Consider the following 46,588-nt stretch of genomic DNA (forward strand, 5'->3'; position numbering starts at 1 on the left):
AGGACGACTAGCGCCTCCGACTGGTGCCCCCCCTAGATGCGGCGATGCCCCCTCGTACTATTTCTAGTACAAGGGGGCTTCGTCGTCATATCAACCTCGTTCTGTCAGCTCAGCCGGTGAGGTTAGCGCGGCTGGTAGGCGCGGGCACGCTCAGCACGAGCACGGCGCGCCTCCGCATCCTGCAGGACCGGCACCAGCATACGCACCACCTGGCCCATACCGCGCACCACCAAATTCAGCCACAAGCCCACAGACCACACCGCCGCCACACGCGGATGCCCCGTGCGCATCCACCGCACACCCAGAAAAGACAGCGAGTAATACAGCAGAAGCAGCAGCGACTCACGGAAGCGGTGCACCTGCCGAAGGATAGGATTCTGAGGAAGCTTCATCATGCCTCCCAGTATACCCACCGGATCCCCTCACCGGGGCTCCCCCGCACTACCCGTAATAGTCACGAATCGTCACCGTCTTCAACCCGCGCCGATCCAACAACGCCCGAATACGGTCCAGCTCAGACACCACACCCCGATAATTCAAATGCCCAATCACAATATGCTGAGCCAACGCATACTTCTCCGCATAGGCATACACCTCAGCCGAAGAAATATTAGACGAATCCGCCAACGACCCGTACCACAGAACCGGGCGCGTAAAACCACACGACGCCGCAGCCGCCAACACGCGCGCATCATAATACCCGTACGGCGGGCGGAAATACGGCTTCGAAGACACCCCAAACAGATGCCTAATCTCCTCATCATTACGGGTCAACTCCTGAATAATCTGCTCATCCGTCAGGCTCGTCAACGCCGCATGACTATACGTATGGTTCGCAATCTGCAACTGACCGCTCTTCACCAGCGGCAACAACAGGTCACGATGCTGCCTAAACGCCGGGTACTGACCGTTGATAAAAAAGGTGAGGCGCGTGCCGGTACGGCGGGAAAACTCCGCGTAGGCGCGTACCACCTCCGGGTCGGCGCCGTCATCGACCGTCCACGCAATATACTTGCCCTCACCGGGCAGGCCGGTCTGCGGGCCGGTCCAGGCACGAGCTTCGGGAACCGGGTTCGACGAGGTCGCAGTCGCAGAAGCGGTCTTAGATGCCGCGGCGGTCGGGGATGCAGTACCCGTTGCGGAAGGGGCAGCCGCCGAGCTTGCCGAGGGGCTCGCCGAGGCGCTACCCGACGCACTACCGGACGGGTTGCTCGATGGGGTACAACCGGCGAGGCCAAGACCCAGCACACCGAAGCCCACCGCGCCCAGACCAAAGGTACCAACGTGTTGTAAGAGTTCCCGTCGCCCCATGGAGGCGCGGGCAGAAGCACCCGCCACCGCCCGGTCAGCGGTGGGATCAGTAATAGCGGATTGACGAGTAGTGATAGGTGTTTCTGAGTGTGGAACAGTGTTCATATTACGAGTGTATGATGAGATCGCCGTCAGCTATCGAAAAATTCAAAATATTACTTAATGATTAACAATGGCGCTATTAAAGAACCTTTATGCACTTTCAGTCCCCTCACTCACCGAAGACCACGCTCAGCACACTAAGCTACCCGCACACCAGGCAATCCAAGTAATCCAGCTACAGCGCAGGCGCAATTCTAAGTACAGCAAGGCCCCTCCCCCAGAACACGTTCATAACGCGCCCGGGAAAGGGGCCTCAATATATAAGTTCACACAATCGTACATCCAAGTACGTGGAGAGAAACCTACTCGGACTCCGAAGCTTCCGGCTGTTCCGCCTGAGCGGATTCCAACGCATTCAGCGCCTCCAGAGCCGCAGCCTCCGCAGCCTCTTCGGCGTCCGCCTCAGCCACACGCTCAGCATCCGACTCAGCAGAAGTCACCGCCGCCGGGTTCGTCAGAACCTTCACACCCATGCTGCGCAGCGCATCCGTATTCGTAATCGTCTCGTCATTATCAATCAAGTACACCTTGTACCCGTCATTCCGCAGACGACGCATCAGCTCCAGGAGCATGCTCTGAGCGACCTCATCCACCGCGTACACGCGCATCACATCCAGGGCAACCTTCGAACCCTCCATCGGGGATTCCACAATCTCACGGATTACGCGCTCCACACCCGCAAAACGGATACGGCCCTGCAACTGAATCAGGCGCATAGACTCATCGCCCGAACCGATCTGGTAGTTCGCGCGCAACGCCGAACGAGCCACGGTCGGCACGTTCATCACGTGCATGCCCATGTCATCAGAGAACTGCTCGAACAGCTCCACACCGCGCACACTGTTACCGTGACCGTCCAGACGCGGCGAGAACGTCGCCACACCCAGCTGACCGGGCACAGCACCAATAATGCCGCCGCCCACGCCGCTCTTCGCCGGCACACCCACCTGGGTCGCCCAGTCACCCGCAGCGTTATACATACCGCACGTGAACATAACGCTCAGCACCTGACGCACCACAGTCTTAGGAACCACCTGCTCGCCCGTCACCGGATGCACACCATAGTTCGCCAAAGTCGCCGCCATCAACGCCAAATCCTTAACCGTCACCATCAGCGAGCACTGGCGGGTATAACCCTGCACCGCAACGGTCGGGTCACCGGTCAGGATGCCGTGGCCGCGCAGCATGTGCGCAATCGCGTAGTTGCGGTGCGCGTGCTCCAGCTCAGACTCGTACACGCGCTCATTCACCGACAGGCGGCGACCCGCAAACGCAGACAGACCAGAAATGACGCGCTCCATGCGCTCGCCCTGAGTCGCACCGGGAGGACCAACCAGCGAATGGGTGGTAATCGCGCCCGCGTTAATCATCGGGTTCAGCGGCTTACCGGAGCCGTCCTCCAGGGACAGCTCGTTGAACGGCTCACCGGAAGGCTCCACGCCCACCTTCGCAAGCACGTCATCATAGCCGCGGTCCGCGAGCGCGAGGGCGTACACGAACGGCTTAGAAATCGACTGAATCGTGAACTCCACATCGGAGTCACCGGCGGCGTACTGCTCACCATCAACCATGGCGATAGACGCGGCAAGCTTGTCCGGGTCCACGGCGGCAAGTTCCGGAATGTAGTTTGCCAACTCACCGGAGGTATCAGAAGCGACCGACTCGAGGGTCTCGGTCAGGTAAGTGGCAATAGGTGAATGCATAGTGTTCCGTATCTGCTGCTAATCGTGGTTGTTCTCGTCAAAAATTCCAGGATGCGCCCGCCCGCTGTTCCGTTTCAGCTATTCCGTTTCAGCTGGGCTGAGGCGCTCATCGTTACAGGCCACCGCGGCGGCCAGACTCAAGAGCCTGCCAGCGGACCTGTCAAAGTATGTGGGTGAGGAGCACCTTTTGCTCCCTAAAGAGTGTATCTTTTGCGTGTTGAAGCCACAAATATAACGGTCACTACTCCCCCGCTATTTCAGGCTCTGGTGCCTGTTCTGGTTTGCCGTTTTCTGCCGTAATTTACCGCGGCGGGCAGCACCGCCGACGAAACCCGGACAAAACCTACGCGAGCCAGCCTACGGGCACAGCCTACGGGTGGCGAATCGAAGCCGGCTCACGACCACCCAGCTCGGCGGTCTCCAGCTGAAACGTCGAATGCTCTACCGACACCTCAAAATGGCTCGCCACACACGAACGGATATGGTCCAGAATCGTCACCGCAGACCCGTCATGGAAGCACGAATCGGCAACCACCACGTGCGCGGTCACCACCGGCAGACCGGTCGCCACCATCGAGGCGTGCACGTCGTGCACCTCCACCACGCCCTCAACGCGGAGCATGTGCTCACGCATCGCGTCCAGGTCCAGGCCGTCCGGGGTGAACTCCATGAGCACCGCAGTCGTCTGCCTCATCAGACGCATCGCACGCGGCACAATCAGCGCCGCAATGAACAGACCCGCAAGAGCGTCCGCCTGGTAGAAGCCGGTCAGCCAAATCACGATAGCTGCCACAATCACACCCAGCGAACCCAGGGCGTCATTGAGCACCTCCAGGAACGCGGCACGCATATTGAAGTTCGCGTTCCTCGCCGTAGCCAGCACCGCAATACCAATAGCGTTCGCCACCAGGCCAACCACACCAAAAATCAGCAGTTCGGTGCCGGGCACCTCCGGCGGGGCGAACAGGCGATGCACGCCCTCCACCGCCGTGTAGATACCCACCGCCAACAGCAGCACCGACTGCCCGAGGGCGGCAAGCACCTCAATGCGGCGGAAACCCCACGTGCGGCGGGACGTTGCCGGGCGCGTCATGAGCGAAGCCGCCGTAAGCGCCACCAGCAGGCCCGAGGCATCCGTAACAGCGTGCGCCGTATCAGTCAGCAGCGCAAGACTTCCGGTGACCAACGAACCAATCGCCTGCGCCAACACAATAACGACCGCCAGACTGAACGCAATCAGCAGGCGCGGACGCATCGAGGCGGCGTCCTCCGGGCTCGGGGCATGCGAATGGTCGTGGTGATGCCCGTGATGCCCGCCGTGGCCGTGATGTGCGTGCGCTCCCATGAGTGACTCCTCAACTATGAACTGTGTTGTTGACTATCGAGAGTTATCGGCAGATAGCAAAATCGCCCGATTCACAAGAACCGGGCGACAAGCTCCTCAACCGAGGAAAACGTGGAGATAAGGGGACTCGAACCCCTGACCCCCTGCATGCCATGCAGGTGCGCTACCAGCTGCGCCATATCCCCATATTCTGTTAGTGACCTCAACGAGGCAACATGAATATATTACACACACCACGGACAGCGATGCAAACCAGCGCACCCAAAAATCCAAAAAGTTCCCGGCGGGTAAGCCAAAGGCTAAGCAAGAAGGGCGGACCCCGCGGCACCATACAGCGCCAGCAGAGCCCACCCCTCATCAGCTAAAAATCAAGCAGAAGCCTATGCCTCATCCTGAGCGGGAATGATGCGTGCAGCATCTTCCTCAGTCTCACCCTCAATGTCGAAGGGAGCCTCGTTCTCAACGCCCAGCTCAATACGCGGAGCCTCAGCCCACAGACGATCCAGAGCGTAGAACTCGCGGTCCTCCTCATGCTGAACGTGCACGACAATATCGCCGAAGTCCAGCAGAATCCAACGACCCGAGGAACGACCCTCACGGCGGACCGGCTTCAGGTCAGCCTGCTCACGCAGAGCGTCCTCAACCTCATCCGCAACGGCGTTCACGAGGCGCTCATTGTGGGCAGAAACCACCAGGAAGCCATCAATCAGACCCATCGCGTCGGATGCATCCACAGCGAACAGGTTCGTTCCCTGCTTCTCCTCCGCAGCGCGGGCGGCAATGCGCAGAGCCTCAATCGAGGACTGTGCAGCAGTCATATTTTCCTTCCTTGCCGGCAGAACACCCGCCGGCAGCACCCCGCAACAGGGGTGCATTGTTCACGGCCTACTTAGGGCCAAAAATCATAATCAGACCAACAACGACCAGGGCGAGCAGCAGCACAATCCACAGCCACGCCAGGGAGGCCTTCTGCGCAGGCTGCAGAACCTCTTCAGCCTTCTCAACAGCGCCCTTAGAAGCGGACTCCTTGGAAGCCTCAGCGGAAGGTACCGGAGCAGACTTGGACTCAGCAGACTTGGACTCGCCGTCTTCTGCGGCTTCCTCAGACTTTTCAGCGTCCTCGGTAACCTCTTCAACCAGAGCAGCCGACTCTTCGGGATCCTGACGATCCACCATGCGCTGCAGCAGCTCCTCCACCTCATCCGGGCTCAGAGCAACAGTCGGGTCGCCGTCCACCGAATCCACGGTGTCACCAGCGGAGGCGCTATCCAGCACGCTCAGGTCAAGACCCTGCGCGTCCACCGCGCTCACGCGGGTGGGCAGCTCGTCAGCAGACTCTTCAACCTCAGCAATCTCAACGGCTTCTTCCTCAATGGAAGCAACCTCGGTCTGCTCAGCCTCAACGTCAGAGCTGTCCAGCTCCTCAACTTTCGGCTCATCGCGCACCAAGTACTGGTGCAGCTCGGGTTCCGGCTTCTCCTCCTTAACCACGGCAATGACCGGGATCGAAGAAGTCATCGGGTTATCCACCGCGGAGGGGCTAGTCGCATCCACACGGTTCTGCGCGATCTCTTCGGGGCGAAGAACACGCAGGCTACTGGTCAGAGGAGCAGGCTCATGCAGCTTCTCCTCATCGTTCGCCTCAGTGTCAATCTTGCCCTGAGCCGCCAACGCCGCAAAACGACGCTGAACAGCCAAAACCTGCGGGTCAATAGCGTCCGTATGAATCACGGAGCCCATGTTCGCAACAGGCTTCGCGGGCTCACCGCGGCGGTTCGCACGCAGGTACTCGGCAACTTCTTCACGGTAACGGGCAAGACGGCGCGGACCCATCACCTTAGTAGGCGGCGGCACCTCAATGCCGTCCTCGGTCACGTACGTCTCGTAGAGGTACGCTTCGTCCTCGCTATAGGGCTTCGAACCCGTAGCTTCACTCATGTGTTCCCTCATTATTCGTCGATTGGGGTGCCTGCCCAGACTCATCCTTCACGCGGGGCAAGCCATCACGGTACGCCGTCAAGGCGTCCTTCTTGTACAGGCCGTACTTAGCAATGTACTGCACCACACCATCGGGCACCAGGTACCAGATGGGGGCATCTTCAGCTGCGCGGCGACGAATATCGGTCGAAGAAATCGCCATCGCAGGAATCTTCAGGGTCGTAATATGACGACCCTCTGCCAGCGGCGGATCCAAATCATGATCGGGGCGGGTCACACCCACAAAAGTCGCCAAATCCCACAGCTTATGGGCATTGCGCCAGGTCATAATCTGGCTGATCGCGTCCGCACCGGTAATGAAGAACAGGTCAGCATCCGGGCGCAGGGCGCGCAGCTCGTTAAGCGTATCAAAGGTGTAGGTGGCGCCGCCACGGTCAATATCAATACGGCTCACCGTAAAACGAGGGTTCGACGCGGTCGCAATCACCGTCATCAGGTAGCGATGCTCAGCGTCACTCACGTGCCGCTCCCCCACCTTCTGCCAGGGCTGACCGGTCGGAACGAAAACGACCTCGTCCAGGTCGAACACGGCGGCAACTTCACTAGCCGCCACCAGGTGTCCGTGGTGAATCGGGTCAAAAGTTCCACCCATCACGCCCAGACGCACCCGACCGGGAGTGCGCGGGGGGATAGACTCGGTGCTCGGGGCACCAAAATCAAGGTGAACAGGCTGGTCAGTCACAAATGCCGTCCTTGCTGGGACAGAGACCGCACCACGGCAGCTAAAAAGCCACCACAGGCGCGGATGCGGGCAGGTACACAGAAGGTACGCAACACCGAAAACGGTGCCCGCGTACATTCCCCTCTATGCTACCTGCTTACGGTCAAAAAAACCGAAATGACGGGGGGTGAGCTAAGCCGCCAGTGGAATACCCAGCCAGCACGCCCGACCACAGGTTCACCGCAGGCTCACCCGCATGTTCCAACACACACATCCGGCGCGAGAGACAACCGCACAGCACACAAGAAAGTGCCGCGCACCGGGGCAAACCCCGGTGCGCGGCACCATTCACTGTCTAGGCAACAGCTGTCTAGGCAACAGCTAACGCTTCAGCTATTAGTCCTCGACGTTCGGCATGTCGATATTCTCGTCGACCTTGCCTTCCTTCAGCTTCTTGCGGTACTCAACCGACTCGGTCCACACGCCTGCAGCGCGCTCGGACTCCAGCTCGGCACGAGCCTCCGCCTTCGCGTCCATACGCTCCTTGTACTCCACACGCTTCTGCGCACGAGTCGGGCGAATGATCTCTTCCAGACGAGCGTCCGTACCACGCGGGGAGGACAGCAGCTCAGCGCCACCGACCATGGTCGGCTCCCAATCGAAGATCACCGAGTTGTCGTTCTCGCCAATCACCACGGCGTCACCGGCACGAGCACCAGCCTTGAACAGCTCATCCTCAACGCCCAGGCGCGCCAGGCGGTCCGCCAGGTAGCCGACAGCCTCATCATTATTGAAGTCAGTCTGCTGAATCCAACGCTCAGGCTTCTCACCAATCACGCGGAACAGCGGCTCAAGGTTACGTTCCTCGCGGCGAATAGTGAATTCCTGCTTCTTCTTACCGCGGAAGCCCTTCGGGCGAACCACAGGAGCCTCAACAACCACGCGCTCCGCTTCCTTCTCGGCAGCGGCACGAGCCACGCGGTCCTCCTCAACGAGCTGTGCCATCGCAAAGATCAGGGACTTCAGACCCTCATGGGAAGCCGTCGAAATCTCGAAGACCTTGAAGCCCATCTCCTCAAACTCGGGGCGAACAAACTCAGCCAGCTCACGAGCCTCAGGAACGTCAATCTTATTGAGCACCACAATCTGCGGACGCTCATGCAGCGGCACGGTCACACCCGCAGTCGGGTCAACCTCATAGTTCTGCAGCTCGCCGCGGATCACCTCAAAGTCGCTGATCGGGTCGCGGCCCGGCTCCAAAGTAGCGCAGTCAATCACGTGCACCAGAGCCGAAGAACGCTCCACATGGCGCAGGAAGCGGTGGCCCAGACCGCGGCCCTCCGAAGCGCCCTCAATCAGACCGGGAACATCCGCGACGGTGTAGCGAACATCGCCCGCCTGCACCACACCCAGGTTCGGGATCAAAGTGGTGAACGGGTAATCAGCAATCTTCGGACGCGCCGCAGAAATCGCAGCAATCAACGAAGACTTACCCGCCGACGGGTAACCCACCAGAGCCACATCCGCAATGGACTTGAGCTCCAGAACAATATCAGCCTCTTCACCGGGGGTGCCCAACAGAGCAAAACCGGGAGCCTTACGCTTAGCCGAAGCCAACGCAGCGTTACCCAGACCGCCCATACCGCCACGGGCCGCAACATACTCGTCGCCCACACGCAGCAGGTCAGCCAAAACATTACCCTCGCGGTCCTTCACCACAGTACCCTGCGGCACGGTCAGAATCAGGTCCTCACCGTTAAAGCCGTGGTGCATATCGCCACGACCAATATCGCCATTCGGGGCGTGCTGGTGCGGGCTGTGGTGGTACTCCAGCAGGGTCGTGGTCTGGTTATCCACGCGCAGAATCACCGCGCCACCATTACCACCGTTACCGCCGTTAGGGCCGCCCAGGGGCTTAAACTTTTCACGTCGCACGGAGACGCAGCCGTTACCTCCGCGACCGCCAGATACATGCAAGACCACGCGGTCCACGAATTCTGCCACGGGTTCTCCTTATCTTGGAAAATCTTCACTTCGCCACCGCACGGCACACACCAATCATGCTGCGGATGCGGCGGCAGGCGCGACCGGGTTGGGGTGCGCCTCATCGTGGAGCCCAGCACAGGCGTCCACGGCATTCGAGGTCATAGCGAGAGGGGGTAGACTAACGCCTACCCCCTCTGCCCTAGCGGTGAGTATTACTCAGCTGCTGCCAGGATGTTAACGACCTTGCGGCCCTTGCGGGTACCGAATTCGACGGTGCCTGCTGCCAGAGCGAACAGGGTGTCGTCGCCACCGCGGCCAACGTTCAGGCCGGGGTGGAAGTGGGTGCCGCGCTGGCGAACGAGAATCTCGCCTGCGTTGACGGACTGGCCGCCGTAGCGCTTAACACCGAGGTACTGGGGGTTCGAGTCACGGCCGTTACGGGTGGAGCTTGCGCCCTTCTTGTGTGCCATTCTGTATTCCTACCTTAGGGTTGAATTCCGGTCGTTTCGATTACGCGTTGATAGCGGTAATCTTGACGGTGGTCAGCTCGGCGCGGAAGCCCTGACGCTTCTTGTAACCGGTCTTGTTCTTGTACTTCTGAATAACGATCTTCGGACCGCGCAGGTCCTCAACCTTCTCAGCAACAACCTTGGCGGAAGCCAGGGACTTTGCGTCAGCGGTGACCTTGTCACCGTCGACGAGCAGCAGCACGGGCAGCTCGATGGTGCTGCCGGGCTCGCCTGCAACACGGTCAAGGGTAACGAGGTCGCCTACGGAAACCTTCTCCTGGCGGCCGCCAGCGCGTACAATCGCGTATGCCACTATGGGACTCACTTTTCTCGACAACTTGCTTCTTGAATCTCACACGAATGAGCAGCCTGCGCTTTCATTGCTGTGCGCCCTCCCCCGCCAGTCGAATGACCGCGAACAAGGAGGAACGGCCCGTGCGTTCCGGCGGGATTGCCCGCCGAAGCCAACACGCGAGGCTCACCGGTGGTGTCTCTCTCCCGCACGTTTCGACTCAGCCGAATACTCGACCGCGCCGAAGACGATGCGGGTGGGAGCGGTGTCTCCCGCTGGCCCTGCGTCGATAGGGCTTCACTGAGATAAACACCAGTCCTTAAGGATACGGCATGATCTACGCGCCGCGCAATAGATAATTTTGCGGAACACTCGAAGTCGGCACGTGATGCTCCTCTAATACTGCACCGCACTCTTAGTAGCGCCTTTAATAATGACGCAGCACACGCACAGAAAAAAATAGCCTCGGTAGGGAAGTTCCGGCTCGCCCTACCGAGGCTATCTCATATACACACACCATCGGATTTCCGATGATCGGAAGCTAAAGACTAATCGTCCTTACCTTCACGCTTAATGTCGGCAGCGGCAACGCCAATGCCGAACAAGACAGGGGCCGAAGCGTCATCAGCCACCGGAGCCACATCCGCAACAGAAGCGGAAGCAACCACAGAACCCTCAGCACGCTCGGAAGCGTCCACGGTCACGACCTGAGCACCGGCACCGGCGCTCGAAGCCGCACGGCGAATGCGACGCTTACGCGGGGTCGAACCGGGCACCTGAGCCGCAGGCTTCTGAGCCTCCTCAACCGGAGCCTCAACCGCTGCAGGAGCTGCGCCCACCACACCGGTCACAGCCGGAGCACCAATCACGCCGGTCACAATCGGGCGAGACTCAGACTTCTCAACCTTATCAGCCTTCGCGGGTGCCTGCTCGGATGCCACGCTCTGCTCAGCTGCCTTCTCGGCGCGCTTCTCATCAGCGGCACGACGAGCACGGCGGCGAGACGCACGCGGAGTCTCACGAACATCCTCAATGCGCAGGTCCTCACGCTCAACACGCTTGGACTCCTGAGCCTTCTGCACACCCGAGTTTACCTCAGCGGAGGTTGCCTCAGCGTTCTGCTGCTCGCGGTTCTGACGCTTGGACGAACGACGCTCCTCCGAACGATCCTCACGGCCCGAACGGAACGACTCACCCTCGGCGCGGGCAAGACGGCCAGCCTTCTGAGAAGCACGAGCCTTCGCCTCACCGGCGCGAATCGCCTCAAAACGATCCGAGGAGCGGCTAAAGCGCGGGTCGAGCTCCGGGTCAACGTGGTGCTCGTCCTCCAGCGCACCCGCGCCGGAATCCTCAACAGCGGCAATATCCGCATCGGTCAGCTCGCGACGCTGGCGGTTAAGAGAAGACTTCTTCTCGCCACGCTTGGACGAACGACGCTCTTCCGAACGTTCCTGATCAGAACGCTCCTCAGCAGAGTCCTTCGAGGAATCCTCAGCGGACTCTTCCACGCGGTCAAACGCGCTCGCCAGCTGCTCCAGGGAGAAGCCGCCCTGCTCACCAATCCAGTTGCCCTCGGTGACCTCAGCGACCTTGTCCTCACGCTGAGCAACCTCGGCGTGAGCCTGCTCGCTGGCGGCCTCGGCAATACCCTGAATCTCCTGCTCAAGCGAGAGCTCAGCGGTCTCCGCGCGGCGCGAACGCTTACGGCGCTTACGCTTCTTGCGGGTCGAAGCAGTCTCCTCCGAAACGTCCTCGCTCTGAGCGGATGCGGCAGCCACCGCAGCCATAGCGTTACGGCGCTCAGCCTTCTTCGACTCCAGAGCATCCTGCTTCTGCTGGTCACGAGAATCCTCGCGGGCAGCGGCACGGCTACGCTTACGGTCATTACGCTCATGGCGGTGGATGTAATCCGACGCGCCACCGCTACGACCGCTCAGCGGCTGATCGTGAACCACCAGGCCACGACCGGCACAATGCTCACAGGGCTCCGAGAAGACCTCAAGCAGACCGGTACCCAGGCGCTTACGGGTCATCTGAACCAGACCCAGCGAAGTCACCTCAGCCACCTGATGCTTGGTACGGTCACGGCCCAGGCACTCAATCAGGCGACGCAGAACCAGGTCACGGTTCGACTCAAGCACCATGTCAATGAAGTCAATGACGATAATGCCGCCGATATCGCGCAGACGCAGCTGACGGACAATCTCCTCAGCAGCTTCCAGGTTGTTCTTGGTGACAGTCTCTTCAAGGTTGCCGCCGCTACCGGTGAACTTACCGGTGTTCACATCCACCACGGTCATGGCTTCGGTACGGTCAATCACCAGCGAACCACCCGAAGGCAGGTACACCTTACGGTCCAGTGCCTTCGCCAGCTGCTCGTTAATGCGGTAGTGGTCGAAGAGGTCGTCATCGCCGTCCCACTGCTGCAGGCGGGAGACCAGGTCCGGCGCCACGTACGTCACGTACGCCTCGATGGAATCCCACGCGTTCTCGCCCTGAACGATCATCGCGGTGAAGTCCTCGTTGAAGACGTCACGGACGGTCTTAATCATCAGGTCGGGCTCCTGGTAGAGCATCTCCGGAGCCAGCACCTTGCGGGAGTTAGCCTTCTCCTGAATCTCTTCCCACTGCGCACGCAGACGGTTAATGTCGTGGGTCAGCTCCTCCTCAGAAGCACCCTCCGCCGCGGTACGAACAATCACGCCAGCGCCCTCGGGCAGCTTGTCCTTCAGAATCTTCTTCAGGCGAGCACGCTCGGTGTCGGGCAGCTTGCGGGAAATACCGGTCATCGAACCACCCGGCACGTACACCAGGAAGCGACCGGGCAGGGAAACCTGGCTGGTCAGGCGGGCACCCTTGTGACCAATCGGGTCCTTGGTGACCTGCACCAGCACCGAATCGCCGGGCTTCAGGGCGTTCTCAATCTTGCGGGGCGCACCGTCCAGGCCGGTGACATCCCAGTTGACCTCGCCCGCGTACAGCACAGCGTTGCGGCCGCGACCAATGTCAACGAACGCAGCTTCCATGGACGGCAGAACGTTCTGAACCTTACCCAGGTACACGTTGCCAATCAGGGAATCCTGCTGGGTCTTGGACACGAAGTGCTCAGCCAGCACGCCGTCCTCAAGCACACCAATCTGGATGCGGCCGTCCTTCTGACGAACCAGCATCTGACGGTCCACGGACTCACGGCGAGCCAGGAACTCAGCCTCAGTCACAATGTGGCGGCGGCGACCCAGCGAACGGGACTCGCGGCGGCGCACACGCTTCGCCTCCAGGCGGGTAGAACCGCGCACACCGGTCACGGTGTTGGATGCGTGAGAGTCAGCCAGGCGCGGCGCACGCACCTTGGTGACGGTCTCAACGTCATCATCAACGCCGCCCTCAATCTCAATATCCTCGGTACCGCGGCGACGGCGACGGCGACGGTGGCTCGTCACCTCAGCCTCAGCGGCAGCCTCCTCGCGGCGGCGCTCCATGCGCTCCTTACGCTTCTGCTCCTCAGCAGCGGCGCGGCGGGCTTCGCGCTCCAGCTTGGCGGCAACAGCGAGCTCGCTCAGCTCCTCCGGCTCGGGTGCCATGAACAGCGGCATCGCACCCATGGGGGTACGCGAGCGCAGCTCCTGCAGCTTTTCGCGCTGCAGGTCGCTAATGGTCTTTACTGGCTCGGGAGCCTCTGCGGGATCCTCAGCTGCGGGCTCCTCCGCAGACTCTTCTGCGGCGGGTGCCTCAGGTACAGCTTCTTCGGTTGCGGATTCTTCAGCAACCGCAGTAGCCTCGGCGGGCTGCTCAGCAGCTTCAGCGGTAGCCTCGGTCTTCTCAGCCTTCTCAGCTTCCTCAGCCTGTGCCGGGGGCACGACCTCAACCTTGGCGGTCTCTTCCTTCACCTCAACGGCAGACTCGGCAGCGGGCTCAGTAGCGGCGGGCTCAGCAGACTCAGCGGCGGGGGAAACAACTTCCTCCACCTTCGCGGTCTTCTCGACGGTCTCAACCTTCGCGGTGTTCTCCACAACAGCAGGCTCAGCCGCCTTCTTCTCAGCAGCCTCAAACAGGCTATCCAGAGTAGAAGCAACCTCGGTCTCAGATGCAGCGGGAGCGGCAACCTTCGGTGCCGGCGCGTGCTTAGCCTTAGCGTTACGCAGGTTGGTCAGGCCAGCAGCAATCGCCTCATCCAGGGGAACCTCAGGAGCTTTCTCCTTCTTCGGGCGACCCGGACGGCGGCGCTCAGTACCCTGCTGGGCGTCAGAGCTCTCACGAACATTCTTACGCAGAGTTTCACGGGTCTCTGCAGAGGCGTTCTTTTCCTCCGCGAGGGCGTTCAGCGCCTCAAAAACCCCAAGTTCGACGTTCTTCTCGTCAGACATTAATCTTCTTTCGTTACACCCTGCTCCGCACCGCAAGGATTTTAACAGCGCGCATACAGCGCAAAGCCTAGTTGCTGTCACCGCGGCTCAAGCCTCACCCTACGGCGCGCGTTCATCAGCACTACCGGGCACTATCTCGTTCAGTGCTTCTGCCGTAGGGGGCGAGCGGGCGGAACGCAGAGCGCGCCGCGACGGTCACAGCCACCTCGCTCTCGAGCACGGCACGCTCACACCTTCCTGGGTGCCCTGCCGGTCTTCGGGTTTCTTCGCCGAGGCGGGCGGCCCGCGCGGTGCGACAGTTATGCTCCGCGGCTTATAGCCGGCGCTCTTCGGGTACTCTCCCTCGATGCGTTGGTGGGGATCTTTATGCGCGTGCGGGGCGCACAAGACACCGTGTTCCATTATACCCGGTAGAGGGTACCTCTAAGCCACCCCACCCATCCTATCTGGGCTCCACCTCCCGGCAGGATGCGCGAGTACATTGCCGCGGGCACACTGCGGCGGGCGCATGGCGGGTACAGCAAAGCCGGGCGTGCCACTACGCACCACCCGGCTTCAAAAACTTTCACAGAGGAGGGGCTAGTCCAGACCCAGCTCCGCATCGCGCGCCTCACGAGCCTGCTGAGCAAGCTTCGGGTCGGTCGGCAGGTACTCCGGACCGGAACCGGTCGCAAACGGAACGCCCAGAATGAAAACAAACGGAGAAACAACCAGCAGAATCACCCACAGCAGCGAGAAGTGACCGGCGGTCAGCAACAGCAGGGCAGTCAGAAAAATAACGGCAGCAACGCCCATTGCGGCAATTCCGGCAGTCTTCACGGTTCTCCTCGAAGGGGTATCAAGAATCTAGTGTCCAGCAGAACGGCAGGCAGTCAACGCCGCAGGCAAAACCCGCGGACGGCTGCGGCTGACGCCGCTCAAGAATATACCTGACCATTATACGCACCCGCGCCGCCTCCCCGCTGACTGCCACCGGCAAAGTCACCGGCGCCTCCCCCACTACCCGGCGCCCCAGCCAGGCGTATTCTGCCCGGCACGATCAGCCCGGCGTATTCTGCGCAGCCTCACCCACCCGCAGACGCAACAACGCCCCGGCACCAACAGGCACCGGGGCGTTGCACGTTCGGGGCATCAGCCCTCAACTGCTTAGCGCATCATATTCACAATGACCTCGAAGAAGCGGATCACAATAATGCCGAAAATCAGGATCAGCCACAGGCTAATCGCAAACCAGGACCAGCCGCGAGCGCTCTCACGCATCGACTGCGACGCCGGAATAACACCCGCCGAAATATTGCGGACCGTAGTCTTCACAAAAAGCGTGATGGTCATAACCCACACGATCATGCAGAACAGGCACAGGGCATTAATCTGGAACGTCGTCTGGTACCACAGCCACATAATGAACGCGGTTGCCGCAGCCAGACCAATGTTCATGCACACCCAAAACCACTTCTTAAACTGTGCGCCTGCCATGATTGCGGCACCGATAGTCACCACAATCGAGAAGCCCACCAGACCAATGAACGGGTTCGGGAAGCCGAAAGCTTCCGCCTGCGGGGTGCGCATCACCGTGCCGCAGCTGAGCAGGGCGTTGATATCGCAGACCGTGGAGTGGCCGGCATCAATGTAAATCTGCAGGCGCTCGTACACCAGAATCGCTGAAGAAATGAGTGCGATCAGGCCGGCGCCAACCAGCCAGAATCCGAGCTGTCGGTCTGAGTAGCTGCCCGGGGTTCCCGCGTGCCCGTGCTGCGCTTCTTTTGCAGCGCGGGTGGGCTCGGTAGTACTCGATGCGGCGGTACTCATACGACTCCTTTAGATAGTGTTTTACGGTGATACTCACCGGCGCGGCATAGCCAGCACCCCGGAAGCAGTACCCCATTTATCCTAGCCTCTCACATTGCTCAATAGCACGCCATTAGCTTCTACATTTACTATATGACGCCTCAGATCATGCAAATAGGCGCATTTTTGTGACGTACCTTAAACACAAAAGCCCCGGAAGGAGCCCGCAACGTAGCGGCGGGCGGGACCTTCCGGGGCATGGTGCGCATGTTTTCTATGGCATTCGCCTTATCGACGCGCGGCGGCTCCCACGGCAACTACCGTGGAGCGCACAGACGGCACGTGAGGGCAGTGCGTTAGGGCAGCGGGTGGGTGTACGACTCGTCAAAGAACTGCTGCTCCAGCTCCACCGCGCGGCTAAAGAACTCGCGGGCACGCTGCGCATCCGACGGGCCCACACGGTCCAGTTCGCGGCGCAGGAAATCAACCAGCTCACGGAACTCCGGGTAGTCGTGCAGGGTAATCCACTCGTGGTGCACAAACGATTCGGGACGCTTGGCGGGAGCCTTCGACGCCCAATCCAGGTACAGGCCCTCGCAAACCACCAGCACCGACAGGATCGCCGCGTAGCTGCCGCTAGCCGCCGCGTCGAGGAAGAGACGCTTGAAGCCGGTGGTCGCCTCCGTATCGGGCATGGAGTCACGCTGATGTTCGGTCACGCCCAGAGTCTCAAAGCAACGCAGGAAGTAGGTGTTCTCATCGCCGGCAATTTCGCCCGCGAACTTGGAGAGGCGCAGACGACCCGCGAGAGTATCAGCGTTAGCAATCGCGCCACCAATCAGGGCGAGGAAGGTATCGAGGAAACGGTAGTCCTGCACCAGGTACCCCGCCATGACCTGCGGGGCGATTGAGCCGTCAAAAAGCTCAGCAACAAAACGGTGATTCGTGGCGGAAAGCCAGGTGGCGAGGTTCTCCTGACGCAGCGTCTCCGTGAACGAATCGGTGCCGATCAAATCGTTGAAGGGTGCGGGCATGATGGGTGCCTTTCACTATGTGGCATACCGTCGCTGGTATGCGTATGTGTGCGGGTGTGTTGGTGCGGCCTCAGGCGTTGGGGCCGGCGCCTCAGCGAATATAGCACCGTGACGCCAAGGCGTGCCCGGTTTTGCGCCCCCGGTGCCCACAATTTTTCGTTATTTTCGATTTATGGGTGGGTGGAGGCGGAAGATACCGGTTGCACTCGGGCGATTGGGGTTAGGTGAGAGCCCATGGGAACACGTGAGAAATCATGCGTTCGAGTGGGAGCACGAGGGCAGAGGCGCGAAAAGGCGGGGCACAAAAAACGGGGCGCCGCTCCCCCAGCCGGTAAAACCAACTAGGGGGCGGCACCCCGCCTTCTCATCAATAACCTCAGTGGGCTTTATTCGTCTTCGGAATCATCGTCACCGAAGAAATCATCGGTGTACGAGTCACCCAGCGGCAGACCCAGCGAATCCTCCAGCGAAGAACCCGCCGCAGACTCGCCACCCAGCTCAGCCATGATGCCGTCCAGCAGCTCATCCGGCTCAGCAGAGGCAGCCGCAGCCGCAGCGGCAGCCAGAGTCGAAGCCGACGCCGCACCCGCAGAACCCGCATAAGCACCCTCGGCGCCCAGCTCATCCGGCAGCTCCTCAGCCTCAGCGCCGGGGGTCTTCGCCTGCTCATGCGCAGCCAGCAGGGTACGCGCCTCACCGATGACCGTAATCGAACCGGTAATCAGCACGCCCGCCGACTCCTGCTCGAAGAGGGCGTTCTCCATGGCGGTGGCAATCGCCTCGTCCAGGTGCTCGAACACCTCAATCGAGTCTTCGTCTAGACCAGCGTCCAGGGCGAGCTCGTGCAGACGCTCCGGCGCAATCGCACGCGGCGAATCCGACGCCGCCAAGTACAGGCGGAACGTGCCGTCCGAAGCGTCCACGTACTCTTCGCGCATGGTCTCAAACATGCCCAGAGCATCCTTCTCACCCAAAATACCGACCACGGAATGCAGGTGCGACAGCTTGAACGCCTCAGTCAGCGCAGCCGCGGAAGCACGCACGCCGTGCGGGTTGTGGCCCGCATCCAGGATGGTCAGCGGCTCGGTGCGCACAACCTCCAGACGGCCCGGCGAGCGCACCGTCTCAAAGGCGGTACGCACCACGTCCTCGGGTAGCTGACGCTGACCGCCGAAGAATGCCTCCACGGCGGCGAGAGCCACCACGGCGTTCTGTGCCTGATGCGCACCGTGCAGGGACAGCGGAACATCCGGGTACTCGCCCGCCAGGCCGCGCAGGGTCAGCAGCTGACCGCCGACCGCAAGCTCACGGGAGACAACGCCGAACTCCACGCCCTCAAAGGCGAAGGATACTTCCTTCTCGCGGGCGGAGGCGAGCAGCACGTCCGCCGCTTCCGGGTCCTGTGCGGCAGAAACCAGGAAGCCGCCGGGCTTGATAATGCCGGACTTTTCGGTTGCAATCTCGGCGAGGGTTTCGCCGAGCATGTCGGTGTGGTCCAGACCAATCGGGGTGACCACGGAAACCACACCGTCGGCAACGTTCGTGGAGTCCCAGGTGCCGCCGATACCGACCTCGAGCACCACCACGTCCACCGGCTCGTCCGCGAAAATTGCGAAGGCGAGCACGGTAACGGACTCGAAGAAGGTCAGGGCGGGCTCGCCGCGGGAGGTCATCTCCGCGTCCACAATCTGCAGGTAGGGGGCGATTTCCTCCCAAATGCGCACGAAGGTGGCATCCGGTACGGGTGCGCCGTTAATGCAGATACGCTCGGTGACGCTTTCGAGGTGCGGGCTGGTAAAGCGGCCCACACGCAGGTCGTGGCCGAGCAGCAGCGCCTCAATCATGCGGGCGGTGCTGGTCTTGCCGTTCGTGCCGGTGATGTGGATGACCGGCGCGGCACGGTGCACGTCGCCGAGGATTTCGACGGCGCGCGCCACAGCGTCCAGGCGCGGCGCCATCTTGTTTTCGGGTGCTCGCGCCAGCAGTTCACCGTAGACCCGCTCCACGCCCTCGGGGTCGGGAATTGCGGGGTAATTCTTCTCGCTCATTGTTCTCCTCACTGGGATAGCCGGCCGGTGCCGGCGGGGGCCCACCGTGCGGCGGGATAACCGTGCGGCGGGATAGACGACGGGCCGCCCCGCCCAATCAAGGGGGCGGGACGGCCGTACGGTTCAGGCGTTTTATGCCTTGGCGACGCTAATGCTCAGCTCGTCTGCCTCGCTCAGCTGCAGGGACACGGCGAGGGTCTCGCCGGTCACCAGTGCTTCGTTGGTGCGCAGAGCTGCCAGAGTTTCCTCCGGTGCCGCGATGCTCAGGTTGATGCGGTCCGCAACGTTCAGGTCGGCGTCCTTACGTGCCTGCTGAATAGCGCGGATGGTATCGCGGGCGATACCCTCGGCAACCAGCTCGTCGGTCAGCTCAATGTTGAGGACAAGGAAGCCACCGGGCAGAACCGCAGCCGCAGTGTGCTCAGCACCCTCAGCGTCAGCGGCAACCACGGTTGCCAGCTCGTATTCGCCCTCTTCCAGGGCCAGGCCGCCGTCCAGAGCTGCCACGCCGACCAGGACGGTACCGTCCTCGGTCACGGCCCAGTCACCGGACTTGGATGCCTTAATGGCAACCTGCACCTGCTTGCCCAGGCGCGGACCTGCCGCACGTGCGTTGACCTTCAGCTGCTGGGAGATGCCGTAGTCGGCGGGGTCGACGGTGTCGGCGCTGACCAGCTCCACCTGGCGCAGGTTCAGCTCGTCCTCGACGATGTTCGCGAAGTACTCCGCGCCCTTCTCGCCGAAAGCGGTACCCAGCGCAGCGAACTGCTCGGGTGCGATCGCCACGGTCATCTTCTGCAGCGGCTGGCGCACGCGGATCTTCTTCTCCTTGCGCAGTGCCGAACCGGCGGAGCAGACCTCACGCACGGTCTGCATGAGAGCCAGCAGGTCGGACTCATCAGCGAAAGCGGATGCCTCGGGCCAGTCAGCCAGGTGCACGGAGCGTTCACCGGTGAGGCCGCGGTAGATTTCCTCGCTGCTGAGCGGCAGCAGGGATGCGGCAACCTTCGACACGGTCACCAGTGCGGTGTAGAGGGTGTCGAATGCGTCGGTGTCTTCGTTGAAGAAGCGCTCGCGGGAGCGGCGCACGTACCAGTTGGTCAGTGCGTCGGCGTACTGGCGCAGGGATTCGCAGGCGTTCCAGATGTCGTAGGAGTCCATCGCTGCGGTGACCTGCTCGATGAGTTCGCGGGTCTTGCCGAGGATGAAACGGTCCATCACGTGCTGCGAGTCGTACTTGAGCTTTGCGCTGTAGCCTTCACCGTTGTTGGCGGCGTTAGCGTACAGGGCGAAGAAGTGGTAGACGTTCCACAGCGGCAGCATGACCTGGCGAACACCCTCGCGGATGCCCTGCTCGGTCACGATCAGGTTGCCGCCACGCAGGATCGGGGAGGACATCAGGAACCAGCGCATTGCGTCGGAGCCGTCGCGGTCGAGGACCTCGGAGACGTCCGGGTAGTTACGCAGGGACTTGGACATCTTCTGACCGTCCGAGCCGAGCACGATACCGTGGCTGATGACGTTCTTGAACGCGGGGCGGTCGAAGAGCGCGGTCGCCAGTACGTGCAGCACGTAGAACCAGCCGCGGGTCTGACCGATGTACTCGACGATGAAGTCTGCCGGGTAGTGGTTCTCGAACCATTCCTGGTTCTCGAAGGGGTAGTGCACCTGTGCGTAGGGCATGGAGCCGGAGTCGAACCAGACGTCGAGCACGTCTTCCACGCGGCGCATGGTGGACTTACCGGTCGGGTCGTCTGGGTTCGGGCGGGTCAGCTCGTCAATGTACGGGCGGTGCAGGTCGGGTTCGCCGTCCTTGTTCAGGGGCAGGCGGCCGAAGTCTGCCTTGAGCTCTTCGAGGGAGCCGTACACGTCCATGCGCGGGTAGTTCGGGTCGTCCGAAACCCACACGGGGATCGGGGAGCCCCAGAAGCGGTTACGGGAGATGGACCAGTCGCGTGCGTTCTCAACCCACTTGCCGAACTGGCCGTACTTCACGTTTTCCGGGATCCAGTTGATCTGCTTGTTCAGCTCGTACATGCGGTCCTTGAAGTCGGTGACCTTCACGTACCAGGAGGTGATTGCGCGGTAGATGAGCGGGGTGCGGCAGCGCCAGCAGTGCGGGTAGGAGTGCACGTAGGACTTCTCGCGGATCAGCACATCGTCTGCCTTGAGGGCGTTGATGATGGTGCGGTTCGCGTCGAATGCCTGCACGCCCGCGATTTCAGCCAAGGCGGTGGAGCCGGAGGCGGTAGGCTCGGCGAAGAGGTTCAGGAACTTTGCGCCTTCGTCGAGGGAGAGGATCACGGGGATGCCGTAGCCTTCACAGACCTTCTGGTCGTCTTCACCGTAGGCGGGTGCCTGGTGGACGATGCCGGTACCGTCACCGGTGGTGACGTAGTCGGCGACGAGAATCTGCCAGGAGGTTTCGGTGCCCCACTTTTCGGCGTCTACGAAGTAGTCCCAGAGCGGGGTGTAGCGTACGTGCTCGAGCTGGGAGCCGGTGTAGCGTGCGGTGACGGCTGCGTCTGCGTCCTTTTCGGGCTGGTCGCCTTCGTAGCCGAGATCCTTGGCGTAGGAGCCGAGCAGCTCGGAGGCAATCAGGAAGGAGCGGCCCTCAAACTTGCCCGCGCCGGGCACGACGGAGTATTCAATCTCGGGTCCAACGGCGAGCGCCTGGTTGGTGGGCAGGGTCCAGGGGGTGGTGGTCCATGCGAGTGCTTCGACGCCGTCGAGTTCTGCGGCGACCTTCTCGTCAGCGCCGAGGGCGGTGTCTGCGGTGAGGCGGAATGCGACGGTGACGGTCTGGTCCTGGCGGTCCTTGTACACGTCGTCGTCCATGCGCAGCTCGTGGTTGGAGAGGGGGGTCTCGTCCTTCCAGCAGTAGGGCAGCACGCGGAAGCCCTGGTAGGTCAGGCCCTTATCGTAGAGGCGCTTGAACGCCCAGATGACGGACTCCATGTACTCGACGTTCAGGGTCTTGTAGTCGTTTTCGAAGTCGACCCAGCGTGCCTGGCGGGTGACGTACTTTTCCCACTCGTTGGTGTACTTGAGCACGGATGCGCGGGCAGCGTCGTTGAAGTTGTCGATGCCCATTTCGAGGATTTCGCGCTTGTCGGTCATGCCGAGCTGCTTCATTGCCTCGAGTTCTGCGGGCAGGCCGTGGGTGTCCCAGCCGAAGCGGCGTTCTACCTTGTGGCCGCGCTGAGTCTGGTAACGTGCGACGAGGTCCTTGGCGTAGCCGGTGAGCAGGTGGCCGTAGTGGGGCAGGCCGTTAGCGAAGGGAGGGCCGTCGTAGAAGACGAATTCGTTTTCGCCGTTTTCGCCTGCGGGGCGGTTCTCGACGGATGCGGAGAAGGTGTTGTCCTTCTTCCAGTAGTCGAGGACTGCCTCTTCGAGTGCGGGGAACTTGGGCGATGCGGTGACGCCGCTTCCTGCGGCTTCGAAGGCGCTCGCCTTGGGGTAAACATGGGACATGTGTTTGTGCGCCCTTATCTGTTGTTCTCAACGCTGAGAGGTTGGGGCGACAGGGTACGTAGCACTCGTCGTCCCACCGTTTCAGCGGGTGAGGATTGACATGACGGGTGCAAGGACGCCTGGGCATCGCTGACTTGCCCGGGTTGTGCCGGGGGTCGGGATGCGGCGCGGTACCACCTTGCTTACTGATTTAACAGCTCAACGCACCGAACCCTCCCGGGGCTACGTGGCGTCGCGTGTCCGCGATACCTAGCCACCGGAAGAGCGGCGCGTTGGGCGGGTATCAGTCGCTTATTACAGCTATATCGGGCTTAACCGTCCGGTTCTACTGGGACTACATCTCTTCCGCTAAGACACCCTCGCCGCAGCGATTGGCGGGTGCCCGCAGGTGCGGTCCGTTCTTCCGAATTGCTCGCCGGTGATGGCCGGGTCGTTGCAAACACTAATAGTTTATGTGGCTTTTGTGTCTGTATGCAACCCCGCAGGGTGTGGGTTTGAACAGCACTTTTCAGATGCGCCGATGCCGAGGGCGTAAAACAGAATGGTTCTTCGTTCGGCGATATTTAGAGCAAGTAGGGGGTTTAAGGGGTCTTGCCTCACCCTGCACTCGGGCGTGTTTAAGGATGTATGTTTTTACATTCCCCCAGTGTTGCTTTAAGTGGGTTTCAATTTTTTCGAGGGAGTCCATGGGATTGCAGTCAGTGCAACCACAAGATATGGGGTGAACACCGATGTAATTCCACTAGATATTCACCCCTGCACGTTTTCATCTCTTCAACACCCCGTGTGGGAACCGGTTTTTCTGAATGATTCAGCAATGCATAGCGGGTGAATAGAGTGCATATTTGGGGATTACCGAACGGGTTTCCCCTTATTGAATCGGGTATTTCTCCTGAACTACTGAAGGCCTCCTCGCATTCAGAAGGTTGATCCGATCCCTCCCCTATCCCCCATTTTTTGCAAACACTGGGACGAGGCTCTTTCGTTTTTTAGGCCATAAATATGATTGAAATCACTTAATTTAACATACGTGCCGCCTCTCACCGAAGCGCCCACTCCCATCAAATAGCTCCCCATCGACAGAGCATAGTCACAATACTTTACGGTGATTGATATCTTGAGTGATCCATAGACTCACAGAGATTACTAAGGTGTATTTTCGTGCATTTTGAATTCAAAATAGTCTAAAATGAATCGTGCAACACATCAATGATGATTCGATAGCATCTACCCTCTCACCGGAGTGTGAACATAGCAGTCTCAAAGATGAGTTCACCGCGTATCCGTTCGCTCCACCAGCAGCATGTACGCGCCCGAGGTCACTTCCGGATGTGGACTGAAACCGCGGCATTTGCCTGAAGTTTTACCCCCTTTCACGACCTCACCCAACACGCCATACAACCACGCGCCCGCCGCCGGGTGCCCCGAGCCCGCCTCGGGAATAATCAAGGAGTTCACCGATGCTCTCGCCCTCTTCGAGCACCCGTTCCGTTGCTTCCCGCCTTATGAGCCGCCGCGCCCTACTGCTCGGTGGCGCGGCAACCCTCATGGCTGGTTGCGCCTCCGATATTCGCCCGCTGAGCGAAGAAGCAAAAGCTAAGGTAGGCTCCCCCACCCCGTCCGCGAGCGCGACCGCTTCTGCATCTAGTTCACCAGCTGCTTCACAGTCTGCTACCGCTACGTCCTCTGCGAGCGCTTCAGCAAGCGCTAAGAGCAGCTCGTCCAGCGCGGCACGCGTACCCGTATCTAAGGATGCACTCGTTGAGGGTTGGGAAAAGTACCCCGGTCCCCTGAAGCTGACCGGCGAATACATGGGCGAGTACCAGCCCGCAACGGATTCTTCCCCTGCGAAGAACGTACCTAAGCCCCTCAAGACCGTTCCGCACCGTGAGGAACCGACCTTCCAGGGCGCCTACGAGACGTTGCGTGCCTACTACAGTGCTCAGATCACCGCACTCAAGGATGGCCACTATGCAGATCAGGCGATTGAGCTGACCTACCCGGCAGACAAGAGCGCCATCGACGAGGTTAAAGCAGTCAAGGAACTGTATGAGCAGAACGGCTGGTACATGGACTTCACGTGCAGCATTTCCATGCGGAATACGGAGCCTCGAACCGCCCTGAAGAACGGTGACGGCTACGTAGAAATCATGATGGACGCCAAGTATTCTGCCACCGCCATCCATCAGCCGGACGGCACCGAACGCAAGATACCGGCAATTACCCAGGTAGCCATTCCGCACGTGATGCTCTACACCGAGGGTAAGTGGTGGCGAATCGGCAACGATTATCTGAACGAGCGTCTGAATGGCGGCAAGGGCTCTTCCGCCTCTTCTGGTTCCGGAGGTTCCAGCTCTGCCGGTTCTAGCGGTTCTTCGTCCTCGGGCCGAGGCTCCACTAAGGTCTAAATCCGGCAAAGTCTAATTCCGGCGAGGTCTAAACTAGCCCCGTTTCATCAATTTCATACGCACTAGCCCAAAGTCGAGGAGGCGCACTCCCCTGCACCTCACCGACTTTGGGTTATTGCGTCTTAAAGACAATGTTCAGGGTTTTTTGACGAAGTTTTAAAACCAGTCTTCTATAGTAAGAAGTGGATACTTCATACCGCCGCAGTTCACGCTCCGGCACACCCGTATCCCGGTACCCCCCCCTGTACCGCGCACCATACAAAAACGATGAGGCGGATCCTTTCGTACGCATCACAGCGTTGTGAAGCGAGCTACCTCGATCAACCACTTTCAGGAGATACCATGTCCTTCCGGCCGAGTGCACACACCAGCTTCTCTGCTAACGACCGAAACGGATTGACCCGCCGCGCCGTTCTTTTTGGCGGTCTGACCGCCGGTGCTTTGACTCTAGCAGGATGCGCCTTCAACAAGGATATTCGCCCCACCGGTAGCGGCGACACTTTCTCCGGCTCCCCGAGCGCCTCTCCCTCGGCGTCTGCGTCGGCTTCGCCTTCTGAGTCTGCCTCGGCTTCGGCATCCGCTTCGTCTTCGTCCTCGTCAAGCCGTAACAGCGCGAAGATTATTCCGTCTGACGAGTTCTTGAAGGACTATAAGAAGTACATTGGCGACGTCAAGTACGAGTACAAGCCCGCCATTGCGCACTATGTTGAGCCGACCGACACCTCCCCCGCGAAGAACGTTCCGATCCCGGTCATTGATACTGTGGCTCAGCGTACCGTCTCCCTCGAGGGCGCCTACAAGACCCTGGCTGCTTACCAGAGCGCGTATATTGCCGCGATGTACAACGGCGACCTGCAGTACCTCAAGGGTCTGGTCCACGGCGCTGACAGCGGTCTGGTCAACAACCTGAAGGCTATCGCTAAGCTCTACGCTGCGGGCGGTTGGACTAAGGACTACGAGAGCAAGCTGAGCATCCGTGACGATCTCGATGCGAAGGCTCTTGCCTCTTCCGATTTGGCTGTTGTGGCGTTCCCCTGCCGGGATGTTGTCAAGGAATACACCATCTACCAGAAGGGCACGGGTGAGCCTCAGAAGGCAAGCACCCTGGATGTCGTGATTTACGTGGTGTACGCCGAGGGCAAGTGGCGCGTGACCAGCCGCGAGTACTTTGTGTCGGAGTACAGCGACCGATTCCGCAAGGTCTTTGAGGGTCCCTCCTCATCGGCTTCGGCAAGCAAGTCCAGTGGTGGCGGCTCCGGTAGCTCTAGTTCCGGTAGCAGCAGCGATTTCAAGATCTAGGCGCTGAGAGCAACACCCCTGACGAAAGCGGGGCGGGTATCAGTTGATACCCGCCCCGCTTTCGTATGTTTTTGTGCCGCGGCGCTCCCGGCGCCACTGCGCCTGTGCGCGCCTCAGTCGCCCAACATCTAGCATCTACGCGCAGCAATAACAGCAGGCACAGCAACAGCCCCGCCCCTTGGCAACTAGGAAAACCAAGGATGCGGGGCCGTGCAATACTATCTGGCGCACCGCCTCTAGGAGGTGGAACGCTCACGCAGACGCTCGTGAACCTCGCTCACAAAGCGGTTCTGATTATCGCGAGCATAATGCACGACCTCACCGATGACGGTAATAGCCGGCGCCTTAACCGATGCGCAATCTACCTGAGCGTTCTCAAGGGTCGTGACAGTCACGCGCTCCTTCTCAGAGAAACCGTTCTCAATGGTTGCCAGCGGCGTGTCAGCCTCAATCCCACGAGAGAGCAGAGACGCCACCGTATCGGGCAGGGTACGAACGCCCATCAGCAGCACCACGGTGCCCTGGGCACGCAGGGTCGCCTCAACCGCCGACACTTCGGTCTCCGACAGGCCGGAGTGACCAGAAATGACGGTGAAAATCGAGGATACCTTACGCAGGGTCACCGGAATCGCAGCACGCGCAGGAACCGCAATGGCGCTGGTAATGCCGGGGATAACCTCAGCCTCCAGGCCGGCGGCGATGCACGCATCCAGCTCTTCAGCGCCGCGACCGTACACGTACGGGTCGCCGCCCTTCAAACGCACCACGGTCTTACCCGAGAGCGCGTAATCAATCATGAGCTGCTGAATGCGGGACTGCGGAACAGCGTGCTTACCGGGAACCTTGCCCACATCAACGATGAGGGCGTTCGGTGCGTACTCGCCGTACTCCTGCGGGGCGAGGTGATCCAGAAGGACCACGTCCGCCTCGCTCAGGGCACGTGCCGCACGCAGGGTCAGCAGGTCAGCGGCACCGGGGCCGCCACCCACAATGTAGACCTTGCCGGGGTTCTCAGCAGGCTCGCCGGGCAGAAGAATGCCGCGTTCCGTCACGCTATCGTCCAGGCTGTGCCCGGGCGCCCCGCCCGCGAGTACTTCGTCGATAGTGGCGAACTCGCGGGGCGGGAACGGAGGAATCTTCGGGCACATACTATGCTGCCGGGACCGGGTTGAGGTCACTGGGCTTACCCACGGGAATCTTGGTACCGGTCAGCAGGACGGTGTCGGACTCGCCAGCTTCTGCCGCCGCAATTTCCTCGGGGGTTGCGGGGCGAATCTGCTCGCGCTCCAGCACGTACAGGTGCGAACCCTCGTCGCTGCCGTTGGGCTCGTTGATGAAGGCACGGAAGCGGCGCAGGCGGCGCTCGTCACGCAGGGTTGCTGCCCACTCGTCCTCGTAGGAGTCAACGTGACGCTGCATGTCGCGCTCCAGGTCCTCGCACACGCCCAGGGAGTCCTCAATGAGGACGGACTGCAGGTGTGCCAGACCGTCGCCGTGCTCCTCATCCAGATCCTCGAGCCAGCGAGCGGTACGCTGCAGCTTGTCTGCGGTACGGATGTAGTACATCAGGTAGCGGTCGATGTAGCGGATGATGTCCTCGCTGGAGGCGTCCTTGACGAAGAGGCGACCGTGAGCGGGGTTTGCACCACCGTTACCACCCAGGTACAGGTTCCAGCCGTTGGTGGTTGCAATCAGACCAACGTCCTTGCCCTGTGCCTCAGCACATTCACGGTTACAACCGGAAACACCGAACTTGAACTTGTGCGGGGAACGCAGGCCGCGGTAACGGTTCTCCAGCTGGATTGCCATGCCGGTGGAGTCCTGAACACCGAAGCGGCACCAGGTCGAACCCATGCAGGACTTCACGTTACGCAGGGACTTACCGTATGCCTGACCGGACTCGAAGCCGGCATCCACCAGGCGCTCCCAAATGTAGGGCAGCTGCTCCAGGCGAGCACCGAACATACCGATACGCTGCGCACCGGTGATCTTCACGTACAGACCGAACTCTTCAGCGACCTCTGCGATGACGCCCAGCTTCTTAGCGGGAATCTCACCTGCGGGAATACGCGGAACGACGGAGTAGGTACCGTTCTTCTGCATGTTTGCCAGCGCACGGTCGTTGGTCTCCTGAATACCACCGCGGCCAGCGTCCAGGACGTAGGAGTTGCGGAAGGAGGAGAGAATCGACGCAACGGTCGGCTTACAGATTGCACAGCCGTCGCCACCGCGGCCGAAGCGTGCCAGCACGGAGTCGAAGTCGTCCAGGTTGGTCAGACGCACAGCCTCAGCCAGCTCTGCACGGGAGAAGTCGAAGTGCTCACACAGTGCCTTGGAGACGGTCAGACCCATCTTCTTCATCTGCTGTTCCAGAGTCTTCTGTAGCATCGGAACACAGGAACCGCACTGGGTACCCGCGGTGGTGCAGGACTTCAGGGATGCAACATCGTGGTTGCCGTCAACGATTGCCTCGCGGACAGCACCGAAGCTGATGTTGTTGCAGGAACACAGGATTGCGTCGTCGGGCAGTTCGGTGTCGGGGATGCCGTCGCCGCCGCCAGCTGCGGTCAGGTAAACGTTCGGTTCAGCGGGCAGTTCGCGGCCGAGCAGGGGCTTGAGGGAGTCGAAGGGAGCGGTGTCACCGACGAACACGCCACCGAGCAGGGTCTTTGCGTCGCCGCTGGTCACGATCTTCTGGTACATACCGCGTGCGGGGTCTGCGAACAGAACCTCGAGGCAGCCCTCGGTGGTGCCGCGGCGGTCACCGAAGCCAGCCACCTGAACGCCGGAGAACTTCAGCTTGGTTGCGATGTCGAACTCTTCAACCTGAGCTTCTTCGTTGTCGTTGAGCAGGTTAGCTGCCACAGCATCAGCCATAGCGTTAGCCGGTGCGACCAGGCCCCAGGTGCGACCCAGCACGCAGGCAACCTCACCGATAGCCCAAATGTGCTCGTCGGAGGAGTGGCATGCGTCGTTGACGAGAATACCGCCGCGCTCACCCAGTGCCAGGTCAGCGTCACGTGCCAGCTCGTCGTTGGGGCGAATACCGGCACCGAAGACCACCATGTCGGCGGGCAGGGTGCGGATTTCTGCATCCTCGGAGGGAGAATCTGCGATGGAGACGGAGACGACGTTGCCGTCAGCGTCCTTGTTGATGCCGGAGATGTACACGCCGGTCTCAATCTCAATGCCGGTTGCCTTGATCTGGGCGTTCACGGCGTAACCGCCGCCCTGGTCAACCTCAACGGAGAGCAGCCAGGGTGCCACGTCCAGGATGGTGGGCTCTGCGCCCAGGTCCTTCAGACCCTCAGCTGCTTCGAGGCCGAGCAGACCGCCACCGACGACGACACCGCGGGGTGCGCGGCCCAGGGTGGACTGCAGACGGTTGACCTCGGAGACCATGTTCTTCACGTCGTCAATGGTGCGGAAGACGTGTGCGGCGTCCGAGTTAAGAATGGGGATACGAACCGCGCGGGAACCGGTTGCGAAGACCAGTACGTCGTAGGGGTACTCGTTGCCCTCGGTGTCGGTGACGACGCGGCGGGTGCGGTCAAGCTTCTCTGCGTGGCAGTTGTTGACCAGGTTGATGTTCTCTGCATTCCACAGTTCGGGGTCACCGAGGGTCAGGTCCTTCTCGGTGTCCTTGAAAATCTTCTCGATAGCAACGCGGTCGTAGGGGATGTAGGGCTCATCGTTGAGGACGGTGATGGTGTCCGCTGCGCGACCGGCAGCTTCAGCGCCTTCGTGGTACGCGCGTACAAAACGCCACGCAGCGGGGCCTGCGCCGACAACGAGAATGTTGCGGGGGGTGTGCGACATGGATTTTCCTTCCTAGTTGTAATGCAGGTAGTTCATGGCACTTATCTACCCTCAGTGTGCGGCTGGATTGTGCCCGGTATTGGAACTCCTAGTTTCCGTACCGTTGGGCTCGTACCTGATGCGTACCGAGTAGTTGAAGCGCCCGCTTCTTTAGAATGCATCTGAAAATTACGAAACATTTTTGTGTGGGATTATGTTGTTTTCTTCAGGCAGTCAAAAGGCGTTTTAAACTACGACTTTTATCGTACACTCTAGCGCGGGGTCGAAGTATCGAAAATCCGTATTTTTTGGGAAAATTTTCCAAAAAATCCGCGGAATACCGGGCTGGAATAGGGTATTCTTACCTTATCTAAACCTAATTTAGGTAAGGCTAATCTATAAAATTTGAGATCATCTTTTAGGGTAAAAATAACCTTTAGCACCCTCCGCGTGCCCCATTTCCAAATGTGGGTTTCATAAGGTAAACTCCAAACAAAGAACACACGAACCGCTATTGTGTCCTGCACCCCGCGCGGCGCAGACCACCACTTCGAAAGGAAACCCCCATGGCTGAGAACTGGGTACGCATCTGCGCCGAATCTGACCTCGAAGAAAACTGGGGTGAAGTCGCCCTGGTCGACGGCTACCAGTACGCGATCTACAAGACCAAGCACGGCATCTTCGCCAGCGACCACCTCGACCCGCACAGCCAGGCACTGGTCCTCGCACGCGGCATCGTCGGCGAGAAGAACGGCAACCCCACCATCACCTCCCCCCTCTACAAGGAGGTCTACGACCTGACCACCGGCGAGTGCGTCTCTGACCCCTCCTACTCCATCAAGGTCTACCCCGTAGAGGTCCGCGACGGCGACGTCTACCTCAAGACCGCCTAAACGCTCAACACTTCTCACTCAAAGACAGCAACACAAAAAACCTCGGGACGTAACAGTCCCGAGGTTTTTTGTATGGGTTTTCAGAAGCCCCTCATCAGGTGGTGTGAGCAGCGAGCACACTAGCCTGACTAGGTCATCTAGGCGGCGTCCAGCTGCGCAATAGCCGCATCCATGCGGTCAATAAAGCACTCCGCCACCACGGCAGCAGAAGCACCACCCTGCGCGTTCACCAGCGGCGCGGCAACCTTCACCGGCACACCGGTCGACTCAGCGTCACGGCGCATCTTACCGGAGAAGAAACCCTCCGCCAGCAGGTAGGTCGCAGCAAATTTAGGCTGATGCTCGGCAACAACCTCGTGGAACTTCGGATCAATCGCGGCAACGAAGCCGTGATGCACCGGAACGTGCAACTCCTCAGCCAGCAGCTCAGCCGCACGGCTCATATCCGCGCGACCATCTGCACGAGAAGAACCCGCAGCACCCTGAACCACAGGGCCATCGCCGGGAGTCCAGCCAATTTCCTCCAGGCGAGCGCGAGTCAGAGCGGCAAGGCGCGCATCCGGGCCCAGCGACTCACCAATGCTAATACGCTCAATACCGCTATTGCGTGCGGCACGGCGCAAATCCACCTGAGTGTGGAAGCCGGTCGACAGCAGAATCGGCACGATCACGCAGGGCTCATCATTGGGCAGGGAAGCTGCGGCATCATCAACGCTGGGAGATTCCACATCCACATATGCGGCGTGGACACGGTACTCCACGCCGTCATTACGCTGGGCAAGCAGGAACTTGATCTGCTCACGAATCAGCGTGATAGCTTCACGACCGGCGACCGAGTCAGTGCCGTGCGAAGTTGCGATTACATTCAGAATAGTCATATTTCCATTGTATGAAAGGAACACCCCGCTCCCCCACTCATGAACACGAGTGGCGAAGCGGGGTGTTGCACGAAGGCTAAATTTTAGCTCTTGCGGCGGCGAGCCACGACCAGTGCGGTACCCGCAGCCAGGGTGATAGCACCAGCTGCTGCGGCGAACATAGCGCCGGATGCGCCGGTCTGTGCCAGCTTCGAGGAGGAGCTACCGGAGGTCGAGGAACCACCTGCGGAAGAACCACCGTTAGAGGAGCCGCCATTGGAGCCGCTCACACCCAAGTTGTCGGAGGTGCCGGAACCTGCGTCAGAACCGCCGTTGGAGCCGCCCTTGTGGCCGGCTGCGTTCTGGTCGGCGGTGCTGCTCTCAGAAGCAGAAGCGCTCGCGGATGCAGACTCGCTCGCGGAAGCACTCGCGGACGCGGATGCACTCGCAGATGCAGACTCGCTAGCCGATGCGGTCACCGAAGCGCTACTGGAGCTGCTTGCGGAGCTCGATGCACTCGCAGAAGCGCTCGAAGAAGCAGACGCGCTAGCGGACGCCGATGCAGACGCGCTCACCGAGGGGGTCACGGCGGGAATGCTCGGAACCGCGGTCGGGGAAGCGCTCACCGATGCGCTCGGAGTTGCAGAAGGTGCTACAGAAGGTGCCACGGATGCGGTCGGCAGAGACGGCGAGGTGGGCTCCTCCGAAGGCACTGCGGTGGGTTCTGCAGTCTTGGTGGGCTCAGCGGTTGCGGAAGGCTCCATAGTCGGCTCTGCAGAAGGTTCTGCGGTCACGCTAGGCTCTGCAGTTGCCGAGGGCTCGACGGTCGGCTCAGCAGTTGCAGAGGGAACCTCGGTCGGTGCCACGGTCGGTTCTGCAGTCTTGCTAGGCTCTGCAGTCGGTGCCACGGTGGGCGCGACAGTCGGCTCAGCAGACTTAGTGGGCTCTGCGGTCGGTGCCTCGGTCGGAGCAACAGTCGGCTCCGCAGTGACGGTAGGCTCAGCAGAAGGCGCGGCAGTCGGCTCAGCAGTCGGTGCCACGGTCGGAGCTACGGTGGGAGCAACGGTCGGCTCAGGTGCCTTGGTCGGCTCGGGTGCCGGGGTCGGTGCCGAGTTCGCTGCCAGGCGGTTCAGCCACAGCTGATCCTCGTAGGTGTTCGGGTTCTCGAAGCTGGTCGGGTAGATAATATCGCCGTTGGGCAGCTCGAGAGCGTTGTAGCCGCCGCTCTTGTCGGTCTTGCGCATCGAGGAGAGCACCACCTCGTTCACCTTGTTCAGGGTCTCATCCATGAACACCAGGCGGGAGCCGGATGCGTCCACCACAACCACGTTGCCCGCACGGGTCAGGAACATGGTGGCAACCTCGGTCTTCTCGAAGCCCTCAAGAGTTGCGGACTCACGGACCACGCTGAAAGTGCCGTTCTCGTACTTGAGGATCTGCACCTTACCGCCGTACCAGTTGTTCCAACGGTAAATGTAGCCCTTGGGGCTGACCAGGGTCGAGGGCAGGGCGGTGTCGTAGCCTGCGGGTGAAGAGTTCGGCACCAGGGACACGCCGTTGCTGCTCATGTGCAGCAGGTGACCCTTCTGAACCGCCTTTTCGCCGGCCGCATCGTAGATGGAAGTCGACGGCGCGTACACGAAGCTGCCGTCGGGCAGCGGTGCGAGGGTCACGGTGTTGTTGGAGAACGAGTCGCCGTAGTACTCGTCGAGCGAGTAGGCGTTCACAACCTGCGGGTCGATCGAGTCGGGCTTCGGCAGAGCCTGCGAGGTTGCCTTGCCGGATGCGTCAATGATGGTGAGCTTGCCGCCGCCCTGGCCGTCAATGCTGACGATACCCCAGGTGTTGTTGGCGGGGTTGTAGCCGATTGCCTTGACGGTGGTGGTGCCGAGGTCTACGTCGGAGTAGGTGCCGGAGGAGACGAGCTTACCTTCAGCGGTTACGGTGTACAGCTCGGGCTTGTTGGTCTCGCTGTTGATGACGAGCATGCGGTTGCCGTCAGCATCCACGGCGAAAACGCCCTTGTTGGCCTTCAGTACGCCGGTGTCGGTCATCTTCAGGTTGGAGCTGGTCAGCACGGTGTAGGTGGTGTCGCCGCCGAAGCTCGGGGGTGCCACGTGCACGATGTGGTTCTGGCCCAGACGTGCGGTGTTCTGGGGCAGGTTCACGCCCGCACCGGTGTTGTAGGACTCAGCGACGCTGTAGGCGCTCTTGGGGGTGTTAGCTGCGCTACCGTTGTAGGAGATGCTCAGCGGGTCGAGGCTGGCGCCTTCGTTGTAGAAGTCAGAGAAGGCGTGGTTACCGTCGGCGGTCAGGTTCGCGGAGATGCCGCTGATGCTGACCACGCCGTCCTTCTCGCTCTGCTTGGCGGTGCCGGTGCTCAGGGTCGCCATCTTGACTTCCATGGGGCCCTCGAACTTGCCGGAGGCGTAGTTCTTGGTGCGCACGGTCATGTAGAGGGAGCCGGTGCCGTCAGCGAGGTTCAGTTCCACGCGGGGGTTGGAGAAGGTGAGGTTCAGGGCGCAACCAGTTTCGGGGTCCTGACCTTCGGCGCAGTGGCCGGTGAACCAGAGGCGGCCGGCAGCCTGCAGGGTGACCTGCTTGCCGTCTTCAGAGACGGTGGTGGAGGTCGGGGTGAAGGTGAACTGCTTTGCGGTTGCGTCCCAGGCTGCGCCGTCGGTCATTTCGCGGGGCATACCGTTGTAGGACAGGAAGGAGGCGCGCACGCCCCAACCGAAGGATGCGCCGGCGGTTGCCTGGTCGCCTGCAGCGACATTCTGTGCGGCAACGTTCTGGGCAGCGATATTAATGTTCTCGGCGAGAACGGGTGCCAGGGGCAGGGCAACAGCGCCAGCAACGGCGAGGGCGCAGGCTCCCTTGGAGAGGCGGGTGCCAGATGTGAAAATCTTCATTGGTGTGTATCCATACTATCGACATTGTTAGGACAGGCTTACTATATCGATAGCGTGAGTATTTCTCAACATCAGGTTCCAAGAAACCGTTTTGTGACAAACCACCCCACAGCACACTGACAGGGCAATAAACCCACCCCGTACCAGCACACTTCAACAGGCAACAGGGGCCGCTACTCCCCCACCCCCTACGCGACTAATCCTTCTTCGAAGCATGCATACGTGACATGCCCAGAGCACCAAGAATCAGGCCACCACCCAGGGTCACCAAAATCGGCAGAAGCGGCGAACTCTTATCCATGTTGCGGGTAATCTGCGCCTCCGTTGCCTTCACACCATTCGGCGATCCGGGATCAGTACGAACCTGAGAGGAAGAACCGTTCAGAATCGCGGCACGGCGAGACTGAGCCGCCGAATCGGTACCCGAGGGCAAATTAGACTCGGGGGTCGCCACCTCAACAGGCTGCGCCTCCCCGGTGCGGTACCCCAGCGCCGAGGAAGACGCGGTGGCAGGGCTACCGGCAGCGCGCGGAACAGAAATCGTGGCGTCATTAGTACCCGGAGCCATGGCGGTATCAGCCTGAATACCGCGGGTCTTAGACTTAGAACCCGCAGCGGGTGCATCCGCAGTCTCAGAGGCAGACGCGGAAGGTACAGTAACCGGCTTCTCCTCGTTCACAGACGAAGAATTGGACGATGATCCACCGCCCTCAGAGGACGCCTGAGTCACCGTAAAACGCACCGTGTTGAGCTGAAGGTTACCGTCACCGGCAGCGTCAAAAGCCGCCACCAGGTACGTCTTACCGATCTGTAGGGACGCACCGGGCACGCCAATCACCGCCTCGAAAGCACCCGCAGAAATAGATTCTGGACCAACGTGTACAATGGCGAGCGCATCACCCACAGTGTTGCCGTTGGAGTCGATTTCCATGACGATCAGGTCGTAACCCTTCTCGTTCTGGGGGAAGTTCGTGGCACGGACTGTGACCGGCTTCGTATCATCCTGAGAGTCACCCTGCGAGTCCTGAATGGACAGGTGCGCCTTGCCCTTGCGCTGGTTCATCGGGTCGTACACGCTATTGTCTTCGGAGATAACGTACTGGCCAGAATCTTTGTTCTGCGGGTTGTCTACGGTACGGCGAACCGCGTCACCGTTCGCATCGGTGGATGACGTAGCGGTCGGCGAAGGCAGGTTTACCGCCTCGGGACTTGGGGTAACAGTTGCGTCAGCGGTTTCTGCTTCTTCACGCTCAATATCGACCGGAGGTTCGGTGGGCTTTGCTTTGCCGTTGCGCGGGTCAGCAGCCTCTACCAGGCGGTTCCCCCGCTCGGTCACAAAAAATTCGTAGGAGACACCGTGCGCGGTATCCTCCAGAACGATTACGTACACGACATTAGAGTCCGTCGCCGGGCTCATCAGGAGGCGAAACTCCCCCTCCTTGGTCCCCTCAGTTAGGGCGGGGCTTTCCAGGACGGAGCCGCCGTACTCACCGGAAGGGGTGTAGAAGTTCACGTCAACCAGAACGCTGGAGGCCTCCAGATCTTTAGGGAAGCCCGTCCAACGTAGAAGATAGCCGCCATCCTTGAGCTGCGCCTTCATGGTGATGGTGGAGGCGGCGCCCTGTGCCTCCTGATTGTCTTCAGCCTGGTTCGCGTTCAAGGTCGCGGTTTTTTGCACGGCAGAGTGCGTCGTGACGGGTGCTTCCGTTGCGACAGAGGGTACAACAAGCCCGCACTGAAGCCCCGCAGCCAAAACGGTTGCGGTGACAATACGGTGCTTCGCTGAATAAATACTCATGCAATGCGTCTTTTCATGGTGGAAATGTGCTTGCTACTGCCCGTTCCTCATGTGCCGCGCGGACCCCCGAGTGCGCCATACACCCGGATTCGTCGTACCATACTCCGCTTCATATTTCAGGTGAAGAAGACCTGACAATAGCTCGCATCTATTTATCGGTTATTTCAACCCTATCACGAACCTTAAGGTTTATTCACGCGAGGGTAGAGTTTTTTTGAACACCCTGAACGCACGACTCGCCCCCGCGATCTGCACCAACAGATAGCGGGGGCGAGCATTCCTCATGAAACAACGAACATACTATGCGATGCCGTCGAAAAGCACGGATTAGGGGCGTTAGCCGCCGAGGACTCCCCTGCGGTGAGCCATCCACGCGGCACCAACCACCAGCGCCAAACCGGCGCCTCCAAGAGCCCAGAAAGCTACACCGTGCTGCGCAACCTCTTCACTAGCGGGAGACGCCGCCGAAGCTATAGCCTTCACGCCTTCCTGACGATCATTATTCGCGTTAGAGTGCACCTGAGTGGTGGTCGAGTTCACCGTAGCTGAACGATTATTAGGCTCCGAATGAACCACGGGGGTGAAACCCTTATTTCCGTTACCAGAAGCTGCCGACGCTGCCTTTTCTTCATCCGTCAAAGCATCCAGCTTCGCGGTAGCAGCGATAGATGCCGGATCAGAACCCGAACTGTACGCCGAAATCTGATTGGTGCGAGTCGGCTCAAAAGCCGAACGCGGAGCCATCGTACGTGCCTGAGCCAAAGCCTGCAGAGCCTGACGCTGACGCTCAGCCTTCGCTTCCTTTGCCTTGGACATGGCGCTCACCGCATCCAGAGTGGAGCGGGGTGCGCTCGCGGCAGACTGACCCGAGCCCGACTGGGTGTCATCAGAACGAGTCGAGACGGCGTTAGTCGAGACGGCGCTAGTGGCAGCGGAGGGGCTACCCTGAGTGGCGCCGGTCGCCTCGGCCGCATTGGTGCTGGGCATGAGCGATGCGCTGGCATCCTGGCGGGGCGACTCATCCTTCGTCAAGGAGGTTGAGTTGCCGGTCGCCTCGCCACTGACCTTGAATCGCACCGAGACAACTTCTTCCGCGTACTCAGTATCGTCCGCATGCACCAGGTAGGCGGTGTACACCGAGCCGGTCTTCAGCAGAGAGCCGGGCATGCCGACCTCTTCCTTGAACGCGCCATTCACAATGCGATCAGAGCTGATGTGTGTAATGGACAGCGCATCGCCCTTATGGTTGCCACTCATATCGGTTTCAACCACGATTAGGTCGTAGCCAGCCGCATTCGCGGGCAGACGCGCTGCACTGATAGTCACCGGCTTGGTTTCCTTATCAGAGCGAACCTCAGCATAGGCGACCTTCAGTTCCGCAACACTCAGGGTCTGAGTATCGCGAGAAGAGGTCGATCCGCCGGGGACCTGCTCCAGCTTCTGCGTGTGGGTTTCGAGGTTCGGGTTTTCAGCAGACTCGGAAGGCACCTCAGTCTTAACCTTATCCTTGCTACCCTTCTGATCTGCAGCCTGCTGGTTCTTCTGCTCCTCTTCACGGAGCTTTTCCATCGTCTTTAGCTCGTCAATGGTCGGCACCTGGTGGGCGTTTTCCTTCTTGTCCATCATCACCTCGTCAGAGTCATCCTCAATCGGGATAGCGTGCGGAACGAGGGAACCCTCAGAAATCATGAATTCGCCATAGCCCGCGTCGGAGGTCGTCAGGTCCATGACGCTCATGGAGTAGTAGCCCTCCTGGGGCATCTGAGGCATCTCAAAGGTGACGAGCATCGAGCCGTCGTCCGCACGCTCAACCTGCATTGCGGAGGGCTCGTAGGTATCAGATCCGAGCACCGTGCCGGTGGTGCCGTAGTACTGCACTACCAGGTACACCTTGGAGGCATCGCCCACGTAGCCGCCCTCATAGAGGGGTGTGAGCTTGATGGTTGCCTGACCGTCCTTGATGGACTGAACCTGAATCTCGATGGTGTCAATTTCAAGTTCGAGGTCTTCGTAGGGGCAGCTTGATTCAAATTCGCTATTAACCAGAGCCGTCAGGCAATCATTCACGTTAATTGCTTCAGCCTCTACTGCGGAGGCGCCAGGAAGCACAAAAGCGCTTGCACCTAAAGCGGTTGCAAGGGAAAGAGCATGAATGCGTTTCGGAAGTCGAGTGATAGTCATGTGTGCCATTTCGATCGATGTAGGCGCAAAGCGTGGACTAGGGGCGGCTCACCACAAGCCCGGTTTTTCTATCCAAGTATTTGCGCACCAGTACGTCGGTTACACCCTAGCCTAACACGGATATTGCACTAAATGTTGCATTGCATTCATGTGCTAAAACTTTATGTCGCAATAATTGCCGAAATAAAAGGGAATTAAATACTTTACTGAGATATAAATAACGTAAAATTCGAATGTCATAAAATATTCCCAGCAGTGCACTAAAAAGAAATTTTTACACCGCCCCAAGGCGCGACAGAACCACTGTATAACAGGGCCACTGTATAACAGGGCCACTATAGAACTGAGCCGCTGTATAACAGAGCCAACACTCGGGCACACAGAAGGCGCCCCACCAAACACGCACCCACACGGCACGCACTCGGCAGAGCGCCTCCCTCTCAACAGCTCCCCTACAGAGAGCCACGCTTCACAGCGCGAAGAAATGGATGCACTGATTTACTCAGCACCCAGCTCCTCAGCACCCTCAAGGCGACGACGATACACATTCACCGCCACAGCAGTACCCACAAAGGCAACCGAACCCAGCAGAGCAATACTCAGCGGCAAGGTGCCCTCCGGCAGTGGGCCGTTATCCTGAGCACTCGCCTCCAGCTTCGAACCGGAAGAATCACCTCGCGACTTCGAGCTACGCGTATAGAAACTACCCGAACCGGCAGCACCCACATTCTCCTGCGGCGAAGCAACAGTCACCGTCTCCCCCTCAGGAGACTGGTAACCCAGCAGGTTCACCACGGTACGCCCCGGCAACATCACCGCATAACCAGACATCACCATCGTCGAAGGAACCACCGCAGTCTCAGCCACAGAACTACGAGCCTGCGCGGTAATCGCACGCGCAGACTGCTGCGCCTGCACAATGTAGCCCAGAGCGCTATCCACCGACGGGATCTTAGCAACAGAATCAATCACCAAACCCTGAGCGTCCGCAAAGGTATCTGAAGAGCCCACGCGACCCGAAGGGGCCGAAGGGCTCACACGCTGATTCGCATCAGAAATCATCGGGACCTGCGGGTGAACAACAGTATTCGTAGGCTTCGGAGCCCGATCAACAGAAACCGCACGCTGAATCACGCTCACACCAAAAGCACTGGTCGCCATGAGCTGCAGCTCCTCAGTGGAGTTACCACCCACCACAACCACACGGTAGCGCTTACCCGCATTCAAAGAGGTACCGGGAACCTTCAAATCAGCAGAGAAAGAAGCATCAGCCACCTGCTGAGGGCTCACATGCGTGGTCGCCAGCGGTGAACCCACGGCACCGCCGTCAGCAGGCATCTCAAAGACCATCACGTCATAACCCAGGCCACTCTCCGCAACGTTCCTAGCGCGCACGCTAATCGGCTGCAGCTCATCCGATCCGCGCAGCTCTGCGGTGGAAATTTCCAGGGTCGCCTCACGGGTCTCCGCGGGAGCCCGATCGGAGCGGGAGTGCACCAACAGACGATCCTCGGTCACCTCAGCGGGTGCCGCATCATTGGTAGAAGAACTCACCGAAGCAGAAGCACTGGCAGACGCACTCACCGAGGCGCTAGCAGATGCACTCGCAGAAGGACGAGCCGAAACTTTCTGCGATGCAGACGGCGCTTCAGAAGGTACCGGGGCGACCGTCGGGCGCGGGCTATCCTTCGCGGCACTCGGGGATGCGCTGGGGCTCAGGGACACCTCGGGGGCAGGATTCGCCTCCACGCGGTTAGCACGGGGAACACCGGGGGTGTCCGGGAAGAAAATGTTCTGGCTGCTAGCCATAATCTCGTCGACTGTTACACCGTACTCGGGCATAAACTCAACGGAGACAGTCTCGCCGTTGCTCAGATTCTCAATTTCCACCATGTACGGCTGCTCAACGTTGAGGCGCTGGTGGATGCTCAGCTCAATATTGCCTTCTTCATTCTTTGAGGCAGTCATCTGGGCTGCGGGTACGGTCATGGTCGCCACAACGCCATCTTCAACGGAGATGGCGGACAGGCGAACCCTCAGATTCTCCAAAGAGGTTACACCGGTCAACGACAGCAGGGTGTAGTCATTGCTCTGAGCAACCAGGTCCAAGGTAATGTCGTGGCTAACCACATCGGCGGCAACGGCGATGGGAAGTTCAGGCTTCGGGGTCTGCTGAGTCTGCGCGTGAGCGGCAGAGGCAAAGGTGGCGGGGGCCAGAGTTGCAGGCGCGACGGAGCCACCCAAACCGAGGGCGGCAGACGCTACTAGCGCCGCGCCGCGAGCAGTTCGCTGCGTGGAAAACATGGTCACCTATTTTCGTGAGTGAGTGTGATGAATCGTCGTGTGACTCCTGCGCCCAAAGGTCGGAAGTAGGCACAGAATAACGGTTCTCTGATATCGGTGACCGGAGGCGCTTCACAGCGACTCCTCACCTCGGGTGAACGAGGTGGTAAAGAGTGATAGTACCGTCTATGACAGCACTCTAAATTATAGGTATAACCTTAGAAAAAGTTAAAGATGTAGGGACGCCCGAATCTTGCATTTCGGACATCCCTACATCTATATGCGTATTTTGCCTAGTGGGGCAATAATTGACCCGTTTTAGCGGCGAGAACTGAGCTGCATCTCACTACGGCGACGGCGGCTCAAACGCATACCGGCAAGCAGTGACAGCGATCCTGCGGCACTAATGACCAACATATTGGAGGCGCCAGTAGCCGCCAACTGCTCACGCTTCTGTTGGGCACCGGAGGCAACCTTCTGGGAGCCAGATGCCTGTGCTTCGACCTTCTGCGCGTTGCCCTTCTGCGCTTCAGTCTTCTGCACAGAGGTATTCTGTGCAGAAACATTCTGCGCGGGAGCACCCTGAACACCAGCCGGAGCGTCCTTCTTCTGCTCAGCACCGCTCTCCCCCGCCTTCTGCTCGGTAACAGAAGCCTGATCAGCCGCAGGCTCAGTAGGCACCGAAGCATCGACCGCGGGAGTCTCGACAGCGGGAGTGTCGGCTACGGGAGCCTCGACAGTGGGCGCATCCTGCTCAGGGGTAGTGGGCAGGCTATCCACGCTATCGCGCTCGACGGTAAAGCCGCCATTGACCATGCGCACAGTACCCTGCTCATCCTCCGCCACAGCGCTCACACGGTAGGTGGTGCCGGGCTTGAGCTCCGAGCCGGGAATCTGCACCTGTGCGGTGAAAGCACCGGAGTCGTCAATCTCAGAGACATCAGCCGACGCAATCACGCCGCCGGTAGCCACTCCGTATTCATCGATAGCGCTAACCATCAGGTGCACCGAGCTGACGCCGGTGAAGCCCTCTCCACGCAGGGTCAGGGTCTTTGCGGAATCGTTTTCGGGAACTACGGTTTCTTCTACGTGCAGGCGGGCGGTCATCACGGGGTTAGCGGTGTTGTTGGTCTGTTCTTCGGTGGTGTCGTGGACGCGGTCAAAGCGAGTGTCGCGCGGCAGGCTGTAGTGGCGGCGCGGGTCATCCTCGGGCAATACGTGGTCGAACTTCTCGACGGGGCTCACGGCAACTACCTGCTCAGAATCAGCCTGGGCGTTCTGCGCGGGCTGCGCCTCCTCTGCAGACTGCTTCTTCTCAAACTGTGCCTGCTCCGCCATTGCACGCTCAGCGGTCGCAACCGGAGCGGAGCCATTCTGTACATTCCAACCATTCATGAAGGGAACCTCAACTTCCTGGGCGGTGTAACCATTAGCGGCAGAGGGCGCAACCTCAACGCTCAGCACGTAGCGCAGGTCTTCGTGAACAGCCTGCACTTCTTCCAGCCTGGATCCGGGCACTTCAATGCCGTCCAGGAGGGTGCCGTTCATAACGTCGGCGCGCGCGGGAGAGGCAGCGAGCAGGATGCGATTACCCTGGCTATCCAGGGCGTAGGCGTAGGTCATGACTTCGAAAGCCTGCGCCTCGCCCAGGCCGGTGACCTTGTAGACGACCAGGTTCTTCTCCTGTGGAATTTCCATCTGGCCCGAGAGAATCTGAACGTTGAGCGGCTCATCCTGGGTGTCTGCGGGCAGCACTTCCAGGGGTGCGGAGGAATTGTAGGAGGGGTCCTCGGTTGCGTAGCCCTTACCGGGGTCGACCACGGCAGTTGCGACGACGTACTGCTGGTTGGGGTCGAGGGTGCCTGCGGGCAGGGTCAGCTGGGTGCTGAAGCGGCCGCCGTCCACATCAAGTTCGGGCACGAGGGTCATCGTCACTGCGGAACCGCGACCCAGCGCGTAGAGGGGGTACTGGCGGTATTCGCTCACGTACACTGCCACGCCGTAACGTTCGACAGGTCCGCCGGTGAAGCCTTCACCGGTCACGGTGATGCTCTGGGAACGCGCCGGGTTAATGACAACACCCTGCTCGACGTACACCTGCGGGGAGTTCTGGGTAGCAACGTTTTCGATGGGGGTTGCGTTTACAGCGGAGGGAGGATTGTCGAGTTCCACCGCAGTCGGTGAAGCCATTCCGCCGGTATTCTGCACCTGCACATCTGCGTGCGCAGCACCAACACCGGTGACGGACAGGACGGAAGCAGCAATAGCGGCTGTTGCTCGGGTTTTTGAGTGAGCGGGTTCGGGCATGAAACACACCTTCTTCTGTGAGTGTGAACGATACCCTCCGGAGGGTGCCACGGATCGAAGCTGGACGGGTGTCTCTTCGGGATTGACCGCTATAACGTACGGACTAGTCATAACGTTCATGTAATGGTGGAAGTTACCGCGAAGGGAATCGCTCTATTTATCGGTAATTCCACACTAACAATACTTTTCTTGTTATTGCTGTAAAGACGCTTTACGTCCCAACTATTTTCCTGTGCAATAACCCACACAGCATATTTTTTACTCTCTATAACATCACCAAGAGCACTCAAATTGCATGGACTAGGCAAAATTTTTCAACTCTCCCTTGAAACTCAAGGTTTTATTGCATGCATATGCAGTTTTAATGGATTTGAGATAAAAATATTCTGCACATCCATGCATTTAATTTATTTCTTTTAAGTGAAAAAATTGCAGGTCACAGCGCTTTCCCCGCACATTGATTAAAAGCGTGCGTACCAATAACCACGCACAAAATAAGTCGACAAAATCATTCCGCTACACCACCCCACCCCAGCACCCTCAGTAATAAACTCCCTATGAATCGGTAATACGAACGACTCTCTTGCCGCGCGTATGGCCAGCCTTCAAATCGCGGTATGCTGCACGGACGTCCTCAATCGTGAACCCGTACACGCGATCCAGCCGAATTGACACCTTTCCCTCGGTAACCAGCTCGGCTAGGGCTTCAAAATCCCCGTGTTCCGAGTGGCGGGGGCCCGTAAACTGCGCTCCCCGGATAATGACCTTGGGTGAAGGAACGAGAGTTCCAATGTCTTTACCTTTCAGACCCAGCGAGAATGCCAAGCTGACGTAGTCGCCACCATAGCAGTCCAGGAACTTCGTCACGCGGCCCTCAGCAGCCTTGAGCACACGCTCCCTAACACCCTCACCGTAGGCAACCGGAACAGCACCCAGTGACCTAACAAATTCGGCATTCGCAGCCCCCGCGATTCCGACGACCCGTGCGCCACGAGCCACCGCATACTGCACAGCGGTGGACCCAATTCCGCCCGAGGCTGCAGAAATGACCACAGTATCGCCCGCACCCACGCCAATATGGCGGAAGGCGCCTCCCACGGTCAAGGCCGCGACACCCATTGCAGCGGCATGGTCAAAATCAATGGAGGCGGGCTTAAGCGCAATATCACCGGTATTCACACAAATTTCCGTAGCTAGAGACCCCCTCTTGGTACCCAGACCGGGGGCACTAACAATGGTTCCGAAGACCTCGTCACCCACATGGTAACCCGATACGCCGGGCCCCACCTCGAGCACCGTGCCGGAGAAATCACGCCCTACTCCACGAGGGAACTGCGATTTCTTTGATTCAAACCAGCGGCGGGGGTTCCTGATTTTCATGACGCGCGAGAGCATCCTGAGCTGCGGAGAGCCCTCAAAGATCTTATAGTCCACAGGATTCAGGCCGACCGCACGCACCGCAATCTTTACCTGCCCCTCTTCGGGGTTCTCCCCCGGTACGTTCGCGAGCTTCAGATTCTCCACGGGCCCAAAGCAGTCATACTGCACCGCCTGCACGCTCATCGTTTCTCGTTCCTTTCTTCCCGATTCGGGACTCCAAAACTCACAGGCTCAGGAAACCTGCAACAAACAAATCTGCACCGGCATGTCCAACTATCGCGATTGTTACGTTCCGCAAAATATCGCTTTGCACGTTGTTCCCACTGTTCTGAACACGCAGAAACGCCCTCGCGGTCTCCAGGAATATTTTACTCCCAAGGAAACCACGAGGGCGTTTCATAAGACTCTATGTGAAAGGATAAACCTTAGAGGCTGCGGCGGCGCAGGAGCATCAGTGCGGCACCAGCAATCAGAGCTGCGGCGCCAACGCCTGCGATACCTGCAACACCCTCAGCACCGGTGTGTGCCAGCTGCTGCTTCGAGGAGGAGGAAGCCTGAGCCGAGCCCTTGGTGCCGGAGACGCCTACAGTGTGGCCCTTGGAGCTAGAGGAGGTAGCAGCGGATGCGTTACCAACCTTAGCCTTGGGTGCCTGAGAAGAGGGCATGCGGGTCTCGGTTACGACAACCGAACCGTCTTCGCGCATTTCAGCGGTGAAGACGCTGGTGGTGCCGTCGCCGTTATCGCGAACGGTAGTGTTATCGTCCTCGGTAGCTGCCGGCAGGGTCGGTGCGGGGTTGTTCGCATCGCTCACGGTGGCGGTGGTGACTGCAACCTGGTGTACCGGGCCGTTGGGGTCGCTGGTTGCCACCATTGCGTAGGCGTAACCGGGCTGCAGCAGTTCAGCAAGAACGCTGACCTTGACGCGGAAGGTGCCGTTCACGATTTCAGAAGCGGGTACGTCGTGGGTTGCCAGAGCGTCGCCGGTGATGTTGCCGTTTGCATCCAGGCGGAAGATAGCGATCTGCACACCGTTAGCGACGGACTCGTGGGTGAAGCCGGAGCCGTTGAAGGTCAGGACGTTGTACTGATCGTTCGGGTTCAGGGAAGCGTCCTCGGTGGTGAGGGTTGCGTTCTCGGGTGCTGCGGGAGCCTCCGGAGCGGGGGTCTCGTCAGCCTTGGGGGTCTCAGTCTTAGGTGCTTCCGGAGCAGGAGTTTCTTCCTTGGGTGCTTCAGTCTTGGGAGCCTCGGGTGCCGGGGTCTCGTCAGCCTTCGGGGTCTCCGGTGCCGGGGTCACGGGAGCGGGAGTCTCGTCAGCCTTGGGGGTCTCCGGTGCCGGGGTCACGGGAGCGGGGGTCTCTTTGTTCTTGGGTGCCTCGGGAGAGGTGGACTCGGTGACCTTGAAGGAGGAGAGAGCCACGAGCTTCTGGTCAGCCTGAGCAGCCTGAGGGTTGCTCACAGCAACCAGAGCGTAGGAAGCGCCGGCGGGCAACTTGCTTGCCTCGACAGTGAAGGAAGTCTTGAAGGAGCCATCCTGAATCTGGTCCGCAGACACGGACACGGTGGTGATGGCGTCACCGGTAATCTGCTGGTTCTCATCCAGCGCGTAGATGCTGACCTGAACGCCGGGGCCGACCTTCTCGCCGTAGAAGCCGGTACCAACAACGCTCACGGTGTTAAACTGCGCATCACCGGAGAAGCGTGCGTTCTCGATGGAGACGAAGGGGTTAGCCTGCTTCGCCTCGGGAGCCGGGGTGGAGGGAGTGGTGGGCTCGGGGGTTGCGGGAGCAGGGGTCTCAGCCTTAGGAGTCTCAGCCTTGGGGGTTTCAGCCTTAGGTGCTTCGGTTGCCTCAGCCTTA

30 protein-coding genes and 1 tRNA gene (1 of these 31 only partly in view) are annotated in these 46,588 nt (G+C 59.9%); 4 read left to right on the top strand and 27 right to left on the bottom strand.

Translation table 11 applies throughout. The annotated features are described in order from the left end of the window. On the top strand, positions 1–11 hold the 3' end of the coding sequence (locus HMPREF2879_RS06635; protein WP_070635084.1) for a restriction endonuclease PLD domain-containing protein. 970 nt of this gene lie to the left of the window's left edge; only the last 11 of its 981 coding nucleotides appear in the window; the start codon falls outside the window, past its left edge; the stop codon is at positions 9–11. Positions 12–122: 111 nt separating this feature from the next. On the opposite strand, the gene HMPREF2879_RS06640 is transcribed toward HMPREF2879_RS06635, so the two are convergent. The 17 genes from HMPREF2879_RS06640 to ileS form a co-directional block, all read right to left on the bottom strand. Continuing rightward, on the bottom strand, positions 123–395 hold the full coding sequence (locus tag HMPREF2879_RS06640) for a hypothetical protein (RefSeq protein WP_246822925.1): 273 nt from the start codon (positions 393–395) through the stop codon (positions 123–125). Between the two features lie 46 nt (positions 396–441). Continuing rightward, positions 442–1,416: a polysaccharide deacetylase family protein gene (locus tag HMPREF2879_RS06645; RefSeq protein WP_070635086.1), complete on the bottom strand. Its 975-nt coding sequence runs from the start codon at positions 1,414–1,416 to the stop codon at positions 442–444. Between the two features lie 299 nt (positions 1,417–1,715). Continuing rightward, complete coding sequence (locus HMPREF2879_RS06650) at positions 1,716–3,116, bottom strand: glutaminase (protein WP_070635087.1); 1,401 nt, start codon at positions 3,114–3,116, stop codon at positions 1,716–1,718. Positions 3,117–3,486: 370 nt separating this feature from the next. Beyond that, a complete protein-coding gene (locus HMPREF2879_RS06655) occupies positions 3,487–4,461 on the bottom strand; it encodes a cation diffusion facilitator family transporter (protein ID WP_070635088.1) in 975 nt (324 codons plus the stop codon). Between the two features lie 112 nt (positions 4,462–4,573). Then, a tRNA-Ala gene (locus tag HMPREF2879_RS06660) sits at positions 4,574–4,646 on the bottom strand. A gap of 195 nt (positions 4,647–4,841) precedes the next feature. Next, on the bottom strand, positions 4,842–5,279 hold the full coding sequence (rsfS, locus tag HMPREF2879_RS06665; protein WP_005505774.1) for a ribosome silencing factor: 438 nt from the start codon (positions 5,277–5,279) through the stop codon (positions 4,842–4,844). A gap of 67 nt (positions 5,280–5,346) precedes the next feature. Further along, the gene (locus tag HMPREF2879_RS06670) at positions 5,347–6,399 is read right to left on the bottom strand and encodes a prolipoprotein diacylglyceryl transferase (protein WP_070635089.1); all 1,053 of its coding nucleotides are present in this window, start codon (positions 6,397–6,399) and stop codon (positions 5,347–5,349) included. Next, on the bottom strand, positions 6,392–7,141 hold the full coding sequence (nadD, locus tag HMPREF2879_RS06675) for a nicotinate-nucleotide adenylyltransferase (RefSeq protein WP_070635090.1): 750 nt from the start codon (positions 7,139–7,141) through the stop codon (positions 6,392–6,394). The genes HMPREF2879_RS06670 and nadD overlap by 8 nt, the downstream gene beginning before the upstream one ends. A gap of 375 nt (positions 7,142–7,516) precedes the next feature. Further along, a complete protein-coding gene (obgE, locus tag HMPREF2879_RS06680; protein ID WP_070635091.1) occupies positions 7,517–9,124 on the bottom strand; it encodes a GTPase ObgE in 1,608 nt (535 codons plus the stop codon). 194 nt (positions 9,125–9,318) lie between these two features. Beyond that, entirely contained in the window at positions 9,319–9,576 is a 258-nt protein-coding gene (gene rpmA / locus HMPREF2879_RS06685; protein ID WP_005505766.1) for a 50S ribosomal protein L27, read from the bottom strand. Between the two features lie 40 nt (positions 9,577–9,616). Next, positions 9,617–9,928: a 50S ribosomal protein L21 gene (rplU, locus tag HMPREF2879_RS06690; protein WP_005505764.1), complete on the bottom strand. Its 312-nt coding sequence runs from the start codon at positions 9,926–9,928 to the stop codon at positions 9,617–9,619. A gap of 527 nt (positions 9,929–10,455) precedes the next feature. Further along, positions 10,456–14,271, bottom strand: coding sequence for an Rne/Rng family ribonuclease (locus HMPREF2879_RS06695; RefSeq protein WP_070635092.1), 3,816 nt, complete (start codon positions 14,269–14,271; stop codon positions 10,456–10,458). Between the two features lie 579 nt (positions 14,272–14,850). After that, a complete protein-coding gene (locus HMPREF2879_RS06700) occupies positions 14,851–15,090 on the bottom strand; it encodes a nucleoside-diphosphate sugar epimerase (protein WP_070635093.1) in 240 nt (79 codons plus the stop codon). A 327-nt stretch (positions 15,091–15,417) separates the two neighbouring features. Further along, a complete protein-coding gene (locus tag HMPREF2879_RS06705; RefSeq protein ID WP_070635094.1) occupies positions 15,418–16,080 on the bottom strand; it encodes a vitamin K epoxide reductase family protein in 663 nt (220 codons plus the stop codon). Between the two features lie 335 nt (positions 16,081–16,415). Continuing rightward, complete coding sequence (locus HMPREF2879_RS06710) at positions 16,416–17,093, bottom strand: TenA family protein (protein ID WP_070599894.1); 678 nt, start codon at positions 17,091–17,093, stop codon at positions 16,416–16,418. A gap of 386 nt (positions 17,094–17,479) precedes the next feature. Beyond that, a complete protein-coding gene (locus HMPREF2879_RS06715) occupies positions 17,480–19,141 on the bottom strand; it encodes a bifunctional folylpolyglutamate synthase/dihydrofolate synthase (protein ID WP_049356783.1) in 1,662 nt (553 codons plus the stop codon). Positions 19,142–19,273: 132 nt separating this feature from the next. Next, positions 19,274–22,615 carry an isoleucine--tRNA ligase gene (gene ileS / locus HMPREF2879_RS06720; RefSeq protein ID WP_070635095.1) on the bottom strand — a complete coding sequence of 1,114 codons (3,342 nt, stop codon included), beginning with the start codon at positions 22,613–22,615 and terminating at the stop codon, positions 19,274–19,276. A gap of 1,460 nt (positions 22,616–24,075) precedes the next feature. On the opposite strand from ileS, the gene HMPREF2879_RS06725 reads away from it, so the two are divergent. Together HMPREF2879_RS06725 and HMPREF2879_RS06730 are read left to right on the top strand one after the other, a co-directional pair. Next, positions 24,076–25,023, top strand: a complete 948-nt coding sequence (locus tag HMPREF2879_RS06725) for a DUF6318 family protein (RefSeq protein WP_070635096.1) — start codon at positions 24,076–24,078, stop codon at positions 25,021–25,023. Positions 25,024–25,365: 342 nt separating this feature from the next. Next, a complete protein-coding gene (locus HMPREF2879_RS06730; protein WP_070635097.1) occupies positions 25,366–26,322 on the top strand; it encodes a DUF6318 family protein in 957 nt (318 codons plus the stop codon). 236 nt (positions 26,323–26,558) lie between these two features. Here the strand turns inward: HMPREF2879_RS06730 and cobA are convergent, their stop codons facing one another. Both cobA and nirB read right to left on the bottom strand, forming a co-directional pair. After that, a complete protein-coding gene (gene cobA / locus HMPREF2879_RS06735) occupies positions 26,559–27,470 on the bottom strand; it encodes a uroporphyrinogen-III C-methyltransferase (protein WP_049352392.1) in 912 nt (303 codons plus the stop codon). Position 27,471: 1 nt separating this feature from the next. Next, on the bottom strand, positions 27,472–30,141 hold the full coding sequence (gene nirB, locus HMPREF2879_RS06740) for a nitrite reductase large subunit NirB (protein ID WP_070635098.1): 2,670 nt from the start codon (positions 30,139–30,141) through the stop codon (positions 27,472–27,474). A 545-nt stretch (positions 30,142–30,686) separates the two neighbouring features. On the opposite strand from nirB, the gene nirD reads away from it, so the two are divergent. Beyond that, positions 30,687–31,013, top strand: coding sequence for a nitrite reductase small subunit NirD (gene nirD / locus HMPREF2879_RS06745; protein WP_049350096.1), 327 nt, complete (start codon positions 30,687–30,689; stop codon positions 31,011–31,013). A gap of 137 nt (positions 31,014–31,150) precedes the next feature. Here nirD and HMPREF2879_RS06750 read toward each other — a convergent pair whose 3' ends face one another. The 8 genes from HMPREF2879_RS06750 to HMPREF2879_RS06785 all read right to left on the bottom strand — a co-directional run. After that, entirely contained in the window at positions 31,151–31,891 is a 741-nt protein-coding gene (locus HMPREF2879_RS06750; RefSeq protein WP_246822926.1) for a sirohydrochlorin chelatase, read from the bottom strand. 83 nt (positions 31,892–31,974) lie between these two features. After that, complete coding sequence (locus HMPREF2879_RS06755; RefSeq protein ID WP_070635099.1) at positions 31,975–34,782, bottom strand: HtaA domain-containing protein; 2,808 nt, start codon at positions 34,780–34,782, stop codon at positions 31,975–31,977. A gap of 196 nt (positions 34,783–34,978) precedes the next feature. Further along, on the bottom strand, positions 34,979–36,580 hold the full coding sequence (locus HMPREF2879_RS06760) for an enoyl-CoA hydratase (RefSeq protein WP_070635100.1): 1,602 nt from the start codon (positions 36,578–36,580) through the stop codon (positions 34,979–34,981). Positions 36,581–36,916: 336 nt separating this feature from the next. Next, positions 36,917–38,761 (bottom strand): hypothetical protein, encoded by a 1,845-nt coding sequence (locus HMPREF2879_RS06765; protein WP_246822927.1) that lies wholly within the window; start codon positions 38,759–38,761, stop codon positions 36,917–36,919. A gap of 498 nt (positions 38,762–39,259) precedes the next feature. Continuing rightward, a complete protein-coding gene (locus tag HMPREF2879_RS06770; RefSeq protein ID WP_070635102.1) occupies positions 39,260–41,065 on the bottom strand; it encodes a propanediol dehydratase in 1,806 nt (601 codons plus the stop codon). A gap of 297 nt (positions 41,066–41,362) precedes the next feature. Further along, positions 41,363–43,351 (bottom strand): adhesin, encoded by a 1,989-nt coding sequence (locus HMPREF2879_RS06775; RefSeq protein ID WP_070635103.1) that lies wholly within the window; start codon positions 43,349–43,351, stop codon positions 41,363–41,365. 555 nt (positions 43,352–43,906) lie between these two features. Beyond that, entirely contained in the window at positions 43,907–44,914 is a 1,008-nt protein-coding gene (locus tag HMPREF2879_RS06780; protein WP_070635104.1) for an NADP-dependent oxidoreductase, read from the bottom strand. 242 nt (positions 44,915–45,156) lie between these two features. Further along, positions 45,157–46,588 (bottom strand): LPXTG cell wall anchor domain-containing protein (locus HMPREF2879_RS06785; RefSeq protein ID WP_246822928.1); only part of this gene is annotated, 1,432 nt, incomplete at its 5' end.

This window comes from Rothia sp. HMSC069C04 (assembly GCF_001812895.1).
Classification (GTDB): Bacteria; Actinomycetota; Actinomycetes; order Actinomycetales; family Micrococcaceae; genus Rothia.

Coding starts and splice junctions, on each gene's coding strand:
- HMPREF2879_RS06755 (WP_070635099.1), bottom strand. CDS start 34,782: ATGAAGATTTTCACATCTGGCACCCGCCTCTCCAAGGGAGCCTGCGCC.
- cobA (WP_049352392.1), bottom strand. CDS start 27,470: ATGTGCCCGAAGATTCCTCCGTTCCCGCCCCGCGAGTTCGCCACTATC.
- nirB (WP_070635098.1), bottom strand. CDS start 30,141: ATGTCGCACACCCCCCGCAACATTCTCGTTGTCGGCGCAGGCCCCGCT.
- HMPREF2879_RS06640 (WP_246822925.1), bottom strand. CDS start 395: ATGATGAAGCTTCCTCAGAATCCTATCCTTCGGCAGGTGCACCGCTTC.
- ileS (WP_070635095.1), bottom strand. CDS start 22,615: ATGTCCCATGTTTACCCCAAGGCGAGCGCCTTCGAAGCCGCAGGAAGC.
- HMPREF2879_RS06705 (WP_070635094.1), bottom strand. CDS start 16,080: ATGAGTACCGCCGCATCGAGTACTACCGAGCCCACCCGCGCTGCAAAA.
- HMPREF2879_RS06695 (WP_070635092.1), bottom strand. CDS start 14,271: ATGTCTGACGAGAAGAACGTCGAACTTGGGGTTTTTGAGGCGCTGAAC.
- HMPREF2879_RS06655 (WP_070635088.1), bottom strand. CDS start 4,461: ATGGGAGCGCACGCACATCACGGCCACGGCGGGCATCACGGGCATCAC.
- HMPREF2879_RS06670 (WP_070635089.1), bottom strand. CDS start 6,399: ATGAGTGAAGCTACGGGTTCGAAGCCCTATAGCGAGGACGAAGCGTAC.
- HMPREF2879_RS06725 (WP_070635096.1), top strand. CDS start 24,076: ATGCTCTCGCCCTCTTCGAGCACCCGTTCCGTTGCTTCCCGCCTTATG.
- HMPREF2879_RS06775 (WP_070635103.1), bottom strand. CDS start 43,351: ATGCCCGAACCCGCTCACTCAAAAACCCGAGCAACAGCCGCTATTGCT.
- HMPREF2879_RS06710 (WP_070599894.1), bottom strand. CDS start 17,093: ATGCCCGCACCCTTCAACGATTTGATCGGCACCGATTCGTTCACGGAG.
- nirD (WP_049350096.1), top strand. CDS start 30,687: ATGGCTGAGAACTGGGTACGCATCTGCGCCGAATCTGACCTCGAAGAA.
- HMPREF2879_RS06730 (WP_070635097.1), top strand. CDS start 25,366: ATGTCCTTCCGGCCGAGTGCACACACCAGCTTCTCTGCTAACGACCGA.
- rsfS (WP_005505774.1), bottom strand. CDS start 5,279: ATGACTGCTGCACAGTCCTCGATTGAGGCTCTGCGCATTGCCGCCCGC.
- HMPREF2879_RS06760 (WP_070635100.1), bottom strand. CDS start 36,580: ATGAGTATTTATTCAGCGAAGCACCGTATTGTCACCGCAACCGTTTTG.
- HMPREF2879_RS06770 (WP_070635102.1), bottom strand. CDS start 41,065: ATGTTTTCCACGCAGCGAACTGCTCGCGGCGCGGCGCTAGTAGCGTCT.
- HMPREF2879_RS06645 (WP_070635086.1), bottom strand. CDS start 1,416: ATGAACACTGTTCCACACTCAGAAACACCTATCACTACTCGTCAATCC.
- HMPREF2879_RS06750 (WP_246822926.1), bottom strand. CDS start 31,891: ATGACTATTCTGAATGTAATCGCAACTTCGCACGGCACTGACTCGGTC.
- HMPREF2879_RS06765 (WP_246822927.1), bottom strand. CDS start 38,761: ATGACTATCACTCGACTTCCGAAACGCATTCATGCTCTTTCCCTTGCA.
- HMPREF2879_RS06715 (WP_049356783.1), bottom strand. CDS start 19,141: ATGAGCGAGAAGAATTACCCCGCAATTCCCGACCCCGAGGGCGTGGAG.
- HMPREF2879_RS06650 (WP_070635087.1), bottom strand. CDS start 3,116: ATGCATTCACCTATTGCCACTTACCTGACCGAGACCCTCGAGTCGGTC.
- rpmA (WP_005505766.1), bottom strand. CDS start 9,576: ATGGCACACAAGAAGGGCGCAAGCTCCACCCGTAACGGCCGTGACTCG.
- HMPREF2879_RS06780 (WP_070635104.1), bottom strand. CDS start 44,914: ATGAGCGTGCAGGCGGTGCAGTATGACTGCTTTGGGCCCGTGGAGAAT.